General features: G+C 35.4%; 49 protein-coding genes (2 of these 49 cut by a window edge). 22 read left to right on the plus strand and 27 right to left on the minus strand.

Annotated features, from left to right (window positions below; all coding sequences use genetic code 11):
* From ACL9RH_RS14090 to ACL9RH_RS14100, 3 genes are all read right to left on the minus strand, one after another.
* Positions 1–398: the start of a T9SS type A sorting domain-containing protein gene (locus ACL9RH_RS14090; RefSeq protein WP_422694005.1), read on the minus strand. 406 nt of this gene lie to the left of the window's left edge; 398 of the gene's 804 nt are visible here — the first part of the coding sequence; the start codon lies at positions 396–398; the stop codon falls past the left edge of the window.
* A gap of 123 nt (positions 399–521) precedes the next feature.
* The gene (locus tag ACL9RH_RS14095) at positions 522–1,313 is read right to left on the minus strand and encodes a T9SS type A sorting domain-containing protein (RefSeq protein ID WP_422694006.1); all 792 of its coding nucleotides are present in this window, start codon (positions 1,311–1,313) and stop codon (positions 522–524) included.
* 92 nt (positions 1,314–1,405) lie between these two features.
* Complete coding sequence (locus tag ACL9RH_RS14100; protein WP_422694007.1) at positions 1,406–2,209, minus strand: T9SS type A sorting domain-containing protein; 804 nt, start codon at positions 2,207–2,209, stop codon at positions 1,406–1,408.
* Between the two features lie 191 nt (positions 2,210–2,400).
* Between ACL9RH_RS14100 and ACL9RH_RS14105 the strand changes: the two genes are divergently transcribed.
* Both ACL9RH_RS14105 and dusB read left to right on the plus strand, forming a co-directional pair.
* On the plus strand, positions 2,401–5,589 hold the full coding sequence (locus tag ACL9RH_RS14105; protein WP_422694200.1) for a hypothetical protein: 3,189 nt from the start codon (positions 2,401–2,403) through the stop codon (positions 5,587–5,589).
* 186 nt (positions 5,590–5,775) lie between these two features.
* Positions 5,776–6,771 (plus strand): tRNA dihydrouridine synthase DusB, encoded by a 996-nt coding sequence (dusB, locus tag ACL9RH_RS14110; protein ID WP_422694008.1) that lies wholly within the window; start codon positions 5,776–5,778, stop codon positions 6,769–6,771.
* Positions 6,772–6,833: 62 nt separating this feature from the next.
* Here the strand turns inward: dusB and deoC are convergent, their stop codons facing one another.
* The 5 genes from deoC to ACL9RH_RS14135 all read right to left on the minus strand — a co-directional run bounded on the left by deoC (position 6,834) and on the right by ACL9RH_RS14135 (position 11,313).
* A complete protein-coding gene (deoC, locus tag ACL9RH_RS14115; RefSeq protein WP_422694009.1) occupies positions 6,834–7,577 on the minus strand; it encodes a deoxyribose-phosphate aldolase in 744 nt (247 codons plus the stop codon).
* A gap of 4 nt (positions 7,578–7,581) precedes the next feature.
* A complete protein-coding gene (locus ACL9RH_RS14120; protein WP_047096673.1) occupies positions 7,582–8,052 on the minus strand; it encodes an Lrp/AsnC ligand binding domain-containing protein in 471 nt (156 codons plus the stop codon).
* Between the two features lie 28 nt (positions 8,053–8,080).
* Positions 8,081–9,022, minus strand: a complete 942-nt coding sequence (locus tag ACL9RH_RS14125; protein WP_422694010.1) for an endonuclease — start codon at positions 9,020–9,022, stop codon at positions 8,081–8,083.
* 360 nt (positions 9,023–9,382) lie between these two features.
* Complete coding sequence (trmD, locus tag ACL9RH_RS14130; protein ID WP_422694011.1) at positions 9,383–10,054, minus strand: tRNA (guanosine(37)-N1)-methyltransferase TrmD; 672 nt, start codon at positions 10,052–10,054, stop codon at positions 9,383–9,385.
* Positions 10,051–11,313 carry an NAD(P)/FAD-dependent oxidoreductase gene (locus tag ACL9RH_RS14135; protein WP_422694012.1) on the minus strand — a complete coding sequence of 421 codons (1,263 nt, stop codon included), beginning with the start codon at positions 11,311–11,313 and terminating at the stop codon, positions 10,051–10,053. The genes trmD and ACL9RH_RS14135 overlap by 4 nt, the downstream gene beginning before the upstream one ends.
* Positions 11,314–11,379: 66 nt before the next feature.
* Between ACL9RH_RS14135 and ACL9RH_RS14140 the strand changes: the two genes are divergently transcribed.
* Complete coding sequence (locus ACL9RH_RS14140; RefSeq protein ID WP_422694013.1) at positions 11,380–12,243, plus strand: glycoside hydrolase family 25 protein; 864 nt, start codon at positions 11,380–11,382, stop codon at positions 12,241–12,243.
* Positions 12,244–12,340: 97 nt separating this feature from the next.
* On the opposite strand, the gene ACL9RH_RS14145 is transcribed toward ACL9RH_RS14140, so the two are convergent.
* Positions 12,341–13,993, minus strand: a complete 1,653-nt coding sequence (locus ACL9RH_RS14145) for an alpha/beta fold hydrolase (RefSeq protein WP_422694014.1) — start codon at positions 13,991–13,993, stop codon at positions 12,341–12,343.
* Between the two features lie 144 nt (positions 13,994–14,137).
* On the minus strand, positions 14,138–14,650 hold the full coding sequence (locus tag ACL9RH_RS14150) for a 5' nucleotidase, NT5C type (protein ID WP_422694015.1): 513 nt from the start codon (positions 14,648–14,650) through the stop codon (positions 14,138–14,140).
* A 351-nt stretch (positions 14,651–15,001) separates the two neighbouring features.
* On the opposite strand from ACL9RH_RS14150, the gene ACL9RH_RS14155 reads away from it, so the two are divergent.
* Complete coding sequence (locus ACL9RH_RS14155) at positions 15,002–16,897, plus strand: ABC-F family ATP-binding cassette domain-containing protein (RefSeq protein ID WP_422694016.1); 1,896 nt, start codon at positions 15,002–15,004, stop codon at positions 16,895–16,897.
* 117 nt (positions 16,898–17,014) lie between these two features.
* Here the strand turns inward: ACL9RH_RS14155 and ACL9RH_RS14160 are convergent, their stop codons facing one another.
* Complete coding sequence (locus tag ACL9RH_RS14160) at positions 17,015–18,070, minus strand: Gfo/Idh/MocA family oxidoreductase (protein ID WP_422694017.1); 1,056 nt, start codon at positions 18,068–18,070, stop codon at positions 17,015–17,017.
* Positions 18,071–18,253: 183 nt separating this feature from the next.
* Between ACL9RH_RS14160 and ACL9RH_RS14165 the strand changes: the two genes are divergently transcribed.
* The 3 genes from ACL9RH_RS14165 to ACL9RH_RS14175 all read left to right on the plus strand — a co-directional run bounded on the left by ACL9RH_RS14165 (position 18,254) and on the right by ACL9RH_RS14175 (position 22,117).
* Positions 18,254–20,617: a TonB-dependent siderophore receptor gene (locus tag ACL9RH_RS14165; RefSeq protein WP_422694018.1), complete on the plus strand. Its 2,364-nt coding sequence runs from the start codon at positions 18,254–18,256 to the stop codon at positions 20,615–20,617.
* A 93-nt stretch (positions 20,618–20,710) separates the two neighbouring features.
* Complete coding sequence (locus tag ACL9RH_RS14170; RefSeq protein ID WP_422694019.1) at positions 20,711–21,226, plus strand: hypothetical protein; 516 nt, start codon at positions 20,711–20,713, stop codon at positions 21,224–21,226.
* 384 nt (positions 21,227–21,610) lie between these two features.
* Positions 21,611–22,117 carry a hypothetical protein gene (locus ACL9RH_RS14175; protein ID WP_422694020.1) on the plus strand — a complete coding sequence of 169 codons (507 nt, stop codon included), beginning with the start codon at positions 21,611–21,613 and terminating at the stop codon, positions 22,115–22,117.
* 98 nt (positions 22,118–22,215) lie between these two features.
* Here the strand turns inward: ACL9RH_RS14175 and ACL9RH_RS14180 are convergent, their stop codons facing one another.
* Complete coding sequence (locus ACL9RH_RS14180; RefSeq protein ID WP_422694021.1) at positions 22,216–22,851, minus strand: peroxiredoxin; 636 nt, start codon at positions 22,849–22,851, stop codon at positions 22,216–22,218.
* Between the two features lie 95 nt (positions 22,852–22,946).
* Here ACL9RH_RS14180 and ACL9RH_RS14185 point away from each other — a divergent pair, with 95 nt between their 5' ends.
* The gene (locus ACL9RH_RS14185) at positions 22,947–23,834 is read left to right on the plus strand and encodes a mechanosensitive ion channel family protein (RefSeq protein WP_422694022.1); all 888 of its coding nucleotides are present in this window, start codon (positions 22,947–22,949) and stop codon (positions 23,832–23,834) included.
* A 139-nt stretch (positions 23,835–23,973) separates the two neighbouring features.
* On the opposite strand, the gene ACL9RH_RS14190 is transcribed toward ACL9RH_RS14185, so the two are convergent.
* Together ACL9RH_RS14190 and sucC are read right to left on the minus strand one after the other, a co-directional pair.
* Complete coding sequence (locus ACL9RH_RS14190) at positions 23,974–24,474, minus strand: hypothetical protein (RefSeq protein ID WP_422694023.1); 501 nt, start codon at positions 24,472–24,474, stop codon at positions 23,974–23,976.
* 78 nt (positions 24,475–24,552) lie between these two features.
* Positions 24,553–25,743 carry an ADP-forming succinate--CoA ligase subunit beta gene (sucC, locus tag ACL9RH_RS14195; protein ID WP_045500844.1) on the minus strand — a complete coding sequence of 397 codons (1,191 nt, stop codon included), beginning with the start codon at positions 25,741–25,743 and terminating at the stop codon, positions 24,553–24,555.
* 511 nt (positions 25,744–26,254) lie between these two features.
* Between sucC and ACL9RH_RS14200 the strand changes: the two genes are divergently transcribed.
* Genes ACL9RH_RS14200 through ACL9RH_RS14210 form a run of 3 tightly spaced genes read left to right on the plus strand, consistent with a single transcriptional unit; the run spans position 26,255 to position 30,630 of the window.
* Complete coding sequence (locus tag ACL9RH_RS14200) at positions 26,255–27,928, plus strand: peptidase domain-containing ABC transporter (protein ID WP_422694024.1); 1,674 nt, start codon at positions 26,255–26,257, stop codon at positions 27,926–27,928.
* Position 27,929: 1 nt separating this feature from the next.
* Positions 27,930–29,243, plus strand: coding sequence for an HlyD family secretion protein (locus tag ACL9RH_RS14205; protein WP_422694025.1), 1,314 nt, complete (start codon positions 27,930–27,932; stop codon positions 29,241–29,243).
* Positions 29,227–30,630 (plus strand): TolC family protein, encoded by a 1,404-nt coding sequence (locus tag ACL9RH_RS14210; RefSeq protein WP_422694026.1) that lies wholly within the window; start codon positions 29,227–29,229, stop codon positions 30,628–30,630. Before ACL9RH_RS14205 ends, ACL9RH_RS14210 begins: the two co-directional genes overlap by 17 nt.
* Positions 30,631–30,710: 80 nt before the next feature.
* Here the strand turns inward: ACL9RH_RS14210 and ACL9RH_RS14215 are convergent, their stop codons facing one another.
* The 5 genes from ACL9RH_RS14215 to ACL9RH_RS14235 all read right to left on the minus strand — a co-directional run bounded on the left by ACL9RH_RS14215 (position 30,711) and on the right by ACL9RH_RS14235 (position 35,193).
* The gene (locus ACL9RH_RS14215; protein WP_422694027.1) at positions 30,711–31,988 is read right to left on the minus strand and encodes a chloride channel protein; all 1,278 of its coding nucleotides are present in this window, start codon (positions 31,986–31,988) and stop codon (positions 30,711–30,713) included.
* 251 nt (positions 31,989–32,239) lie between these two features.
* A complete protein-coding gene (locus tag ACL9RH_RS14220; RefSeq protein WP_422694028.1) occupies positions 32,240–32,626 on the minus strand; it encodes a DUF423 domain-containing protein in 387 nt (128 codons plus the stop codon).
* 1 nt (position 32,627) lies between these two features.
* Entirely contained in the window at positions 32,628–33,698 is a 1,071-nt protein-coding gene (locus ACL9RH_RS14225; protein ID WP_422694029.1) for a hypothetical protein, read from the minus strand.
* Positions 33,698–33,865: a hypothetical protein gene (locus ACL9RH_RS14230; RefSeq protein ID WP_165602522.1), complete on the minus strand. Its 168-nt coding sequence runs from the start codon at positions 33,863–33,865 to the stop codon at positions 33,698–33,700. Before ACL9RH_RS14230 ends, ACL9RH_RS14225 begins: the two co-directional genes overlap by 1 nt.
* The gene (locus tag ACL9RH_RS14235) at positions 33,865–35,193 is read right to left on the minus strand and encodes a hydroxymethylglutaryl-CoA reductase, degradative (protein ID WP_422694030.1); all 1,329 of its coding nucleotides are present in this window, start codon (positions 35,191–35,193) and stop codon (positions 33,865–33,867) included. Before ACL9RH_RS14235 ends, ACL9RH_RS14230 begins: the two co-directional genes overlap by 1 nt.
* Positions 35,194–35,349: 156 nt before the next feature.
* Between ACL9RH_RS14235 and ACL9RH_RS14240 the strand changes: the two genes are divergently transcribed.
* On the plus strand, positions 35,350–36,609 hold the full coding sequence (locus ACL9RH_RS14240; protein ID WP_422694031.1) for a putative DNA modification/repair radical SAM protein: 1,260 nt from the start codon (positions 35,350–35,352) through the stop codon (positions 36,607–36,609).
* A gap of 50 nt (positions 36,610–36,659) precedes the next feature.
* Positions 36,660–37,418, plus strand: coding sequence for a TIGR03915 family putative DNA repair protein (locus tag ACL9RH_RS14245; RefSeq protein WP_422694032.1), 759 nt, complete (start codon positions 36,660–36,662; stop codon positions 37,416–37,418).
* A 606-nt stretch (positions 37,419–38,024) separates the two neighbouring features.
* On the opposite strand, the gene ACL9RH_RS14250 is transcribed toward ACL9RH_RS14245, so the two are convergent.
* Positions 38,025–38,825: a DNA alkylation repair protein gene (locus ACL9RH_RS14250; protein WP_422694033.1), complete on the minus strand. Its 801-nt coding sequence runs from the start codon at positions 38,823–38,825 to the stop codon at positions 38,025–38,027.
* Positions 38,826–38,920: 95 nt separating this feature from the next.
* Here ACL9RH_RS14250 and ACL9RH_RS14255 point away from each other — a divergent pair, with 95 nt between their 5' ends.
* From ACL9RH_RS14255 to gap, 4 genes are all read left to right on the plus strand, one after another.
* Positions 38,921–39,259 (plus strand): winged helix-turn-helix transcriptional regulator, encoded by a 339-nt coding sequence (locus ACL9RH_RS14255; protein WP_422694034.1) that lies wholly within the window; start codon positions 38,921–38,923, stop codon positions 39,257–39,259.
* A gap of 73 nt (positions 39,260–39,332) precedes the next feature.
* The gene (locus tag ACL9RH_RS14260) at positions 39,333–40,205 is read left to right on the plus strand and encodes a DUF4846 domain-containing protein (RefSeq protein WP_422694035.1); all 873 of its coding nucleotides are present in this window, start codon (positions 39,333–39,335) and stop codon (positions 40,203–40,205) included.
* Between the two features lie 83 nt (positions 40,206–40,288).
* The gene (gene pfkA, locus ACL9RH_RS14265; RefSeq protein WP_422694036.1) at positions 40,289–41,275 is read left to right on the plus strand and encodes a 6-phosphofructokinase; all 987 of its coding nucleotides are present in this window, start codon (positions 40,289–40,291) and stop codon (positions 41,273–41,275) included.
* 32 nt (positions 41,276–41,307) lie between these two features.
* Positions 41,308–42,312 (plus strand): type I glyceraldehyde-3-phosphate dehydrogenase, encoded by a 1,005-nt coding sequence (gene gap / locus ACL9RH_RS14270; protein WP_047096698.1) that lies wholly within the window; start codon positions 41,308–41,310, stop codon positions 42,310–42,312.
* Between the two features lie 81 nt (positions 42,313–42,393).
* On the opposite strand, the gene ACL9RH_RS14275 is transcribed toward gap, so the two are convergent.
* Positions 42,394–43,461, minus strand: a complete 1,068-nt coding sequence (locus tag ACL9RH_RS14275) for a hypothetical protein (protein WP_422694037.1) — start codon at positions 43,459–43,461, stop codon at positions 42,394–42,396.
* 239 nt (positions 43,462–43,700) lie between these two features.
* Here ACL9RH_RS14275 and ACL9RH_RS14280 point away from each other — a divergent pair, with 239 nt between their 5' ends.
* Positions 43,701–44,885 (plus strand): oxygenase MpaB family protein, encoded by a 1,185-nt coding sequence (locus ACL9RH_RS14280; protein WP_422694038.1) that lies wholly within the window; start codon positions 43,701–43,703, stop codon positions 44,883–44,885.
* A 26-nt stretch (positions 44,886–44,911) separates the two neighbouring features.
* Here ACL9RH_RS14280 and ACL9RH_RS14285 read toward each other — a convergent pair whose 3' ends face one another.
* Positions 44,912–45,787 carry a hypothetical protein gene (locus tag ACL9RH_RS14285; protein WP_422694039.1) on the minus strand — a complete coding sequence of 292 codons (876 nt, stop codon included), beginning with the start codon at positions 45,785–45,787 and terminating at the stop codon, positions 44,912–44,914.
* A 675-nt stretch (positions 45,788–46,462) separates the two neighbouring features.
* On the opposite strand from ACL9RH_RS14285, the gene recA reads away from it, so the two are divergent.
* Positions 46,463–47,464 (plus strand): recombinase RecA, encoded by a 1,002-nt coding sequence (gene recA / locus ACL9RH_RS14290; protein ID WP_422694040.1) that lies wholly within the window; start codon positions 46,463–46,465, stop codon positions 47,462–47,464.
* A gap of 197 nt (positions 47,465–47,661) precedes the next feature.
* On the opposite strand, the gene ACL9RH_RS14295 is transcribed toward recA, so the two are convergent.
* Together ACL9RH_RS14295 and ACL9RH_RS14300 are read right to left on the minus strand one after the other, a co-directional pair.
* Positions 47,662–49,095: a hypothetical protein gene (locus tag ACL9RH_RS14295; protein ID WP_422694041.1), complete on the minus strand. Its 1,434-nt coding sequence runs from the start codon at positions 49,093–49,095 to the stop codon at positions 47,662–47,664.
* Between the two features lie 142 nt (positions 49,096–49,237).
* A complete protein-coding gene (locus ACL9RH_RS14300; RefSeq protein WP_422694042.1) occupies positions 49,238–52,135 on the minus strand; it encodes a prolyl oligopeptidase family serine peptidase in 2,898 nt (965 codons plus the stop codon).
* 157 nt (positions 52,136–52,292) lie between these two features.
* On the opposite strand from ACL9RH_RS14300, the gene htpG reads away from it, so the two are divergent.
* Both htpG and ACL9RH_RS14310 read left to right on the plus strand, forming a co-directional pair.
* Complete coding sequence (htpG, locus tag ACL9RH_RS14305) at positions 52,293–54,185, plus strand: molecular chaperone HtpG (protein WP_422694201.1); 1,893 nt, start codon at positions 52,293–52,295, stop codon at positions 54,183–54,185.
* Between the two features lie 467 nt (positions 54,186–54,652).
* Positions 54,653–55,054, plus strand: coding sequence for a helix-turn-helix transcriptional regulator (locus ACL9RH_RS14310; protein ID WP_422694043.1), 402 nt, complete (start codon positions 54,653–54,655; stop codon positions 55,052–55,054).
* A gap of 61 nt (positions 55,055–55,115) precedes the next feature.
* On the opposite strand, the gene ACL9RH_RS14315 is transcribed toward ACL9RH_RS14310, so the two are convergent.
* On the minus strand, positions 55,116–55,913 hold the full coding sequence (locus ACL9RH_RS14315; protein WP_422694044.1) for an alpha/beta hydrolase: 798 nt from the start codon (positions 55,911–55,913) through the stop codon (positions 55,116–55,118).
* Positions 55,914–56,020: 107 nt separating this feature from the next.
* Positions 56,021–56,317 carry an MGMT family protein gene (locus ACL9RH_RS14320; RefSeq protein WP_422694045.1) on the minus strand — a complete coding sequence of 99 codons (297 nt, stop codon included), beginning with the start codon at positions 56,315–56,317 and terminating at the stop codon, positions 56,021–56,023.
* Positions 56,318–56,428: 111 nt separating this feature from the next.
* On the opposite strand from ACL9RH_RS14320, the gene ACL9RH_RS14325 reads away from it, so the two are divergent.
* On the plus strand, positions 56,429–56,575 hold the full coding sequence (locus tag ACL9RH_RS14325; protein WP_422694046.1) for a hypothetical protein: 147 nt from the start codon (positions 56,429–56,431) through the stop codon (positions 56,573–56,575).
* Positions 56,576–56,840: 265 nt separating this feature from the next.
* On the opposite strand, the gene ACL9RH_RS14330 is transcribed toward ACL9RH_RS14325, so the two are convergent.
* Positions 56,841–57,671, minus strand: partial view of a deoxyhypusine synthase family protein gene (locus ACL9RH_RS14330; protein WP_184165598.1) — the 3' portion only. 144 nt of this gene lie beyond the right edge of the window; the window shows 831 of its 975 coding nt (coding positions 145–975); its start codon lies beyond the right edge, outside the window; its stop codon occupies positions 56,841–56,843.

Consider the following 57,671-nt stretch of genomic DNA (forward strand, 5'->3'; position numbering starts at 1 on the left):
AAAGCCACTTTACCGGATACCCCTGAAATTTTTATTCCTGAGGACGTATTGATACTTCCATCAAAATTAGTAACCAGAGTAGCTACAAAATCGGGTGTTGGTAGATCTTCCGTACCATCTTCTATTGCAGCTTCTTGGATTAGATACGTCTGCTCTGGTCCTAAAGTAAGATCCGGGAGTGTATGATACTGTGCAAAAACTCCAACTGCCGGGGCATACTGTATACTGGCACCGGTTAAAGAAACCAGATTGGTTCCAATATTTTTGAGAACAATATAATTATACTTCGGTTTAGCTCCTAAATTTTCATTGCTTCCATACATCTCACTGATGACAACCTGAGCATTTGAAAACACACTAAAAAGGACTAAGCCAACAATAGTAAATATTTTTTTCATCGTTATTATTTTAGAAATGAATCTGCTATAAAAATAACAAAAACAATACCAGTACACTAAGAAATAATTCACAAAAAAACCGCTATCCTATTGGAATAGCGGTTTCATCTATAATATAAGTAATTATTGTTTCAAAATTTTCTTAACAATTACGTTACCTCCTTGATAAATTTGCACAAAATTTACTCCAACAGGAAGTTGCGACGCATCAAAAGTGGCAAAATCTCTTATTTTTTTAGATTCAAATATTTGTCCAGTAGCAGAAACGATCTTAACTTCTGCATTACCTGTTAAATATAAATCAAAAGAATTCTTCACAAGCGTGTTGGAAAGTTTAACGCTATTTTTAAGGATTTCCGCATTTTTAGTACTTAATGTACCTGCCTGAGCAAGAACAATATCATCAAAATAAATAGCTCCGGTAGTAACATTATTCTGAGCATATACTCTTAAACTAAGTCTTAAAAAAGCGGTTGTCGGAAGAGTTGTTGTTGTAGCTGTAACATTTACCCAACCTGCATTATCTGTAGTATATGTAGCGGGTTGAAAAGGATTTCCTGAACCAGGAGAAATATTCGCCGTGGCAGTTCTAAACTGAATCCAATGTCTAGCTCTCGCATTGGCATCATTATCCAGAACCCAATATGAAACAGTATAATCTGTATTTTCAGATACTGCAACATCTACAAAATCCAAATTACCATTTGTAGTTGCAGAAACCGGAGATAGTTTAATCGAATTACTTCCGCTATGTACTATTGAGGTTTCTTTAGTTCCTCCCGCCATACTAAACCAACCGTCTGGTTTCACAGATGCATCTGTCCAGGTTTCAAGCCCACCATTGGTAATCAGGTTTTGGGCACTAAAAAATGTAAATGCAGCGGTAGCTGTTAAAATAGTAAAAATCTTTTTCATAAATAATTTTTTTTAATACTTCATAAAACTACAAAAAAAACGTCATTCAAATCGAATGACGTTATATATTTAACTATTAGTTAATCAACTGTTTATTTTTTGATAACTTTCTCTGAAATCAATGTACCATTTACAGTTCCGGTTACAATATAAGTTCCTTCTTTAAGATCAGAAACGTTTAAAGACTGATTTTCAGAAACTGATGCAGATTTTACAACCTGGCCTGCAATATTGAAAATTTTAACATCAGACTTAGCTCCGAAAACAATATCATTGTTTACGATTGTATTTTTAACAAAAACACTTTTAGCTTTATTTACATTAGCAGTTCCTAATGTTGCAGCAGTTCCTGTTACTTTAATATCATCAATTCTCATTTGAGGAGGGTTAGTCCCTGGGAAAGCAGAAGTATCAAATTTTATATATAGGTTAGATGTAGCAGGGATAGTTCCAGTAGGGTTAATCAAAACCCATGAGTTAGCTGTACCAGTTCCTGAAGCTCTCGTATAAGTAAGAGGTGTCCAGTTTGATCCATCAGTACTTACAGCAACTACAAGTTCAGTGCTAGTAGCGTTAGAGTTTTTAAAATGTCCAAATGATAACTGAATATCTGAATAGGCAGAAGTATCAATTCCGTTAATGATAAATGTATCAGAAGAAGCATTAAATAAAATGTTACCTGATCCTGAAGCACCAGCATATCCTGAAGAAGCATTGGTATTTCTAACATCACTTGTTCCTGAATAAACGATTGGTGCATTATTCTGCCATCCTGTATAAGCAGTTATTGCAACACCATTACCACCTGCACCTAGGTTTTCAGAAAAGATGGTAGTTTGAGCAAAAGTTGAAACCGCCAATAAAGCCGTCGCCATAAACGAATAAAGTTTTTTCATGATTATAAATTTAAATTATTAATAATTTCGGGGCTAAATTACATTTAATTTTCTCCACATCACAATATTTAGGTTAATTTTCTGTTAATAATAGTTAATCTATTGCTGTTAGTATTTTTTAAGTATTTTTACCAATTATTTTTCAGGAATTGAGGAAGTTTATTATCCTATTCGTTTTGTTTTTTTTAGGCATGTTTTCGGGAAATGCTCAGGTATTTTCGTGGAAAAATCCCAATATTCCACAAGATAGCGTTAAAAGGGATAGTATTCTAGCAGCAAGACTTGAGCAGGATCTTTTTGTAAAAGACACTCTGGATTTCATCCGAACCAACAATAAAGTGATCATTGATGAAGCGGTACTCGCAAAAAATGACAAAAAAAGATTTCTGGGCGAACTCAACTCAAAAGGTTCCATTATTCGTGGAATTACCTTTGGTAACAATCAAGGGCAGTCTGTACAGAGTTCCATGGATCTTCAAATTTCCGGACGTCTTTCTAAGGATGTTACCATTTTAGCCAGTATTTCAGATCATAACTTACCTATTCAGGCAGATGGCTATACACAAACTTTAGAAGAGTTTGACAAGATCTACATGCAGCTGAACATCAAAGAGAAATCTATTCTTAGAGCAGGACATTTGGATCTCGTGGAATCCAAGAATTATTTTGCCAAATATCAGAGAAGGAGTATGGGACTTCAATTCCAGACAGAGTTTGGGAAAGAAAACAAAACATTCATTGATATTTCTGCTGGTGTTGCACGAAGCGAATTCCATAGAATCCGTTTTCAAGGGGTTGAAGGAAACCAGGGACCTTACCGTCTGACAGGTAAAAACGGAGAACAGTTTATCACGCTGATTTCCGGATCAGAACAGGTTTTTATTGACGGGATCTTGATGAAACGAGGAGAAAACCAGGATTATATCATCAATTATAATACTGGAGAAGTAACTTTTACCAGTTTCCGTCCTATCTTTCAACAGAATTTCATCACCATTTCCTATAACTATGCCAACAGAAATTATTCAAGGTATTTATTTACAGGAAAATTGGAACACCAGAGAGAAAAACTTAAAGTAGGATTCAATTGGTTCATGGAAAATGATAACAAGAACGCTCCACTTTCTTTAAGTCTTTCCAAAGAGGATGAAAAAATTCTGTCTGAAGCTGGAAATGATCCCAACCTTATGTACGCTCCATCTGGAGTGGTAACAGAGTATGATGTTAACAAGATTTTATACCGTCTCAATCCTGCCGGGAATTTCTATGAATTTTCTACCGATTCGAGTTTAACGCTTTACCAGGTTTCTTTCACCTATTTCGGAGCTAATCTTGGAGATTATAAAATAGCACAAACCACCAATAACGGTCGTGTTTTTGAGTATGTAGGGCCAAACGCCGGAGATTACAGAGCTGTAAGAAAACTTCCTTCTCCTCAAAAATCACAGGTATTCTCTGTAAACTCAGAATATTTACTGAATGAAGGAAAAATAGGAGCCGATATTTCTCTTAGTAACTATGATGTCAATTTATTCTCTTCAAAAGATTCTGACCAAAATATGGGCTACGCATGGAGAATTTTCGGGAATAAAAGTTTTAGTAAAAACAACTGGAAAGGAACTCCTAGTTTTGAATATCAATATATCGACAAGCAGTTCCATATCCTGGACCGAATCAATGATGTGGAATTCTCCAGAGATTTCAACTTAGCACAAGAATTCAGTCAAAAAACACAAAACAGATTTATTTTCAGCTTTTTGAATAAATGGAATAATAAATCTACTTTGAATTACCGTGTGAATTACCTCAATGAACAGAACTCTTACAAAGGTCTTAAGAATGACCTAGACTTCGGCTGGATAAGCGGAAAGTTCTTTACGAAAGGTAATTTATCTTTCCTTACAACTAATGCACTTCTCCAGGATACCAAATTCATACGAGGTGGAGCTTCAACAGAATTTACTGGTAAAAAAGGAAGCTGGGCCATTGGAGGAAGTATGGAACATAATGAGAAAAAGTACAACGATACTCAACTTATGGATGTCACCAGTTTCAGCTGGAAAGAACTTTTTGTACAAAAGAAAATCGGTGACAGTACCCGTACAAAGTTGTTGGCCAAAATCTATATGAGAGATAATGACTCTGTTCGTAATAATAAGCTTCAGAATATGAACAATATTCTTGGTTTTATGGCAGAAAGTCAGATTATAAAAACTGAAAAAACAACCTTAAACGCGCTTATCCATTATAGAAAATTCTTCTATCAAAATACAGATCTCAATACAACATCAAGAAACAATGACTTTGTTGTAGGAAATATTCTTTACAATCAACAGTTATTCAGAAACGGGATGCGTCTTCAGGCTTTCTACGAACTTGGAAACGGACAGGAAGCACAAAGAGAATTTCAATATCTGAAAGTAACGGATGGACAGGGTGTGTATAAATGGACAGATTACAACGGAGATGGGATTCAGCAGCTTGACGAATTCGAAATTGCAGAATATTCGGATCTTGCGCAGTATATCAGGGTTTATACCAATTCTGTGAGATATATTCCTTCCAATAAAAATAAGCTGCAATTGGCTTTATTTGTGAATCCAGCCATTATTTTCAATTCGGAAAATGCATTTTTAAAGCGTTGGAATTTCAATATTTCATTGAATTCCCAAAATTCATTCTACAAAAAAGATAAAGTTTTAGTTCTGAATCCTTTTGAAAAAAACAGTGATCAGATCCTCAAAAATCAAAATATATTAGCCTCGGTACAGTTCAATCCTACCGACAAATCGGGATGGAACGGAAACTACCGTCTCATCACCAATGATAACCTCATTAATGCCAATTACAGTAATGAGGAAAGGCAACAGACCTCTCACTTCCTGAATGTTGGATATTGGTTCAATAAAGAGTTCAGGGTAGACTGGGAAAATTCTGTTCATGATATCAAAAACTCATCACAACTTTTTGCAACAAGAGATTATCGTTTAAATAATTTTGAAACTAAGCCTAAGGCCACTTATAAGTTTACAGATGCTATTCAGGCCGAGCTTTCTTCTGCCTTCCGTCAAAAACAGAGAGTTGATGGTGAGGAATCTTTGAAAGCTTTTGATGTTACAGGAACTATTCAATGGGAACGCAGAAAAACCTCTATCCGAGGGAATTTCTCTTTCATCAGCAATAGCTTCACAGGGAATAATTTCAGTATCGTAGGAAACCAGATGCTTGATGGTCTTAAACCTGGAAAAAACCAGGTTTGGAGCGTGTTTATCCAACAGGCTGTTAACTCCTTCATTCAATTAAATTTAAATTACGAAGGAAGAAATTCGGGAGACAGAACGATTCATATTGGAAGTATGCAGGTAAAAGCAAGCTTCTAATTGTTGAGGATCCCCAATAAAATCTTGTATCAAAATAAAGATAACTTACACCAACCGCATTACTAATCACTCACTATCAGTATATTATGTTTTATTTCGAACTATTAAATGATATACGCTAATCATCATTTACACTAATAGATAATATCATATTTTCTTATGTTGAGAATTTTGTAAATTTGCACCATGATAAAAATAGGCAACATAGAACTGCCGGAATTTCCACTTTTGCTGGCTCCGATGGAAGATGTGAGTGATCCTCCGTTCAGACGTTTATGTAAAATGCACGGTGCAGACTTGATGTATTCGGAATTTATTTCTTCCGAAGGGTTAATTCGTGACGCAATCAAAAGTCGTAAAAAACTGGATATTTTCGATTATGAAAGACCGGTAGGAATACAGATTTTTGGTGGTGACGAAGAAGCTATGGCCATGTCTGCAAGAATTGTAGAGACGGTAAATCCGGATCTGGTAGATATCAATTTTGGATGTCCTGTAAAAAAAGTTGTCTGTAAGGGAGCTGGAGCGGGAGTTTTGAAAGATATTGACCTGATGGTTCGTCTTACAAAGGCTGTTGTAAGTTCTACTCATCTTCCTGTAACCGTAAAAACCCGTTTGGGATGGGACAGCACCAGTATTAATATTGATGAAGTAGCAGAGCGCCTACAGGAAACAGGAATCAAAGCACTGACAATCCACGCAAGAACCCGTGCGCAAATGTACAAAGGGGAAGCAGATTGGGAACATATTTCAAGAATTAAACAAAATCCTAATATTGAGATTCCAATCTTTGGAAACGGTGATATCGACTCTCCTGAAAAGGCTTTAGCTTATAAAGAGAAATATGCATGTGACGGGATCATGATTGGTCGTGCAGCCATTGGATATCCTTGGATTTTTAATGAAATAAAACATTTCTTTAAAACCGGTGAGCACTTACCTGCTCCTACTATTGCAGACCGATTGCTTGCAGTACGCCAGCACGCTGAATGGAGTACAGAATGGAAAGGGGAAAGATTGGGATTAGTAGAAATGAGACAGCACTACAGCAATTATTTCAGAGGAATTCCTCACTTTAAAGAATTCAGAAAGAAATTCCTTGAAGTCTTTACCATGGAAGAAATGGATAGCTTAATTAAAGAAACCCAACAATTCTACGAAGAATATCAGGAACAGATATAAAAAAACAAAAACCCATCAATTCAGTGAACTGATGGGTTTTTTATGGTTGAAGATTGAATTGTTTAATATCCTTCCGATGAAGATTCATCTTTAATAAGTGCTAATGCTGAAGAAGTTCCTATTCTTTTCACTCCCATGCTGATCATTTTTTCAGCATCCGCAGGGGTTCTTACTCCTCCAGCTGCTTTTACAGGAAGTTTCCCTGCATTGTCCAGCATAATTTTTATTCCTTCAAATGTAGCGCCATTAGGCTTACCATCTGTAGTTGCAAAGAATCCTGTAGAAGACTTTACAAAAATTTTAGAGAAATCATTTTCGGAAAAGTTCTCTTCTGCCCAGCTAGAAATACTTTTGGTAAGATCTGCAATCTGATCATCTGTTAAAGCGGCAATTTCAATAATCCACTTTGCAATCTTATGATGATCTAAAGCCAATTTTGTACACTGTACAAATTCATCTTTTACCAGTGTTGTATTTCCTTGAAGATAGGCTGTATAGTTTATAACAAAATCCAATTCATCGGCTCCGTCTTCAATAGCTTTAGAGGCTTCTGCAAACTTCTCTTCTACTGAATACGTTCCTTCGTGAAAGCCTATCACAGTTCCTACTGCAACATTTGAATTTCTTTCCTGAATATATTTCTTTATTTCTACTACATAATCAGGCCTGATCATTACAGCAAAAATGCCGTTATCAATCGCTTCCTGAGCTAATTCTTTGTCTTTTTGAAGTGTTTCTTCGTGGGAAATACCTGATTGTTCTGGTGTTTTCAGGTAGGTTGAATCCAAATATTGGGCTATTTTCATATCGTTATACTTTCAATTGTCTGTAAATACCTTGTTCCAAAGATATAAAAGTTTCTGTTCTTGTTACTCCTTTAAGCTTCTGAAGTTTGTTAAGGATTTGCATCAAATGATCGTTATCTTTACAAAGAACTTTCAGAAATATGGTATAATTTCCGGTTGTATAGTGGGCTTCCACTACTTCGTTGATATCATGTAAAGATTTTACCACATCAGGATAATGACTTGGCTGATCCAAAAACACACCAATATAAGAAATTACCTTATACCCAATTTTTTTAGGATTAAGGAATGAAATAGAGTTTTCAATAACTCCTGCGTGTTCTAATTTTTTAATTCTTTGATGTACTGCAGTAGTGGAAATTCCGACATTCTTAGAGATGTGAGCTAAAGAAGTTTTAGCATTGTCCATCAGCATATAAATAATTTCCTTGTCAATCGAATCTAAATGATAGCTTGTGTTGCTCGAATTTTTCATTTTCTACTTTTTTATTATTTATGTTTTTTTAATGTATACTTTTAAATGTAACAAAAACCGGGAAGTGATCGCTATAGCCTCCCAAATACCGGGTACCGGCATAAGTTCGGAAAGGTCTTCCTTCAAAATTTCTGGTTCTGCTCATTATTTTTTCAGAATTGAATATATGAGCATCCTGAAAGGTCAGTGTTTTATTATCAAGCAAAGATCTTGACATAATAATCTGATCGTACAGCAGGCCAGACTTATAATGAAAAGTAGAATAATTTCTTGTAGAAAACAACTTCTGAAAAGGGTTTATGAGAACCTTCTCACGATCGTTGTCATAGAGAATTTGTACTAAATTTTCATCATCCGGGTTTTCGTTAAAATCACCACACAATATGACGTGTTCTTTATCAACATCTACAATTTTCATAATCCTTTGGCGGATCTCATTCAGGATAAAGGCTCTTTTAGGTTTGTTGATATCTTTCTCGCGCTTAGAGGGAAGGTGGGCGACAAAAATATTAATAATTTCCCCTTTATATTTTATTTTTGAAAAAAGTACGTCTCTGGTTGTATCGTAACTTCCTGTTTTTTTATTTATTATTTCAAAAAAGAAAGTAATGGTTTCGGAATCTATCACCTCTACTTTAGTTTTATCATATAACATGGCCACATCTACTTTTCTTTCATCCATGGAGTTGTAATGTACAATTCCATATTCTGAATTAAAAGGTTCCATTTCCACGAGATCTTCCAGAACTTTCCTTCCGGAAACTTCAGATAAACCAATCATAAACGGCAATGTACCATTTTCTTCCTTCATCAGTTGAAAAACATGAGAAATCTTAAAAAGTTTATTTCTATATCTCTTTTCATCCCAATTTCTTAAACCTGAACGGGTAGGATCTAATTTGTGTACAGGTTTAGGATCTGGTAAAAATAAATTTTCAACATTATAAAAAGAGAATAGTTCCTTCGACATTAATTACTATACTTTTAATTTATTCAATTCTTTGTTTTTCGAATGTAAATGTATTATTATTTTCTAATTTCACTGAATATTCGCATTATTAAAAAATGAATATACAACAATGAATAGATCAAAAGTAATAAAAAAATACCAACAAAATCACTTATTGTAAATTAATTTTTCAATTTTTACTACATTTTAATAAATAATTCAAAATAGAAAAATCTTAAAATTCAGAGAAATCACTAATAAAATTTTCACCCTAAACTAAGAAAGTTAATTTTTTACTTTTTATTTCGATATAATGCAAAAATTATTCCGTTTTCAATTAAATTAACTGAAAATAATGCACAAATAGGCATTGGAACCTTATTAAAGTAAATCCGGTCGTTTTTCTTTGGTAATTCTAACGGCTTCATCATGGCGCCACTCTTCAATTTTACCAAAATTGCCACTCAAAAGGATTTTTGGCACCTCTAAACCTTTATAACTTTCGGGTCTTGTATAAATAGGTGGAGAGAGAAGATCATCCTGGAAACTGTCTGTTAAGGCGCTTTGCTCATCATTCAAAACTCCGGGAAGAAGTCTGATAATAGAATCTGCAAGAACACAGGCAGCCAGTTCTCCTCCTGTAAGAACATAGTCTCCTATTGAAATTTCTTTTGTAATGTGAAGATCGCGCACACGCTGGTCTATTCCTTTGTAATGGCCACAAAGAAAGATCAGGTTCTCTTTTATGGAAAGAGAGTTGGCAATTTTTTGATTCAGAGTAACTCCATCGGGTGTCAGATAGATCACTTCATCATAGTTTCTTTGAGATTTAAGCTCGGAAATACAATTGTCCAGAGGTTCAACCATCATCACCATTCCGGCACCTCCTCCATAAGGTTCATCGTCTATCTGCCTGTGTTTATTGATTGCCCAATCTCTCAGATGATGAAAATGTACTTCTGCCAGTCCTTTATCCATCGCTCTTTTCAAAATAGAAGTTTTAAACGGACTTTCCATCAGTTCAGGAAGTACGCTTATTATGTCAATTCTCATTGTAATGTTCCGTTTTTCTTAGTAGGTATAATAATTAATCTTAAAGAAGAATCTTTGTTGATATAGCTCCACATCCAGTTGAAGAATATAGCCAGCTTATTTCGAACGCTCAAAATTAGCATTAAATGGAGAAACATCCAGAAATACCAAGCAAGAAATCCTTGAAATTTTATAAATGGCAGATCTACAACGGCTCTGTGCTTTCCTATAGTAGCCAGTGAGCCTTTGTCGTCATACTCATATTCTTTCCATTCACTCTGATTTTTCTTTAAAAGGTTTTTACCTAAATTTTTAGCCTGATTAATGGCTACGTTTGCTACCTGTGGATGGCCTTGTGGATATTTTGGAGTTTCCATATAGGCGATATCTCCGATGGCATAAATATTATCGTATCCTTGTACTTTATTGTATCGGTCTACGATGTATCTGTTTCTTATTAATTTTTCTTCAGGGAAACCTGCAACCACATTTCCGGTGACTCCGGCTGCCCAGATCACGTTGTTGGAAGAAATTTCTTTTCCGCTTTTCAAATGAACCTTATCGCCATCATATTCTGTTACCACTTCACCACTCATAAAAGTGACTCCAAGGTCTTTGAGGTACTTTTCTGATTTTTCCTGAGCTTCCGGACTCATTACAGCCAATGGTTTTTCTGTGGAGCTTACCAGAATGATTTTCAGGTGGTCGAAGTTCATATAGGGATAATCTCTTGGGAGAATATCTTTTTTCATTTCTGCAAAAGCCCCAGCCAGTTCTACTCCGGTTGGACCGCTTCCTACAATGACGATATTCCAGTTTCCGTCATCACTGCGGCTTTTTTCAATGATCAGTTTTTCAAAGGTCATCAGTACATGATTTCTGATACTGATGGCTTCCTGAGTATTTTTCATTCCGAAGGCTTTTCCTTCTAATTCTTTGTTTCCGAAAAAATTAGTTTTACAGCCTGTTGCGATGATGAGTTTATCGTAGGTAAATTCTGCTTCATCAGTAATCACCTTATTGTGTACAGGATCTATTTCTTTCACGTCCGTCATCCTGAACTGCGTGTTTCTGGATTGCTGAAAAATCTTTCTGAAAGGGAAAGAAATATTGGATGGTTCTATCCTTCCCGAGGCTACCTGATAAAAAAGCGGCTGAAACATATGGTGGTTCATCCGATCCAGAACAATTACCTTTTTGTTCTTGTTATTCAACGTTTTTGCAAGTTGCAGCCCCGCAAATCCTCCTCCTATAATGATGATTTTTTCGCGTGTTTCCATAATACACAAATTTACTGATTTTATTTTAGCATTTAGCAGTGAAAAAAGTTAGTTTTGCAAAACTTTATGACACCAAAAAAGTACACCAAAAAAACTGCCAAACAGGTCCACAAGAACAGACGGAAGAAGTATTTTTTCCGAAGATGGGTGATATTGGCAATACTGGCAGTCGCTTTAGTGGGAACCGGTTTTTATCTGAAACAGTCTGTAAGCTATTATTATGCATTATACTTTAATAAATTCAAGCATAAAAAGCTTCATAACAGTGAAAAGGAAACCTTACGGATCCAAAGAATTCTCAGCAGCAATCTTGATAAAACCTATGGTTTTGATGTTTCTCATTATCAGAATAAAGAAGATATAAAATGGGACAGTCTGAGTATCGGAAATAAAACAATCCCGTTAGAATTTGTGGTGATGCGTGCTACCATGGGAAACCGAAGTGCAGATAAACATTTTGATGAATTCTGGGAAAGTGCTAAAAAGCATGATCTGATCCGTGGAGCTTATCACTTTTACAGAGCTGATGAAGATCCTGTGATTCAGGCTAATAATTTTCTGGCTAATGTAAAACTGGAAAGTGGTGATCTCCCGCCTATTTTGGATATTGAAAAAATTCCTAAACGGAAAACCAATAAAAAACTGGTGGAAGATCTGAAAATATGGTGCAAAATTGTGGAAGATACTTATGGGGCAAAACCCATCATTTACACCTACTATCATTATTATAAGGATTTTCTGAAAGGTGAGTTTGATGGCTATCCTTTATGGTTGGCCAATTACAACGACGTACCTTCTCCTACTCCAGATGATCAGTGGGATTTCTGGCAGTTTACGGAAAATGGAATCGTCCATGGAATTAATGCCAAAGTTGATCTGGATATCTATAATGGAAACTCGTGGTCTTTGAAAAGATTAACTCTTGATTAATTACTAAAAATTAAACAGAAACCGAAAGTTTTAAAAGATATATTGCTATTTTAATACGTTCAATTACTTACAGTTTCTGTCTTACTCTTTATTGTTTTTAATTATTTTTGTTGAGGAACTGTATGATATCTGCATTCAATTCGTCTGCTTTTTCAAAAGGAATCATATGAGTAGCATCTTTATAAATCTTAAGTTCCGCATGAGGAATTTCCTTTGCAATAAACTCAGTATGCTCTTGTTTAATGACATCTTTATCTCCTGCAATGACCAAAACAGGACTGGTGATTTTATTTAAATCTTTTGTACTAATACTTGGTTCTGTAACCATGAGATTCAAAAGTCTACGTTCATTGAACCTCGAAGGTTCGTTTAATAATTTCATCACCTGAATCTGTTGTTGAAAATGACTAAAAAGCCTATCATCTACTCCACCTGGAAAAGTATTGGCTCCAATGGCAATCAGTTTATTTAGGTTTCCGGGATATTTCAGAGCGAATTCAAGTCCAGTGATTCCTCCGTCGCTCCATCCTGCAATATTAATTTTATTCAAATTCAGTTGATCAGTAAGAGCTTTTAAATCATCTGCAAACTGCTTATAGGTGAAATTCTTTCTAGAGGTATCGATGCTTTTCCCTTGTCCTCTGGTATCTACTACAATGACTTTATATTGTTTGGAAAGAACGGGAATCTGCTGGTAATAATCTTTGATACTTCCCGAATTACCATGAAGTAGCACCAAAGGTTCACCTTCACCATACACTTCGTAGTAAAGGTTTGTATCTTTCAGTTTCAGATAATTTCCAGCCGATGTATTTTTCCCATATTCTGTCAATTCTGACTCTTCACTATATTTGGACACATCAGGTATGAGCCCCCCTGCACTATCATATGAAAATGCATTTTCTTCCTCTATATTTCCTGCGTTCTTATCCACTTTTACATCAATATTAATGGCTGGAGCGGCAATACTCATTTTCTGCCAGTCTCCATAAAATTCTCTTATGAAACCTGTCCTGAATAATGCGGCACTTATTCTTATCGTTCCTTCAAAATCTTTCAAGAATTGAATTCCTACAAAAAATTTTCCCTGAACCCAGATATTACGGTCATTCACATCCAAAGTATAAGTTCCGTCTTTAATCATATCTTCAGTAAGCTGCACGGTAATTTCTTCATCCAGAATATTCTTGTCTGGAAAACCGTTTTTTTCACTGTAAATACTATAACGCATCAGAACAGGCTGATTGGAGGTATAAGCAGCAATATTCAGGTTGATATTTTTAATTTTCGAGCGTTTCTTAGCCTTAAACTCTAAAGCTGTTTCCCCCAGAAAATTTGTTTTGTTCATTAAAGGATTGACAGAATAAATAACGTGTTTCGTTTTTGTATTCACGCCCCAGTTTTTGTCTACAAGTTTCTTAGGCTTAATAGAAATTTCCTGAATATTCTTCGTCTTCTCTTTTAAAAATATTTTGTCTTGATCGCGTTTTTTAAAGTTCTGTACCGTTTCCTGATACACTTCATATCCCGGAACTTCAATTTTTATTTTCTGCTGTGGTTCCAGACTGGAAATATCCAGAGAAAATTTCCCTTTTTCGTCGGAGATTGTCCCTAAGGCTTTCTTTTCAACTCCTACTTTCACGTAAGAAATGGGTTGATTTTCATTTTTAGAAAGAATAGTACCGGAAATAACCTGTGCATTAAAAGTAACAGTACCCAAAATAAGAAACAGGGCATTTAATTTTTTCATGTTAAAAGTTTGATGCAAACTTATTTATTTAGCCCCATCCATACTCATAAAGCAGTATTAAAATTGTTCTCTTTTTAGTTAAAGTTCTTTTAAAACTTTTTCTTATTTCTATAATCGTTCTAAAAAATTAAAAAAATTCAGTTCTCAAAGAATATTCATCACTTCTTCCCATGAATGTACCCTGTGGTAGGTATCATTTTCTATCAGTTCATTATGAGGTTGGGTGAAGATCAGTCTTTTTCCGTCAAAATGATCCAAATTTTTGGGATAATCATCAATCATAACATCTCCGGCTACTACTCTTTTGCTTCCACAAAGAACAATTTGCTCCCAACTGATGAATGGAAAATGCTCTTCCAGCCAATCGTATTTTTCTCTTAAACTGTTGGGAAACTCCATTCCTGCAGAAACAATATACAGCTCATATTTATTGTTCAGATATTCCATTGCTTCACGACTTCCTTCTATAAGAGGTAAAGTCCTGAAAAATCCAGGTTCATTCACATGTTTTTTTCCGTTGGGAAAAGATTCTATTTCTGGTTTCCCTTTCAAATTACTGATCTCGATCTCTCTTCCGGTATCTCTTTTTTCAAATTCTATCAGCTGATGATAAACATCTGCCATTACCCCGTCCATATCGACAATTACTTTTTTCATTACTTCAAATCAGGTTTTTGTATTATTTATTTACGTACTCATTATATTGAGTCCTATCAAATTTACAGAATTGTTTTCTCAGAGAATGGACACAGTCTATTAAAAAATCATAAATAAAAATGGGCGAAGTGATTTTACCAAGGCATTTGAAATTTTGCATAGAGTTTTACTTTTCCAACCCTCAACAACTTATTCTCCAAATTTCTGTATTCTTCATTGAATGAAAATAAAAAGACAGACTTCCAACTCAGATTAAATAATAATTATAACAGATCTTCCGGAAAATTTTCTGCCTACATTTTCGTATTTTTGCAGTTCAGTTCAAAATTAAAATCAAACCATTAGTTTCCAATGAATTACGTTTCTGCAGAAAATCTTACCAAATCTTACGGCATCAAAGTTTTGTTTCAAAACATTTCTTTTCACATCAATGAAGGAGACAAAATTGCCATTGTTGCCAAAAACGGAAGTGGAAAATCTACCCTTCTTAAAATTTTAATGGGTAAAGAAATTGCAGACAGCGGTACTGCGATCATTAATAAAGACATCCAGGTTGTACTTTTCGACCAGGAGATTGATTATGACCCGCAACTCAGCATTGAAGAGTTTATGATGACATTAGATTCTGAACCTATTCTTGCTTTAAAGAATTACCACAAATCTCTTCACTCTACAGATCATGATTTCATTGAAAAAGCTTTAGCAGACATGGAAGTTCACAAAGCTTGGGATCTTGAAAACGAAATGAAGCAGATTCTTTCTCAGCTTAAGATCACAGATCTGGATGCTAAAATGGGAACGCTTTCCGGAGGGCAGATTAAACGTGTGGCACTGGCAAAATTATTAACGGAAACCAGAGCCGAGCACAGACATACTCTACTGATCATGGATGAGCCTACCAACCACCTTGACGTAGATATGGTGGAATGGCTTGAAAACTACCTGAACAAAGCAAAGATAACATTACTTCTTGTTACTCACGACCGATATTTCCTGGACAGCGTTTGCGATATTATCTGGGAAATGGAAGATAAAAATCTCTATGTCCACAACGGTTCTTACGCTACCTATCTTGAGAACAAAATGATTCGTGAGGAAAATCTTAATGCAACGATTGATAAGGCCAACAACCTTTACCGAAAGGAATTGGAATGGATGCGAAGACAGCCTAAAGCGAGAACCACAAAATCTAAGAGCAGAATTGACGCTTTCTATGAAACAGAAAAAGTAGCCAAAACTGATACAAGAAAAGATGGTCTGGAGCTTGATTTCGAAATGAAAAGGTTAGGAAATAAAATTCTTGAACTTAAACATATTGATAAAAGTTTTGGTAGCAAAGTGCTTCTAAAAGATTTCAGTTACCAGTTTCAGCGTGGTGAAAAAGTAGGAATTATTGGAAAAAACGGAGCCGGAAAATCTACACTATTAAATATCATTCAAGGGTTAGAAAAAGCCGACAAAGGAGATATTGAAACTGGAGAAACTATTTCTTTCGGATATTTTGCTCAAAAAGGGCTTACCTATAAAGAAGATGAGCGCGTTATTGATTTCATTAAAGAAATTGCAGAGCATTATCCTTTAGCCAACGGAAGAAGTCTTTCCGCATCACAGTTCTTAAGACTGTTCTTATTTGACGACCAGACGCAGTATTCACCGATCTCAAAACTTTCGGGGGGTGAAAAAAGAAGACTTCACCTGATGTATATTCTGTATCAGAATCCTAACTTCCTGATCTTTGATGAACCTACGAACGATCTTGATCTTCCGACTTTAACGGTGCTTGAGAACTTCCTGCAGCAATTCCAAGGTTCTTTGATTATCGTTTCCCACGACCGTTATTTTATGGATAGAATTGTAGATCACGTTCTTGCATTTGAGGGAGAAGGTAAAATCAGAGATTTTGTTGGAAACTTCTCAGAATATCGTGAGGCCAAAAGCCGTGAAGACGCTTTAGAAAAAAATACAGCAGCTAAACCTGAGCCTGCTAAAGAAGTTGTTTCCGCAACAGAAAATGCTCCAGCGTCTAACAGTTCTAAAAGAAAACTGACCTTCAAAGAGCAAAGAGAACTGGAAACTATTGAAAAAGAAATGCCTGAACTGGAAGAGCAGCGTTCCAAAATTTTGGACCAGCTCAACAACGAGGCCGATTATGAAAAGATAGCAAAACTTTCCTCAGAACTTGAAAACGTCTCAGAAAAACTGGAAAACCACGAAATGAGATGGCTTGAACTTCAGGAAATCCTTTAATAGTAATGAATGAGTTCAAAGTGTAAAGTTCAAGGTTGATTGTCTTCGTAATTAGAAAAACCCAATTCTTTTACAATCCAAGCCTCAAACTCTTTGAACTCATTTACAACCTATCATCTATAATGTAACTACTTTTTCTTCTTTTGCACTTTCCAGAGAAGCATCAATAATTTTCATATTCTGAATCACTTCCTTTCCTGGAGATGGCAAAGCGTATCCAAACACAACGTGTTCATAGATTTGCTGGTAATAATTCATATAATTTCCGGCTTCACTTGAGGTAAGTATTCTTTCGGTTTCGGAGTCTTCGTTTAAAAAGTTCAAAATTCCGTCTGTTCCGGTAAGTGGCTGTGTCCATTCCTTACCATATTCAGGAATTGCTCCGGCAACCAATTCATTTTCCTGATTATCTGTTCTTTCCTGTAAAAAACTTCCTTTATCTCCATGAATCATGTAAGCATAGTGCGCTTCTTTACTGAATACCGATGACTTTAGTCTTACCCTCAGATTATTTTTATAGAATAAAAGAATTTCGAAATAATCATTGGCAAAGTCAGCACCTTTCATTGAAAAGACATCAGCAAAAAGTTTTTCAGGATATCCGAAATACTGCACAGCCTGATCTACAAGATGAGACCCAAGATCATGAAGAGAGCCGGAACCTACCTGATCCGGATTTTCTTTGTGCTGCTTTCCGCTTGGAGTTGTACGAAACCTGTCAAAACGGATTTCTACCTCTTTTGTATTTCCAAGTTTTCCTTCCTGCAAAATTTTCTGTACCTGTAGAAAATCACGGTCGAATCTCCTGTTTTGGTATACACTTAAAAAAAGACCTTTTTCTTCGGCAAGCTGTACGAGTTCTTCTGCTTGGGAAACATTGACTGTAAAAGGTTTTTCAACGATGATATTTTTCCCGGCTTCCAGTGCTTTTTTAGCATATTCATAATGAGTCTGAACAGGTGTGTTGATGATCACCAGCTCCACATCAGCATTCTGAAGCATTTCTTCCACGGAACGGTAAATAACAGCTTCAGGATATTTTTCCTTAGATTCTTCTTTACTTCTTTCCACCACTGCAGAAATGAAAAAACCCGGATGTTCTTTTAAAAAGGGAGCGTGAAACACTTTTCCACTCATTCCAAAGGCACAAAGTCCTGCTTTTATCAATTGCATATTCTCTTTTTTTTAACAAATATATTCATAAAAAAGTTGTGATTTTTGAAATATGGCAGGTATAGAAACAATCCATTGATGCTTCTTTTTATAATATGATAAAAGTCATTGAATTATTTTTATCTATTCTAAACAAATACTTACATTTGCGCCTTATTTAAAACTGTTCTACATAAAAATAAAATGAAAAGACAACTACTTTCTTTAGGGCTTCTATTGGCAGCTGTATCAGCAAGTTCGCAGATGAAAAATGCTGAAGCAGATACCATTAGAACCCAAACCATTGAAGACATCAACCTTCACAAAACAGGAAATCCTAACCAGGCAAGGCCATTATCAACAAAATCAAACCTTACGGTAATGGAAAATCCACAGCCAATTGCCATTGTAACGCACGAAATTATCGAGCAACAGCAGGCAAAACAGCTGAGTGATGTTATCCAAAACGTAAACGGAATGTATGTAACGTCTTCAAGAGGTAATTCTCAGGATAGTTTTGGTGGGCGTGGTTTCATCTTGGGTAACGATAATATTTTCAAGAACGGAGCAAGAATAAACAGTGGTGTTTTCCCTGAAGTAAGTGGTTTGGAAAGAGTTGAAGTTTTAAAGGGTGCCAATGCCATGCTGTTTGGTAATGCTGCTGCGGGAGGAATCATCAATATGATCACCAAGAAACCTAAATTTAATTTTGGAGGAAGTGTAGGATTAAACGGAGGAAGCTGGAATTCTTATAAGCCAACCGTGGATGTATACGGACCGTTATCAAAGAATATTGCTTTTCGAGTGAATGGAACTTATGAATATGCAGAGAGTTTCAGAGATGTTGTAAGTTCTGAAAAATATTATTTCAACCCTTCATTTTTATTCAATATCAGTCCGAAATCTCAGTTGATCATTGAAGCGGATTATCTTAAGAACAATTTTACCCCGGATTTCGGCCTTGGTTCTATCACGAAGCCTGACGGTTCATACGAACTGAATACATTGTTACCAAGAAATGCTTTTCTAGGAGCAGACTGGCAATATCAAAATGTACAGCAGGTATCTACGAATGCCACTTTCAATCACCAATTTAATGAAAAATGGTCTTTGAATGCTATAGCGTCGTATCAGAATTATACTAAAGATTATTTCTCTACTGAAAGAATACAGTGGGGATATGATAAAAACAACAACCTGTTCTGGACCAGACCTTTAAACAGAACTTATAACGAGCAAAATTATACTTCTGCTCAGGTGAACATCAATGGTGAATTTAAAACCGGAAGAATTGATCACAAAGTACTTATTGGTGCAGATACAGATTATGCAACTTCTGACTCTTATACTTATTTTGATCCTACAAGAGATCCTAAAAAGGTTTCTCTTTACGGAACATCTTATTTATATGGAGCCAATGGTAACCCAGACGGATTGGTGTATATGGACAACCCTTCTACATGGGCAGCAGGAGGAATGCCGAGCTCTCAAACGGCAGATAAAACCCGTATTAATACTAGAAGAATTGGGGTATATGCTCAGGACTTCATCAGCCTTTCAAAAGAATTTAAAGTATTGGCAGGGTTAAGATGGTCATACATTGAGAATATGCCTACCATCATCACAAGATATAAAACTTTTAATAAAGGAATTCTTGATCCTAACGCTGCAATGTCTAAAACATTGGTAAATAATAGCTCTACATCAGACCAGGCAATCTCTCCAAAAGTAGGTCTTGTTTATATGCCAAACAGCAATTTATCGGTATTTGCTACCTATACCAACTCCTTCGTTTCTAATGCAGGATATACTTCTGGTGATCTTGCCAACCTTAATACGAACGGAAGTGCAAATGATGTATTAAACAGAATCAACAATTTATCAAGAGAAGGAATTAAGCCTACCACTGTTGATCAATACGAAATAGGAGCAAAGAAAAACTTCTGGAACAATGCGCTTGCAGTAAACCTTACCTTATACCAAATTATTTATAATAACTATTATCAGAACTACTTCTATACAACGGTAGTAAGTAATGTTACCAATGTAATCACTCCTGATGCCAACCTAAAAGAACTTGCCGGAAAAATGAGAAGCCGCGGGGTAGAATTGGATATTACAGGAAATCCTAATGAAAACCTATCTATTATAGCAGGTTTCTCATATAACAATTCCGTGTATATTGATACTCCTGAAAAAGGATACGTTGAAAACCAAAGACTGGTAAGAACTCCTGCAACTACAGCTAATGCTTCAGTATTCTATAAATTCACCAATTATGTAAAAGGATTAAAAGTTGGAGCAGGAATTTACTACATCGGAGACCGAATTGCAGGATGGAATGATTCAAAATCTACCAATATTTCCAGAAACAACGTAACAAGAATGTTTGATCTTAAAGATTATACAACGGTAAGCCTATCGGTAGGATACGACTGGAAAAAATTCTCTCTTCAGGGTAAAGTGGGTAACCTATTTGATGTGGTTAACTACAACGTTCACGAGAACTATTCTGTGAACCCAATAACACCTAGAAATTATTATTTTACACTGACATACAGACTGTAGAATAATATATATAATCATTTTCTCATTAAAAGTGGAAATTGCATTTTTGCAGTTTCCACTTTTGAAATTTAAAAACAAAACAAATAATACGATATGGATAAGATTAAAGACACTAGAAGCTTCATGAGAATTACACACCGTTATCTGGGGTATTTCCTGGCTGGAATTATGGCAGTGTATGCTTTAAGTGGAATTCTTTTGGTTTACAGAGATACCGACTTTCTGAAAAACGAAAAAAAGTACGACAAAACCATAGCCAAAGACCTTACTGAAAAACAATTGAAAAAAGAATTGAAAATGAAAGGTCTTGAAGTGGAAAAAACAGAAGGAACCGTACTTTACTTCAAACAGGGAACCTATGACTCTGCTACTGGAAAAGCTTTATACTCAAAAAAGGAATTACCTTTTGTACTGGATAAGATGGTTTCTCTTCACAAATCACAGTCTAAAGATGCGATTTCTCCTCTCAGCGTATTTTTCGGGGTTTCTCTTTTCTTCTTTGTTATTTCCAGTTTCTGGATGTTTAATCCAAAAACAAAAGCTTTTAAGCGAGGAATTAAGTTTACAATAGCAGGTCTTATTATCTCTATTATTCTTCTGTTTATTTAACAAAAATTTAAAAGAAAATAAACCATATATCAGATAATTTCATATTCCGTTCATTGTCATTTTGATAAAAAAATCAAATAATAAATAAAAAGAATTATTTATTCAGGCTTAAAAACCCTATTATTTCTTTGCATTATCATTATAAGATCATCAGTGAATATGTTAAAAAGTTAAATTGTATACCGTTTATATTCTTAACATTAATTTAGAAAAATTACCTAAAATTAAGACTCTGGCACATTTATTGTTTTTTCTATAATTCGTGAATAATAAAACATTTAATTATTAAAATAATAAATTATGAAAAGACTTATTTTAACAGGGATATTAGCCGTAGCAGGTCTAACAGCCACAGCAAACGCTCAGATTCAAAAAGGTAATTGGATGGTAGGAAGTAGCATTGTTGCGAGTAACTTTGGCCTGAATACTGGTGGAGGATACAACATTTCACTACAGCCAAAAGCTGCTTATTTTCTTCAAGATAATGTAGCTGTTGGGGGATATGTTGATTTAGGCTTCAATAAAGTAGCTAAAGGATCACCTACAAACTTTGTATATAAAGTTGGAGCGCTAGGCCGTTACTTTGTATCTCCAGGTGAAAAAGGGATCGACAATCTATTACATCACGGACGTTGGTTCTTCGAAGGTAACGTAGGTATTGGAGGAACTTCTACAGAAGGAGGAAACTCTACTACTGGTTTAGATTTCGGAGCTGGCCCAGGATACTCTTACTTCATCACTCCAAATATTGGTGTTGAAGGTTTAGTAAAATATAACGGTGTTGCAGGTTTTGGTAGCGAAGGTTTAACTTCTACTCTAACTTTCAATGTTGGATTTAGTATTTATTTACCTACTTCTAAAGGTAAGCAAATCATTAATGACGTTAAGTAATTATTGAAATACTTATAAAAAATGAAAGCGCCCCGGAAAATTTATTTTCGGGGCGCTTTTCGTACAAATTAAAACTAAACTATAAAAAATCAAATAAATCATGTATTCGGTTGAGGCGTATATCTTAAATACGGCTTTATTTCTGTAACTCCTTTTGGGAATATTTTTTTTGCTTCTTCTGTAGAAACTGAAGGAGGTATAATAACATCTTCACCATCTTTCCAGTTAACAGGAGTGGCTACCTGATAAGAATCTACCAACTGTAAAGAATCCAGCACTCTAAGGATCTCATCAAAATTCCTTCCCGTAGAGGCCGGATAGGTAATAATCAGTCTAACTTTTTTTGCAGGATCAATGATCAATAAAGAACGTACGGTAGCTGTTGCCGAAGCATTAGGATGAATAAAATCATACAGTTCCGAAATTTTTCTGTCTTTATCAGCAATAATGGGAAACAGCACATGGGTATTCTGGGTTTCATTAATATCTTTCACCCAATTCTGGTGATCTTCTACCCCATCCACGCTCAAGGCGATCACTTTTGTTCCTCTGGCATCAAATTCCGACTGCAATTTTGCAGTATATCCCAGCTCTGTAGTGCAAACCGGCGTATAATCTGCAGGATGGGAAAACAAAATTCCCCATGAATCTCCTAAATAATTATAAAATTGGATGTCACCTAAAGATGACTCTGCCTGAAAGTTGGGTGCTGTATCTCCTAGTTTGATTGACATAATGTTCTTTCTTTATAGTCTACAAATTTAGTAGACTTTTTGGAACTGGCAAATTTTTTGATGAAAATTTATATCTTTAATTAAAATTTTTATCCATGGAGAAAACGGGGCTCAGGTATATAGATGTTGTTTATAAAGTTTTGGAAAGTTGGTATGTAACATTTGCAGCGCTTACTCCTAAACTGATTGTCGGAATTTTAGTATTTACATTTTTTCTGATCACCAGTAAATATTTAAGTAAAGGAGCTGTAAAACTATTTCATAAATTCTTCCCTAAAAGTCAGAAAGAAAGTTCACTAGTTACTTTAATCAGTATTTTCAGATTTTTGATTATGCTGATGGGTACATTTATTGCCCTTGAAATAATGGGTTTCAGCGGTTTTCTCTGGAAGTTTATCGGAAGTTTAGGAGTTGCCGGGGTTATTGCCGGGGTAGCGCTGAAAGATCTTGTTTCAAGTATTTTTTCGGGAATGCTTATTGGAATTGACAAAGCCTATAAAGTCGGGGATTATATTACCATCGGCGCTCATTCGGGAACGGTACAGGAAATTGGTTTTCTAACGACAAAGCTTCTTACGGATGATGGAAAGAAAGCTTATATTCCCAATCAGGTTGTTTTTAATGCACCATTTTATAATATTACGGCTTCACCACAACGCAGGATTATTTTAAACTTTGAAATTCCGGCTGATGAAGATATCAGCAAAGCACAAAAAGGAATTCTTGAAGTTGTCAAAAATCTTGACAATGTGGATAAACTAGATACGGTAGAAGTTATTTTCACAGATTTAAAACAGGGAGCCTTCAACCTTCAGGTTAAGTTCTGGATAAAAGTAGGTGCCAATCTGGCTCAGGTAAGAAGTAAGGCTTATTTAGGCATTAAAGAACGCTTTGATACCGATAAAATCCAGTTGGTAACTCCTACGAGTATAAGTATTACAAGCGGTGAAAGTAATTTACCGGAACTCCCTCAGGACAAGTAAAAACATATAAAAATACAAAGACCATTTCAAGATTTGAAATGGTCTTTTTTATGATGACTAGTTGATGATATTGAAATCTTCTTGTAGGTTCAATATCAAAATTAATGTAAAGCTTTTCCTTTTTATGATAGAATAAAAACTACTTTTTCTGTTGTTTTACCTCACACTCTTTTTTACTCTTTTTTTTGGAAATTTTTGCAATACTGTCATTTTCAGCAATCTGCGGTTCACCCATTGTATACTGATCTCTGGCTGATAAAGAATCCTCTTCTACAAAGGTTACCAGTCTTGTTGTTGCAAAATTTTCTTCTTTAGGTTTCGAACATCCTATTACAAATAAAATCATAGAAAGTAAACTTAAACCGATCCTGTTATTTTGCAGGAAGGAGGGAATATATCTCTGAAAAGCAGTTCTTAGTGCTTGAGGCTTGTCAATATTTTCTCCAATCTGATGATTATAGAATCTTCCACAGATCTGGATATCATTATTTTTCTCTAGGATTTGTACAATTTCCTGAGGTTGTTTTTGAGTAAAATCAATGACACATTTATTGCATACAGCACAGAATTTTCCTTTTTCCTGAGGAGACATCAGTTCCCAGTTTTCGGAGCATGGATTCGGAATTTTTATATTTTTCATGAATATAGTTTTTCATACATGCATTAAAAAACCGTTCCAAAAATGAAACGGTTTTTTATTTTATCTGAAAATTTTAGATTATGCTAAAACTTCTTTTACTTTGTTTGCAGCTTCTTCTAAAGTAATTGCAGAGTGTACCGGAAGACCAGACTCGTCAATTAGTTTTTTAGCTTCCACAGCGTTAGTTCCCTGTAATCTTACGATCAATGGAACCGGAAGGCTACCCATTGCTTTGTAAGCATCTACAACTCCCTGAGCAACTCTATCACATCTTACGATACCTCCGAAAATGTTGATCAAGATAGCTTTTACGTTTGGATCTCTTAAGATGATTCCGAAAGCAGTTTGTACTCTCTGAGCATCAGCAGTACCTCCTACGTCTAGGAAGTTAGCAGGGTTACCACCAGATAATTTGATAATATCCATAGTTGCCATTGCAAGACCAGCTCCGTTTACCATACAAGCAACGTTACCGTCTAGTTTTACGAAGTTAAGACCCGCTTCACCAGCTTCTACATCCATTGGATCTTCTTCTCTTGTATCTCTAAGCTCAGCTAAGTCTTTGTGACGGAACAATGAGTTGTCATCTAAAGTTACTTTAGCATCTACAGCGATAATTTTGTTATCAGAAGTTTTTAATACAGGGTTAATTTCGAAAAGAGAAGCATCAATTCCTGTGTAAGCATTGTAAAGAGAAGAAATAAATTTCACAAATTCTTTGAATGCATTTCCTTCAAGACCTAGGTTGAAAGCAATTTTTCTAGCCTGGAAACCTTGAAGACCAATAGCTGGGTCAATTAATTCGTTGTGGATCAAATGAGGAGTTACTTCCGCAACGTGCTCAATATCCATACCACCTTCAGTAGAATATACGATTGTATTTTTACCTTCAGCTCTGTCTAAAAGAATAGAAACATAAAATTCTTTAGTTTCAGATTCTCCAGGATAATAAACATCTTCTGCAATCAAAACAGAGTGTACTTTTTTACCTTCAGCAGAAGTTTGTGGCGTTACCAACTGCATTCCGATGATGTTTTGAGCGTTTTCTTTAAGTTTATCCATATTTGGAGAAAACTTAACACCTCCACCTTTACCACGACCACCTGCGTGAATCTGTGCTTTTACAACCCAAGCCTGTGCTCCGGTTTCAGCAGTCAATTTTTCAGCAGCTGCTACAGCTTCGTCTACGTTGTTTGCAACAAAACCACGTTGGATAGCTACTCCATACTTTGATAAAATCTCTTTTGATTGATACTCGTGAAGATTCATATTATTTTTATTATTTTATTTTAATATTTAAAGGTTGACAAATTTACTAAAAATGAACAAGGTTAAAAAGAAATTTATCGAACTTTTAACTCATTCTCTAAGTTTATCATCGATCTTTTCAGATTCAAAGCGGTGAATCTATGAATAATATGATAATGATCATAAAAAACACCAGCACACGCTTCATATTCTAATGACATTTTAATCTCATTCTAATGTAGATAAGAACATTAACAAATTTCATACTTTATCTTTGAAGCCCCGAAATAATAGAGATATATTACATAGATTTTCAGAGGAAATTTACTATCGGAAAAGACCTTCTTTATAACACCCAGAAAGAATACTGATCATTTTAACCATCATTTCTTTTTCAAAAAACAAAACCTCATCATCTTATCGTACAAACTCTAAAAGGGAGAAACATTCAGTCTATCTTTTCCAATAACCATTGCGGTATTGAGAAGAAAATCTGAAACGGATAAACAGGAAACTTCAGTAAATAAGAAAAATGGAAATAACAGCAAATGAACAGGGCAAAAGACTGATCCGATACATTACAAAAGAAAAAAAAGACGTCACTAATATTTATTTTTATGCCGTTCTGAACGGATTGGTTCTGTTAAGTGTCCCTTTGGGAATACAGTCTATCGTCAGTTTTGTGATGGGAGCTACCATGACGACCTCTATTTATCTTCTGATCTTCTTTGTGGTTATCGTAACATGGCTTGCAGGATATTTCAGATTGAAGGTCATCCAGATTATTGAAAAAATTCAACAGAAAATATTTGTAGAGTTTTCCATTGCTATTGCAGACAAAATTCCCAAGGTAGATCTCTCCTACACTAGAAAATATTACCTCCCGGAACTGGTTAACCGTTTTTTTGATATTCAGAATTTACAAAAAGGAATTTCAAAGATTTTACTGGAAATTCCCACGGCTCTTATTCAGATTTTTTTTGGAATTCTTTTACTCTCTTTTTATCACCCCTGGTTTCTCGCATTTGGAGCCCTGGTCGTTATTTCTGTCGTTATTATTTTCAGATATACCATGGAAAGCGGAATCAAATCCAGTATTGAAGAAAGTAATAAAAAATATGATACAGCCGCATGGATTGAAGATATCGCAGGATCGGTAAAAACATTTAAAATGCATTCCGAAAACAATGCTCATTTAAGAGGAACCGATGAACGTGTTGTAGAATATCTTAAACATAGAACATCACACTTCAAGGTGCTCGTTTTTCAATATAAAACAATTATTGCCTTTAAAGTCATCATTACACTTGCCATGCTTGCCATTGGAACCTATCTTCTGATCAATCAAAAGCTGAATATCGGCGCTTTTATTGCCACAGAAATTGTTGTCCTGAGCATTATGTCTGCGGTAGAAAAATTGATTGTAAGCCTTGAAAGCTATTATGACCTTATTGCATCTTTTGCAAAACTTTCAAAAATCACAGAACTTAAAGAAGAACAAAACGGAGAAATTATTGTATCCCAAAAAGAAAAAGGAACAGAGATCGAATTTAAAAATGTAAGTTTCTCATTCAATGATCACAATCCCATCCTTTCTGATCTGAATTTTAAAATTCAGGAAAATTCACTCAATGTATTAACAGGTAAGCTGGGAGCAGGAAAAACACTTCTCCTCAACATGATCACAGGATTTTTTGAACCCAGCTCGGGAACCATTTTATTTGATAAAATTCCATTAAAAAATATTAAAAAACAACAGCTGAGAAACCATGTGGGTCTTTATCTTGAAAATATGAAGATCATTCAGGGAACGGTAAAAGAAAATATTGTACTGGGAAACAGCCAATGCCACACGGAAGATATTCTTGAACTTTCTGAGAATATTGGAATAGAAAATATTTCCAGCACATTCAGCAGTGGATTCTTTACCGAAGTCAGTGAAACCGATCCGGAAATCACTTTCAGTTCAAAAAAGAAAATATTGCTTCTCCGTGCACTTTTAGGAGAGAAAAGACTCATTATTCTGGAAAATCCTTTTGCAGGAATCCGGGAAGAATATCAGGATAAAATGATGCAGTACCTTCTGAAGATCAAAGAAAAAACAACCCTCATTATCGTATCACAGGATGCAGAACTGCTGCAATATGCAGATCAGCACATTCATCTGGAAGGCGGTACCTTAAGAACATCTCATAAAAATCAGTAACATGGAATTACAGTCATTTGACAAAATATATCATATTCATAAAAAATCAAGGGTGAAAAGATGGTTTCTCTTTATTTTCATTGGAGGAATGATCACCTTATTTCTTCCCTGGACCCAGAACATCAAGGTAAAAGGTAATGTAACCTCTCTTTATCAGGAACAGCGTCCACAACAGCTCCACTCTCCTATTCCGGGGAAAATCATCAAATGGTATGTAAAAAACGGCGATTATGTAAAGAAAGGTGACACCCTTTTACAACTTTCCGAAATCAAAGAAGATTATCTGGATCCACTTTTGGTACAGAGAACCCAAGAGCAGGTGAATGCAAAAAAAGGGGTCCGTGATTTTTATGAAGCCAAAGTAGGAACCGTGAAAAGCCAACTTCAGGCATTACAGTCGGCCAGAGACCTGAAACTTAATCAACTGAAAATAAAAATAAGCCAGCTCAATAATAAACTAACCGGTGAAGAAGCTGAACTGGAAGCGGTTTCCAATGAGCTCAAACTTTCTGAAGACCAATTTACCCGTCAGAAAAAAATGTATGATGAAGGATTGGTTTCTCTTACTCAGTTTCAGCAGAGAAGTATTTCCTTCCAAAATGCCATTGCGAAAAAAACGGCTTCCGAAAATAAAGCAGCCCAAACCCGTCAAGAAATTATCAATACTGGTATTGAGCAAAATTCTGTCATTCAGGATTATACTGAAAAGCTCAGTAAGATAGAAGGAGAAAGATTTCAGAATTTGGGGCAGATTGAAGGCAGTGAAGGTGATATTGCCAAATTAGAAAATCAGGTGGCTAATTATAAAGCAAGACAGGGTTTATATTTCATCCTTGCTTCTCAGGACGGACAGGTTGTACAGCTCAACAAAACAGGAATTGGAGAAGTGTTGAAAGATGGAGAAAATATCGGAACAATTGTTCCCACCGCTGTAGATTATGCCGTGGAAATTTATGTAAAGCCTGTAGATCTTCCCCTTATTAAGGAAAAACAACGTGTGATGTGTATTTTCGATGGTTTTCCTGCGATTGTATTCTCTGGTTGGCCCAACTCCAGCTACGGAACATTTGCTGGGAAAGTAGTCGCTGTGGAAAGCAACATCAGTGCAAACGGACTTTTCAAGGCTCTCGTTATTGAAGATAAAGATGAAAAAAGATGGCCTCCAAAAATTAAGATGGGAACAGGAGTACAGGGAATAGCCATTCTGAATGATGTGCCGATCTGGTATGAACTATGGAGAAATATCAATGGATTTCCACCAGATTATTATGAAGTAAAAAATGATCAAGCCGGTAAATATGAGAAAACAAAATAAGTTTTTTTTGATATTGATCCTTCTTTCTTTCCAATATAGTAAAGCTCAGGATTCTCTCACCCTTTCAGCACAGGAATTTATAGCCGTGGTAAAGAATTATCATCCGCTTGCCCTGAAATACCAGTTGCAGAATAAAATGGCACAAACTGAAGTCACCAAAGCCAGAGGTGGTTTTGATCCTGTCCTGGGAGGAAAGCTTGGTGAAAAAAATATTGACGGAACCCAATATTACAGACAGAAAAATCTGGAACTTGGTATTCCTACCTGGTATGGAATAGATCTTACTGCGGGATATCAACATCTGGAAGGTGAAAAATTAAATTCCAGTGATACCAAAGGCGGGCTGTATAGTATGGGAATTACAGTGCCTTTAGCTAAAAACCTTTTGTATGATAAACGAAGAGCTATATTAGATCAGGCAAAATTTGCTATAAAAATGACTGAAGCGGAGCAAACTGTTTTGACGAATGAACTCCTTCTTGAAGCAGAAAACACCTACTGGGAATGGGTGCAAAGCTTTGAGATTTATCTTCTGCAATCTAAAGCAGTAAACATTAACAAAAAAAGATTTTCTCTTACTCAAAAAACCTTTGAATATGGAGAAAGACCTGCTATAGACACTGTAGAAGCCGGATCACAGTTACAAAGTTTTGAAATCCAACAGAAAGAAGCTTATCTCAATTTTATCAGAAATACACAGAAACTTCAGCTATTTTTATGGAAAGACAACCAGGAAATTTATGAAATGGCAAAGCTTATTTATCCTGCGAATCAACTTTCGGATCATACAGCTTATTCAGATTTTGAATTTCTCCTTCAGGAAATGGATACCAAAAAAATAGACACCCATTGGTCGGTTCTTTACTATGATCAGAAACATCATATATTGGAAAGTGAACGGAGGCTCAAATGGCAGAGCTTTCTTCCCAAACTTGATTTTACCTATAATTTTTTCAATAAAGAAAATTATAAGGCTGATTATCTTCCGCTTTTTGATAGTAATTTCCAATATGGTTTAAAGCTTGAAATCCCTGTATTTCAGAGAGAAGCCAGAGCAAATTATCAAATGGCCAAAATCAAAATAGAGCAGAATCAGCTTGATACTCAGGTTAAAAAAAGAGAACTTCATACCAAGATTGAAACCTATAAAAATGAGCTTGTGAATTATCATGCTCAAATCAATCTTTCCAAAAATAATCTTGTGAATTATCAGAAATTACTCACTGCGGAAGAAATTCGATATACCAATGGTGAAAGTTCTCTTTTCCTCATCAATTCGAGAGAAAATAAAATGATTGATGCCCAGGAAAAGTTTATTTCTCTTCAGACAAAATTTCTGAAAAGCTTTAATAAACTTAAGTGGATGAAAGAAAGCTTCTCCCTATAAAATGAAAAAGTTCAGGAATTCCCTGAACTTTTTTATGTATTCTGAGTGTTTTAATTTCTCTGAATTTATTGTATTAAAGATTATTCTTCTTCCAATTTTTCTGACTGAGATCCGATGAACGGAATTTTCGGAGCCAGGAAATATCCTGTTAAACTCGCAAAAAGTATAGGAACGAAATAGGTAAATCCTGTAAGGGTTCCCAAAATAATTGTTGTGCTCATAGGCGTTCTTGTCACACAGGCATTAATGGCCGCCATGCAGCTCACAATAGCCAAAGTAGTATCTACATTTGGGAAAATATTATGAATAATTAATCCCAGTGTTGTCCCCACAAAAAACAACGGAATGATAAATCCTCCTCTCCATCCGGAAGTTACGGTAACCGCAATGGCCAGAATTTTAAAAATCAGAACAAGAATCAGAAAATTCAATCCAAAGTTTCCACCGATCAGCTGATTGATTTCGTTGTGTCCGAAATATCTTGTAATAGGAAAATTATAGGCAATTATTCCCAGAATAATTCCACCTGCCAATGTTTTGATGTAGATTGGAAAATTTCTGTATTCAAAAACTTTTTTAAAAAACTTAACAACGAAAATAAAGATCCATCCAAATAAGGTTCCCACTATTCCAAAAGCGGTTGCGTAAGCAAAATCATAAACTCCTGTATAATGATAGGCTTTCAGATCCCAGGTTGCTCCAATCCCCAAATGAATGATCAAAGCAAACATAAGGTAACTGAAACAACTGGCTACCAAAGCGGGTATAATAGCCTTGTAATATTCCACAGCGTGTTTATGATGAAGAATTTCCAAAGAAAAAAGACTTCCTCCCAACGGAGCTCCAAATAGTGCTGTGAAACCGGATGCCATCCCCGCAATACTCAAAGACCTCAGCTCTTCTCCTTTCAGTCTGAAAATTTTCCCCAACCAGGTTCCTGTAGAGCCTGTGACCTGTACCAAAGGTGCCTCTGGTCCAAGACTTCCACCCGAAGCTACACAAAATAAAGAAGACAATATCATGGAAGGATTATTCTTCGGATCAAGTTTTCCTTTATTGAATCTGATATTATTAACAATCAAGTGAATTTCTCCCGGATCTCCGATAAAGTGAATCACTAATCCTGCCAGCAAACCACATATGGCCATAGTAGGAATCACCTGCCAACCCTGAAAACGAGTTAAAAATTCAGTAAAATGTTCCAAAACGATCCAATATCCACCCGCAATGCTACCCCCTATCAAACCGGTAATGGCCCACATAAAAAAAGTACGGCTGAATACAAAAGGATTGAATCTTATCGGTTGATCCAAAAGATTGAATGTACGTATTAAACGTCTTCTTCTGTTGATTTTCATTCTAATTTAATTTTAAAATTACGATCATCATTTGTCATTGATGTAATAAGATGGCACTCAATAGATTGATTTATCTGTTTCTGAGTGCAATAGCCTTTGCGAACGAAAAAATGAATATTCCCGAATAACTTACGGACTTCTCGTGTCAGAAATATAAGGCAAAGGGCTTTTTACCTTGCCTGAATTCTGCTCAGCAGTTCATAAACTCAATTTGATGAATTATACTGAGCAGAATTGAAGGCTTTGTATTGTTAGATTTTATTTTTAGCAAAATAAAAAATAAGCATTCCCCAGCTTAGAATCATCATCAGACCTCCAAGCGGAGTAATGGGACCTAAAAATTTAAGATTCATTCCCATATAATCCTGCATACTCAACAAGTAAATGCTTACTGAGAATAAAAATGTTCCTGCAATCATTAAAATGGAAGTCCATTTTTCTGCAGAAGTTTCAAATTTTAAGATATACCCGATGATCAGCAGGAAAAAAGCTGCATACATCTGATATCTTACGCCTGTTTCAAAACTTTCCAGTCTTTCCACCGCTAATATTTTCTTTAAAGCATGAGCTCCGAATGCACCAAGAATAACTGATATCATTCCGTAAACCGCTCCAAAAACTAAAGTAATTGTTTTCATGTTATAACACTTCTAATTCTAGGGTTAAATATTTTTTTGTTTTATAATCCTGCCACTTTCCGATAATTTTATTTCCTTTCAAGTCTGCTTCTATTAAAGCTCTTGGCACCCATTCTTTAAGCTCTTCACTGTGATAATCATCTTCTGTAATCGAAAAATGATCATGAACAAATTCGCCTCTCCAGTTGATCATTTTCTTATTCTTATCATACCAATATGTGGCAGAAAAGGAATCGTCCTCATGGATTTCGTTAAACAAAACCGTGATAGGATATTTCCCGTCAATCTTTCCTTTGAACAGTTTATTTCCAGGGCCAGTTCTATCAACTTTCTCAGAACCGGAAATCAGATTTTTTGCATAAGAGCTCCAATATTTCCCCAACTCTTTATAGGTAAATTCAAGCTCATGACTTCCCAAATCGTCCAACGCTCGCATTGCATGATTAGAGCATCTGCCAGCTACAAAAGTGAGTTTATCTTTTCCAAAAAAATATCTGATTCCGTTCAAGGTATGATCCAAAAAGCAATCTTCATAGAGCGCAATCTGATCCTGAACTTCTTCTGATGGATTTTTTTCAGACTTTAATTTTACAAGAAAATCGTTGATTCTTTTTTTAACTCTATTTTGAATTAAAGTATTAACCGTTTTGATACTCTCTGGCTGAAATAAATCGACAGCATTGATGTAATTTCCTGTTCTCAGATCGAAATTTTTCCAGTCTGCAAACTCTTCCGGGTATGCTCCTGAAGCTTCTCCATTGATGCTTATGCTTACAATATTTTTAGGAGTCTCTAATTTCTCCCAATCATAGAAATACACATAGTTGGAATAAGAATTGGTAGCGGTAGAAGCCAGTTTAAAAGGATTTCCACCTGAATTCGGAATATATTCCAGTTCGTTTACCTGAAGAAATGTATTGATCTTATTGGCCACGGAAGGATTTGCAACATAAGAAATCACAGGAAACACGAAGTTTTCAGATTTTGGCTGCAAATCTTGTATTTTTAAATCTTTCTGCTGCGAAAAACTTAATCCGGAAATCAATAAGAAAAATACAATACTCTTTTTCACTATTTTGACTTTAGGTACATCAGGATAAATTTGGCTACCAATGTAGAAATACCAAGTATGATAAACATATTGGCAAATCTCTTGGAGCTTCTGAATCCTTCATGATTCGTTTTCTTTAAAAAGAATCCGAAAAGAAGAAATATGATAGGCAAAATGATCTGTAACATTAGTTTTCTCGCATTCTGTTAAATTCATTGATCACCTCGTGATGGCTTACCGTCTTATCTTTGAAGTACGTCACAAAATGTTGCTTTTCTTCTTCTGTAGCTCCCAATTGGTTCAGAATATTCAGTAAGTGCATTTTCATATGTCCTTTCTGAATTCCTGTTGTTACCAACGAGCGCAATGCTCCAAAATTTTGTGCAAGACCAGAAACAGCAAGAATACTCATCAATTCCTGAGCGGAAGGTTTTCCTAGAAGAGCCAGTGAGAATTTTACCAGCGGGTGAAGGTTGGTTAAACCTCCTACAACTCCCACAGAAATAGGAAGATCAATCCAGAATCTGAAAACGCCATTATCTGTTGTACAATGGGTCAGAGATCGGTATTGTCCGTCTCTCGCTGCATAGGCATGAGCGCATGCTTCTGTTGCTCTGAAGTCATTTCCTGTAGCAATCACTACCGCATCTACTCCGTTCATCACTCCTTTATTGTGAGTTGTAGCACGGTAAGGCTCAATTTCAGCAATGGTAACGGCCTGTTTGAATTTAGAAGCAAATTCTTCAGGAGAAATTCCGCTGTCATCTTTTAAATCTTCCATTTTACAGGAAACCTCAGCTCTTACGATACAATCCGGTGTAAAGTTGGAAAGAATATTCATCACAATCTGTAGTGAATTCTTTTCTTCCTGCGTGAAATCTTCGCTGATAGCCACTTCCTGCTTCAAGGTTTTTCCAAACTGTTCAAGACATGAATTGATAAAATTGGCTCCCATTGAGTCTACAGTATCAAAGCTTGCTTTCAACTGGTAATAGTTCGGCATTTCTGCAGTTTTATCTACCAGGCTGATATTGAGAATACCACCGCCGCGCTTTCTCATGTTGGATGTGATATCTTCTGTAGCTTCAAATAATTTTTTCTTCAAACTGAAATTAAAGAAATGTAATAATTTGTGAGGTTCTACATTAAAAATAAAGTGAGTGTGTCCCAATTTTTCGGTGTTGATAATTGTGGTTTTGAAACCGCCTTTGTCGATCCAGAATTTAGCAGCTTTGGAAGCCGCAGCCACTACTGAACTTTCTTCCACTGCCATAGGAAGCGCCAACAGTTTTCCGTCAATCAAAAAGTTGGGTGCAATTCCGTAAGGCATATAAAAATTGGAGATCGTGTTCTCGGAAAACTCATCATGAAGTTTCTGAAGATCAGCATCTTCATTCCAATATTGTTTTAATATATTTTGATATTCCTGGTTTCCCTCAAGGTATTCGTTTACGAGCCATTCGATTTTCCCCTGCTTTGGCAGCTTGGAAAAACCTTCGATTGGTTTATGATTCATGATATAAACTTTAATGAGCCGTAAATATAATGATTTTGAGACTCTTTTTTGTTGATAACTTCTATGAAAAAAGGTTGACATTTATCAATTTTGGAACTAAATTTGAACATTATAAAAATATAATCCGATACAAAAAGTATCAAATATTCTATCCATATGAATTTTGAACGCCTGAAAGAAAAACTCGAAATCCTTGCGGATGCAGCAAAATATGATGTTTCCTGCTCTTCCAGCGGAGGAACAAGAAAGAATAAAAAAGGGGCTTTAGGAGACAGTTCTGCAAGTGGGATTTGCCATACCTATACAGAAGATGGAAGGTGTGTATCTCTTCTTAAAATTCTCCTGACCAATCATTGTATCTATGATTGCGCTTACTGTGTTTCCAGAAGTTCAAATGATATTAAAAGGGCAGCTTTTACGGTAGAAGAAGTGGTGGATCTTACCATCAGCTTTTATCGGAGAAATTATATTGAAGGTTTATTTCTCAGCTCAGGAATTTTCAAAAATGCGGATACTACGATGGAGCGCCTTGTAAGAGTGGCCAAAAAACTTCGTCTTGAGGAAAATTTTAATGGATATATTCATCTTAAATCAATTCCTGGCGCCAGCGATGACCTGATGCAGGAAGCGGCCTTATATGCAGACCGATTATCGGTAAATCTGGAAATTCCTACAGAAAGTGGACTGAAATTATTAGCTCCGGAAAAGAACAGACAGGATATGATCAGCCCGATGCGATATATTCAGAAAGGAATTATCCAGTATAAAGATGAAAAAAAAATTCTGAAGAAAGTTCCCAAGTTTGCTCCTGCGGGACAATCTACACAAATGATTGTGGGAGCAACCAATGAAAATGATTTACAGATCATCAAAGTGGCGGATCATTTTTATAAAAATTTCAACCTGAAAAGGGTGTATTATTCCGGTTATGTTCCTGTATTGGAAGACAAAAGGCTTCCTTCTTTAACAACAGAGGTTCCTATGCTGCGTGAGAATCGTCTGTATCAATCAGATTGGCTGATGAGATTTTATGGTTTTAAAGCAGAAGAAATTTTAGATCCTAATGTTCCTTTTCTTGACCTGGAAATTGATCCGAAATTAAGCTGGGCACTTCGAAACCTGCATGAATTTCCTGTAAACCTTCAAACTGCGGATTATCAGACTATTTTAAGAATTCCGGGAATTGGAGTAAAAACCGCACAGAAAATTGTAAGTGCAAGACGTTTTCAGATGTTAACAATGGATCATTTGAAAAAACTCGGTGCCGCAGTCAACCGGGCAAAATATTTTATAGATTTCAATGCAGGAAATGCTTATCTGAAATATCTGACGGATAAAAACTTCAGAAAATTGCTCGTGGGAGGAAGTTCTTCCAAGTTTCACAATCAGTTTTCCCAGCAACTAACATTGTTTTAAACACAAATCACACGAACGACAAGCAGCACAACTAAATTTTCAAACTTATTATGACAACCCTACTCTATGATGGAAGTTTTGACGGTCTTTTTACTGCAATATTTGAAGTTTTCGAATATCGTTATCTGGATGTGGAAATTTCCAGCCGGGAACACTTTCATCAGGAGAATATTTTCGCCGAGATTCATGAAACCATTACACAGTCTGAGAAATCGGACCGAGTTTTAAATAAACTTGAGCAAACTATAGGAAAACAGGGCGTTCATCAGTTATTGAAAGTTTTTCTCTCTGAAGATTCCGATATGGAAAATTTACTACTTTCTGCTGTTCGCCAATCTATTAAGTATCCTGGAGAAAATATTCTCCAAAATTTTGCTGATTCTGATATTTTAAAAATTTCAAAAATCTGCAAATCGGTAGATAGAGAAAGACACAGAATGACTGCTTTTGTCCGCTTTGAAAAGATGCAGGATGACGTTTTCTTCGCCAAAATAGATCCGGATTTCAATGTTCTTCCCTTGATAAGGAAACATTTCAAAGACCGATACCAAGATCAGAAATGGATGATTTATGACCTTCGCAGAAACTATGGAATTTTTTACGATCTGGAAACCTGTGATTTCTTTTACCCTGAAGAAAAACTCAACCTCAACCAATATCAGCAGAAATTTCATGATGAAGAAAAAAATTACCAGACCCTTTGGCAGCGGTATTTTACAAAAACCAATATTGTAGAACGAAAGAATATGAAACTACATCTTCAGCATGTTCCGAAAAGATATTGGAAATATCTGACAGAAAAACATTAGAGGCTGACAATGAACACCTTAAAAGATTATTTTATCCAAACATGACTTTGTGGATAACTTTTATGATCAAATCAATCTACTCATTTCTCTGAAACCTTTTTTAATCAGATATTCATAAACAACTAATAAGATGGTAGATACAATCAAAAATAATATACAATTCCATATTGTGGATAACTTTTTCGAGTTAACAAATAGTTAACATTAGAAATGATGGTTTTATACTTTTCCGAAGAAGCAGAAAATGAATATTCAAAAATTGAAGAAAAAAGAAACTGGTATTTTCTTTGAGATGAGAATTGAATTATCAAACGTTTTTGAGTTCAGAAAATTATAAAAATATGACTTTGTGGATAACTTTTTCAACATCATCAAGTTGATTACTCTTTGTATATCCTTTTATCAAAGACTTTTCATAACTTATTAAATGGATGACAGATAGAAAGAGAATTAATTTACATTTCCATATTGTGGATAACTTTTTCATGAATACAGTAAGATAAAAATCTTCTACTTCTGCCCTATCAAAGGAACTGATACAACTATTTTATTATCAAAAGAATACCATAATAAAAATCATTAAAAAACTCATATTGTGGATAACTTTTATTTACGAAGGGTTCGTAAAGCTTTTTTAACGATATACTGCGTTTCTTTTGTAGGACTATCTTTTAACCATTCGTCGCAGATTTCTACAACAAATTCCGGTTGTGATTTACTGGCGTCATTTAACCAGTTTCCTACACTGTCTTGCACATATCTTGATGAATCTGATTGTAGTGGTTCTAAAATTTCAAGCCCTAATCCGGGATTTTGTTTCAATTCATTAATATGTTCGCACCAAACTCCTCTTGGTCGGGTAGATTCACTGGCAAAACGTCTTATATATTCATTTTCATGACTGGTCCATTGTGATAAAAAAGTGATACTTTCGGTAAGATTTTTTGAAATATCGGGACGTACTGCCATCCAACAGATTTCTCTTACTCCAAAGTGAGAATCGGAAGCGAAATGTTGTATTTTATTTAATTTTTCTCGGAAATCAAAATTATTATTTCTTCCCACAGTGTAGGCTGCCCAGCACCGTACAAGATCTGCCTGATGTGAAGAAATTTGAGACAAAAACTCTTCATCCCGATTATAAGTGGCTAATTTCAGTAATCCTAAACCAATAGCCTCGTTGATGGTATTCACAGTTTGCTTTTTCAACAGATTTACATGGTTTAAAATTTCTTGTAAATATTCCATGCGGTTATTTTGTTGAAGCAAATTTTCCAACAAAAGCTTTTGATCTACAGCCAACCATTCTGTAAGATTGGCAGTTTCTATTTCTCCTCTGTTCAGCTGTTCAAGAATATCTGATGGAATATCTTTGATAGAGCGGGCTCCTTTTCGCTTTTCGGTCATAGTATTTTAATGATTATCTTTACAAAAGTCTGAAAGTGGGCGGACAAAAACAATACCGCATATTGTTCACCCATAGGGATAAAAAAGTCAATTTTATGGAAACAAAGGAAAAAGCTGAAGAAAATAAAATTTGCCCGCTAGAAGTTGCAGTCAATACCATTAGTGGAAAGTGGAAAATTCCTATTGTATGGCAGATCAATGAAGGAAAAAAGCGTCCAAGTGAATTTTTGCGCGGTATTGCAAAAGTAGACCGAAGAGTGCTTAATCAACAGCTTACTGAAATGGTACAAGATGGAATTCTGACCAAACAATCTTTTCATGAACTTCCTCCCCGTGTTGAGTATACTCTTACAGAACTTGGCAAAGAATTGGTTAAAATTCTCTGGCAACTTAATGACTGGGGAAAACTGTTGATTCCTGATGAAAAAATATAAACACATTATTATAGGTAATACGCTCAATACTTTTTACAAAAATTCTCATATTTGTCATTGAATCAAATGCAATATGAAAAAAATTATTTCAGGATTGGCAGCCGCCACTTTTCTAGTGGGATGTACTCATGATAAAATGCGTCCCCATCTTAACGCCAAAGACACGAATGAATTAAGTTCAGAAAGTTCTGTACACATCATTAAAGATAAAAACACCATCAAAGGACGGTTTTCTCCTCCCCAAAACTATCAATGGATAGAAGAAAAAACAGGTTCTTTTGGGTATTTTATCGAAAATTTCACACTGAAGCCTTACGGAAGTCAGATCTTAAAATATGATGGAAATCCTATCTCCACACAGCATCTTCATGAAGCGGTGTTTGATATTGATACCGGCAGTAAAGATTTACAACAATGTGCTGATGCTGTCATTCGGTTAAGAGCTGAATATCTATATAAGGCAAAAAAATATGATGAGATTAAATTCCATTTTACAAGCGGCGATCTTCTTACCTGGAATGACTATAAAAATGGAACACGAGCTTTTGTCAATGGAAATTCTGTAAACTTTAGAAAAGCAGCAGAGCTTGATAATTCTTATAAAAATTTCAGGAATTATCTTGACCTGATCTTCAACTATGCAGGAACCATTTCTTTGAATAAAGAAACCAAGCCAGTCACCAGAAATTCAAATCTAAAAACAGGTGACATTCTCATTACTCCGGGGAGTCCTGGGCATGTGGTTTTCATTGCCGGTGTCTGCCAGAATAAGGAAGGGAAAAAATTATTTTTATTGGGTGAAGGGTTTACTCCTGCTCAATCGATCCATTTGTTATCCAATCCTTTTGATAAAAATATTTCGCCGTGGTATGATCTTGACGTAGCTTCTCCTGAGACGAAAACTGCGCGGTACATTTTTAAACTTACAAACTTCAGAAGCTTTTGATCATTTATATTCAAAACTATTGGAAAGTTACTACGATAATCTGAACTTGTTTTTGTAAGTTTGTGTTCGAAATTTTTTACTTGATGAAAGAGAGTGCTGTAAAAAAAATTGCAGTTCTTACTTCAGGAGGTGACTCTCCGGGTATGAATGCGGCATTAAGAGCGGTAGTAAGAACCGCCAATTACTATGATATCGAATGTTACGGAGTGAGAGAAGGTTACAATGGCCTTATCAACAATGATTTCCTGAAAATGGGAGCACGTTCCGTAAAAAATATAATCAACCAAGGTGGAACGATTCTAAAATCTGCCAGATCCGCTGAGTTCAGAACCAAAGAAGGCCGTCAGAAAGCTTACGATAATTGCGTAAAGCTTGGAATAGATGGTTTGGTATGTATTGGTGGAGATGGAACTTTCACGGGTGCCAAAATTTTCAGCGAAGAATTTGGAATTAGAGTAATCGGTATCCCTGGAACGATCGATAATGATATTTTCGGAACAGATAATACGATAGGTTATGACACGGCCCTAAATACGGCAATGGATGCTATTGATAAAATTCGTGACACGGCAACTTCTCACAACAGAGTTTTCTTTGTGGAGGTAATGGGTCGTGATGCAGGTTTTATTGCTTTAAACAGCGGATTGGCTGCCGGAGCTTTGGATATTTTGATTCCTGAAAAGAAGGACAGTGTTGATGAGCTTTTCGTAAAATTCAGAAATGCTGAAAAAACAGGAAAGTCATCCAGTATTGTAGTCGTAGCCGAAGGTGAAAAATTAGCCAACGTTTATGACCTTGCAGAAAAAACAAAACAGACATTCCCGGATTATGACATTCGTGTAGCTATTTTGGGACACATGCAGAGAGGAGGTTCTCCAAGCTGTGCAGACCGAGTTTTGGCAAGCAGACTAGGCTATGGTGCTGTAACCGGATTAATGGAAGGACAAACCAATGTAATGGCAGGTATGCGTTCCAACGATCTGACATACACCCCTATTGAAGAAGCCATTAAAAAACATAACGAAATCAATAAAGATCTTTTACTGATTTCAGAAATTTTAGCAATCTAATTATTTTTATAATCTAATAAAAACAAACTATTATGTCAACAATTAAAGTAGGTATCAACGGTTTTGGTAGAATTGGACGTCTTGTTTTCAGAGCAATGACTGAAAGAGACAACATTGAAGTTGTAGGAATCAATGACCTAATCAATGCAGAATACATGGCTTACATGTTAAAATATGACTCTGTACACGGTATTTTCCCAGGCGAAGTTTCTGTAGAAGGAAATGATCTTGTTGTAAATGGGAAAAAAATCAGAGTAACTGCTGAAAAAGACCCGAGCAACCTAAAGTGGAATGAAATTGGTGCAGATTACGTAGTAGAATCTACTGGGTTATTCTTAGATAAAGAAAGTGCTGCAAAACACATTACTGCAGGTGCTAAGAAAGTAATCCTTTCTGCTCCTTCTAAAGATGATACTCCAATGTTCGTAATGGGTGTAAACCACAAAGAACTTACTGATGATATCAAAATCTTATCAAACGCTTCTTGTACTACAAACTGTTTAGCTCCTTTAGCTAAAGTAATCCACGATAACTTCGGAATCGTAGAAGGTTTAATGACAACTGTACACGCTACAACAGCTACTCAGAAAACTGTTGACGGTCCTTCAATGAAAGACTGGAGAGGTGGTAGAGCTGCTCTAAACAACATCATCCCTTCTTCTACAGGTGCTGCTAAAGCAGTAGGAAAAGTAATCCCTTCATTAAACGGAAAATTAACAGGTATGTCTTTCAGAGTACCAACTGTTGACGTTTCTGTAGTAGATTTAACAGTAAGAATTGAAAAGGCTGCTTCTTATGAAGAAATCTGTTCAGTAATCAAAGCTGCTTCTGAAGGTGAGTTGAAAGGTATTTTAGGATACACTGAAGAGGCTGTAGTATCTCAGGACTTCGTAGGAGATAAGAGAACTTCTATCTTCGACAAAGATGCTGGTATTATGCTTTCTCCTAACTTCGTGAAACTTGTTTCTTGGTATGACAACGAAATGGGCTATTCTAACAAGTTAGTTGATATGCTTGTACACGCTGCTTCTTTATAATAAGAAATTAGCAAAACATAAAAAAACCTTCCCGATGGGAAGGTTTTTTGTTTTACAAATATTGATTCTGATGCAACCAATTTAGTTTTTTTTATTAACATCTATTGTTATTCCCGCTTGAATACCATGGATAACATCATCATATCTAATATTAAGGTAATCTCTACCATAGTAATGTTTGATAATAAAACCAATATCTGCTTTTTCCCAAGGGTACCATATAATATAGTTATGCGCCGCAAATCTATATTTTTTATTTGTGGGAGCTAAAGGTCTTAAATCACCATCTATAATATAGGACATCTCGGATCTAAAAGCAAATTTTTGTCTTTTATTAATCGTAGTGAACTTAGGTTTTATATCAGAATTTTCGGTGATCACAAAAGTAGATCTTCTTAATAGTTGAAGGTTTAACAGCAATCTATTCTGCCCGTAACTGCCATGTTTCATCTCTTCAGTAATTGTCAGTGGATTAAAAAATGTCATATCCCTTTGATATCCTAATCCTGCTGAAGCTATTCCATACGTCCATATTGGCTTGGCAAAATAGACTATTCCTCTTAAATAATTTGTACTGAAATCTCCATTTTTATAATTATTACGCAGATTAGACGCATCTCGAAAAGGATTGTCTGATTGCCCATTTGAATAATGATGAGCCTGAAAAGTGAACCAAGAATGCCACTTTTGTCCTGAAAAATCAAATTTACTCAAAAAGTAATCAGCCCCTATTCCAAATTCATTATTAGTAGGTAACAAAGGACTGGACGAGTCTTGTGTCATGCGTACTATAAATCCTGCATCAAATGTAACCCGTAACCTCTGAATCCATTTTGGACTATAATAAGCTCCTTTATAAAATGCAAATCGGAAATTCATATTCCCTTCCAGCCAATATCCATTCTTACCTTCTTTATCTTCTAAAGGTGACAGCCTCTCTTTCGTATTAGCAAAATAAGGAGCAACTCCTAAGTATAAAATAGGATCATGCATTGAGAGTAACTGATGATATTTCTTAATCGGATAGTTCAAAGTATCAAAAGTAGAATTAACAATTCGTTCAGAATTATAAATCGTATCTGTTTTCGATTCCTGTCCAAAAACAACAGATATCCAAAACAGAAGCAACCCTGGTATTATTGCTTTCATGATTATTGTTTTTATGGTTATTAGAAATACAAAAGCATTCAGTTAAGAATGACGTTTTCTTGGTTGATAGCTTTATATAAATTTATAACATTTTCTTATTGTTTTAAAATACCACAAAAGGATAATTTTTAAAACTAAAAAATCAATTATCTCAAAAAAAACATAGCTATACAGACTGACAAATCTCATCCATGGATTTCGGCGCAAAACTTGTACTTTTATAGGTAAAGGAATGAAAAATGATACAGCCCCGGTTTAAAGACGCTCCCCACTTTAAAGATTTTTGGGAAAAAGGTAATGGAAAACAACTTATTGAGTTTTCCGGTGCTGAAGTCAGTTTCAAAGACTTTGAAAAATTTGCACCTTTCTTTTATCATGTGGATGAAATCGGCGATCAGGTTGTAAGAGAGGTTTATTTTACTAAAAAATTTCATGAAGCCTCCAGAGAAATTGAACAATACATCAAAAATGGAATTTCGGAAACAGATACAGTTCCTGAAAGTGTAAGAAAACTGTTCAATCAAACTCAAAAAGTTCCTGAATGGCTGGATTATAATTTACTGACGAGCGGCGCTGAGCTTTGCATGAGAAGCAATCTCGATTCTTTAATCTCACTGAGAGACTATTGCCTGATTGGCGGATATGATTATGCCTACCTCAACAAACCCCTTATCGTTACAGAAGCATTGAAAAAAGGGGCGGTAAAACGTCTTTCAGAAACATTGGATTTTTGGGTGAATGCAACACGATACAATGCTTTGGAGCTTCACGCAAAAGGCTATGAATTTGCCATAAAAACCAGAATGATTCATTCTTACGCCAGGCTCTCCATAAAAAAACACTATACAAACTGGGATACAGAAAACTGGGGTGAGCCTATCAATTCTTGGGATATGATGGCCACTTATATTGGATTCAGTCTTGTTTTTCTTCACAGTCTGAAAAAATTAGGAAATACATTCTCAATAGAAGAAGAAAAGGGAATTTTTCATCTTTGGAAATACGTAGGCTATCTTCTGGGAATTCCGGAACAACTTCTTCCTGACGATAAAAAACAGGCCACAGAGTATTTCTATTTATGGACTTCCATGCAACCTCCTTCAGATAAAGATTCTATTCTTCTTGCACATTCTCTGTTGGATGAATCTCTTGAGAATCCTATCCTCAAATTTGAATTTCAAAGAAAAAACTTAAGGTATCTTCACATCTGCTGCACCTGGTTTTTGCTGGATGATGATGTTTGTAAAAGATTACAGATTCCTGAAGTTCCCAACAAAAAACTTTTTCCCCATTCAAAAATTATTTTCAATAAAATTTACGACACACTTGTAAGTCGCAAAACAAGAATAAAAAGAGGAAATAAAGATCAGATGAAGGTTCTGGAAGACTATCTGAATATTACAAAAAATTCAAATTTCCATTAAATGCCGCTTTTCAAGTAAACAGAAAACTACACGGGTTGATTTCCATCAAAATGATCTGCAGAAGGCTTTCTCTTTCTGAAATTCCAGATCAGATATAATAAAAATAGACCCAACCAGACCCCAATAACAACACCGAAGAAAATTTCTCTGATGGAAGGATGTAGATAATTGGGTTTGTAGAACAGGCGGTCAAGAGTTTCAAACTTATCTTTGAGATCGTCTCTTTCGTAAGTATTACGAATTTCATTGAGAGGTTCCCTTGAATGGTCCCTGTAATAGAAGACATCTTTAGTTAAATCTTTGGGAACAATCTGTGTTTCTATATTATATTTTTTGAGAAGAGCATTCAGATTCTTAAACGAATTAAGGAGTGAATCCTGGCTATATTTGTAAAGCAAATCATATCTTTTAACTGCATTTTGATATTGCTGTTTAGGCTCAGGAACTTTATGCAACGGTGAAAACAAAAGTTTATTTTCAAGAAAAATACACATCTTGTCATCGTATTCAGGTTGCACTTCCATCCCTTTAAATATAATTTCAGTACTATCCCCTACCTCCTTTTTAGAAATAATTCTTTTTTCCAGCTCTTTGAAATCAAAACCAAGAAAATCAAGTACAAGTTTCGCTTTGCCATTCAATTTTTCATGATTGGCACTCAGCATTTTTAACGTATCAATACTGTAATAAGTATAATCTATTGAATAATATTCTTTATTGGTAGGATCATAAAATAATGTATCTCTTTGTTCAATTACAGGATAAGGTTTGGGATATAAAACATTTTCGGGATTAAACAATTTCTCCGAACTGTAGGAAGTATAATTATATAAAAAAGGCTGTAAGACATTAAGTAGTGTCTTATCTTTATTAAGATCTTTTTCAGGTAGTAGAGTTCTCAACTTTGCATTAAACCCAAAACTATAACTGATAAAAAACGTCAAAGAAAAAAAAGATACCAGTAAAAGAGCAACCCCTATCCCCAAAGTTTTTGATCGTTCATTTCTTTTTTGAACATGATTTCTAAGGAAAAAAATAAGAAAGAAAAACAAAAAAAGACCGGTTATAAAAAAATGAGAAATGGAAACATCATCATAAAATTTGAACCTGTAGAATTCTGTATAAATATCAATTTCGTGAAGGCTTTTCAACTTAATATATCCGTAAATAAAATAAGCAAGGTGAATAATCGCCAATATAGCGAAAGATTTAATCAGGAATAATTTTAATTTTCTGTTCATATGGTGATCTTAAAAAAAGAATGTTTTAAGATAAGCATTTTTTTATATTGGATGGTGCAAAAACGAGGGTTGGGCTTATCAATAGCTTACAAATACTAGAAAATTTTTCTCCAAAACCAGCTTTTAACCTTCTGTTTAAAAGGTATACTACTTCTTTCTTCTCTTAAATTTATTTTTTAGATATTTCATGCTACCACATTCTGCATCTTCTTCGTTATGAATAACATCACTCTTATAATTTTATTATTTTTTAACTCTAAAAACCTGTTTCCCGGATAAATAATATTAGCTTTTGATATTTAAATTATGTATTTTTGAGAAATTATTTTAATAGAGATGAGTAACATTGATGATAAGAAAAAAGCACTCGCATTAGTGCTTGACAAATTAGATAAAACCTACGGAAAAGGAACTGTAATGACTTTGGGAGATGATGCCGTAGACAATACAATAGAAGTAATTCCTTCCGGATCTTTAGGATTGGATATTGCCTTAGGAGTAGGCGGATATCCAAAAGGAAGAATCATTGAAATATATGGCCCTGAATCTTCAGGTAAAACGACATTAACACTTCACGCTATTGCGGAAGCTCAAAAAGCGGGTGGTATTGCTGCATTCATTGATGCAGAGCACGCTTTCGACAGAACTTATGCTGCAAAATTAGGAATCGATCTTGAAAACCTTATTATTTCTCAGCCTGATAACGGTGAGCAAGCTTTAGAAATCGCTGATAACCTTATCCGTTCAGGAGCTATCGATATCGTAGTCATTGACTCTGTGGCTGCATTGACGCCAAAAGCAGAGATTGAAGGTGAAATGGGAGATTCTAAAATGGGTCTTCATGCGAGATTAATGTCTCAGGCGTTAAGAAAACTTACAGCTACGATTTCAAGAACAAAATGTACGGTGATCTTCATCAACCAGTTGAGAGAAAAAATCGGTGTAATGTTCGGAAACCCTGAAACAACTACCGGAGGTAACGCTCTTAAATTTTATGCTTCTGTAAGAATTGATATCAGAAAAGCAAGTGCACCTATTAAACAGGGTGACGAAGCTATTGGTAGCCGTGTGAAAGTGAAGATTGTGAAAAACAAAGTAGCTCCTCCTTTCAAACAGGCAGAATTCGATATCATGTATGGGGAAGGCGTTTCCAAAGTTGGAGAAATTCTTGACACAGCAGTAGATATGGGAATTGTGAAGAAAAGCGGTTCTTGGTTCAGCTACGAAGAGACTAAACTTGGTCAGGGACGTGACGCTGTAAAAGATGTTTTAAAAGATAATCCAGATCTTTCTGAAGAGTTAGAAGGTAAGATCAAAGAAGAAATGAAAAACAAATAATTTTTCAAAAAATATAAAAAAGGTAGTCTCAGGATTGCCTTTTTTGTTTTAAAAACACCGATATTTCTTAAGGCAAATAAAAAATTAGAATTCATTATTTCTTTGTGTTTACCTAATTCTCTTACTTATTATCATCAGAAAATAAAAAAGAGGTCATTCCTTAGAACAACCTCTTGAGTTTTTATATTTTTTAAAAATTATTCAGCCATTTTGCCCTGAAGCTGTAATGCTCCGGCAACCTTCATCCCCTTTGTAAGGGTTTCAAATCTTATGTTTTCTTTATTCACAAAAGCATCAACGGTGAAGTAATCTTCTCTTTCTTCATGAGTGATCAGTTTCAATTTCAGGATATACCCCTTAACGCTTCCATCTTCCAGCAATTCGGTTTCTTTAAAATCAACAAGCTGAGCGATAAAATCAAAACAAGCATAGTTCGGAACCTCATTACTTGGTGCATAAGTGGTAAAATCTTCGCTTATTTTAGTTCCGTCTGGTAAATCAAAACTTTCATGAACATCAAGAATGAAGACAATTCCACTGATATTGATATTAAAATGAGTCTGCGTTAAATATTTATTTCTATTTTCTGCATAATCTGTAGCAAAGAACCAAACACCAAAAGTATCTCTGGCCGGACCGGCAACAATTGCCTGTAAATTCAATGCATTTTCCCATTCTCTGATTGATCTTGTTTCGAAATCTAACGTATAGTCAGTTTTCACTTCCGGAATGATGGTACTTAGCTCATCGGTGATGATGGTTTTAAATCTTACATCTTCAAATTCAGTTTTACTTTTGCTTTCTCCTAAAGGATCAGAAACCGTAGACTGCATTAAAACATTGGTAAGATACTGACCGTAATCTTTAGTCTGAAAATTCTGATGACCAAAAATTCCGCTCCAGGTATTCACAAGATTATGAATGTTTGATTTTCTTATGATAATTCCCGCCTCGTTAGTCATTTCTGGAGCTGCAATCCCCTCTGTATTAGTAAAATAATTTTTACCATCAATCAGTTGATGATTCATGATTTCGTTATTTTCTTCATGAGAGAATTCTGCAAAACCTTTATAAGTTATATTTTGGTTTTCGAAAATATAAGACAATGCTGTTTTTGCTTTATCTTCTCCTCTAAAATGGTAAACAAGAGAAATTGCTTTGAACTCGCCTTCCTGAGCAGCAGGAGTATGGTTTCCATTATTATCAAATTGAGAGTGATACAGAATCATATAAGATTTGATCTTTCCTTCCTGAAGCTCGCTTTCAAATTTTTCTTCCATTTTTCCTACGGCTTCCTGTGGCGAAAGTGCATATGCATCTTCTGTTACCATATAAACAAAACCTTCTACTTCCCCGTTTTCTTTTTCAAAAGCGGAAAGAGGAGTATATTCACCTCTTAGCTGAAGCGCAATAGAGTACACAATATAATCATTATAAGTCTTTATTTTTTCGAACTCCTCGTTGATCTTTGGTTCTTCAACAGACTGTGATGGCACCTCTGGCGTTTCATCTACAAACTCTTCTACTATTTCTTCTACAATTGTCTCCTCCGGTCTTGTATATTCCTGAACCGGAACAGCTGCATTTTCTGGTGTGTTATTTTTCTTCTTAAAAAAATCAAAGATTCCCATACTGTTATTTATAATTGGCGGTAAATATAATAAAAGTGATCAATAGCCTCATCATAAAAAAATGCCATTGTGTCAGTTTTACTTGGGTATGTTGCTCGGTATATTAAAAAACTCGGCGGAGCCTTTGGCTCCGCCGAGTTTTTTAATTAGGTTTATCATCTGTCAGCTCAAATCCCCAATCTTTTCCTTTTTGGGTGGCAGGAACTCCTTTAGTCATCCAAACCGGAGCTTTGGCCCCTTTAAGGTAATAATCGAAGAATTGCTGTTCACGAATTTGAATATCCTTTCGGTTCTGGCGTTTCATAAGGTTATGATCGTCACCGTTATAATTTAGAAGCCATACTGGTTTTCCAAGACGGCGTAATGCAGTAAACATTTCGATTCCCTGATACCATGGAACTGCTCCATCTTTATCATTACTCATAATAACTACCGGGGTTTTCACCTGATTAATGGCAAAAAGCGGTGAATTTTTAATATAAAGATCAGGCGCTTCCCATAATGTTTTCCCCAATCTACTTTGTGATTTTTCATATTGGAACTGTCTGTTCATCCCTGAAGTCCATCGTATTCCTCCATATGCAGAAGTCATGTTTACTACGGGAGCACCACTCCATGCTGCTGCGTACATATTGGTATGAGCAATAAGATAGGCCACCTGATAACCACCCCAGCTCTGACCCTGAATTCCAATTTTAGCACCATCTACCCATTGGTTTTCTTTTAATTTCTCAACTCCGGAATTGATATATTCTATTGCAGATTCTCCAGGAAGACCATCTACGTAAGAAATATCAGGAGTGAAAACCAGATATCCGTTACTTACAAAATAAGAAATATTTAATCTTGAAGGCGTTGGAGCCGGTGCTACATAACGGTTCAGATTATCCGAAAGCTTTTCATAGAAATAGACAATCATAGGATATTTTTTATTCGGATCGAAATTTTCCGGCTTATATAAAATTCCTGTAGATGTGTTTCCTTTTGGTGTCGTCCAATGCACCAATTCATCGGTACCCCAATTATAAAGGCTCTGTTGCTGATTGGTGTTACTCAGTTTTTTCTGCTCTGTGAAATCTGATGTTATAAAAATATTAGGAGAATCTGTATATGATTCTTTTATTAAAGTATATTCCTCAGCATTTTTTGCTTTTTGAAGGCTGCGATATCCCCAAACATTTTCCATTTGAATTTTCACAGGGTCAGTATTCGACTGAATAGAAGTTTTGAAAATTCCATTTGCTTTGGATGTATTGTCAAATGCAGATAAATAGATGGTCGATTTTCTGTTTAAACTTTTGATATCCTTATCTAAATCGTAAGTATCAAATGTTATTTTATTTTTACGTCCAAATCCATTCGTAATATTTCTTGGCTTTTTCGAACCATTGAGGAAAAACTCCCAAAGGTCATAACGGTCTTTGATAATCACAGATTCATCATTATCTGTCCATGATGCAATACCATAAGGGGTTGGGTAATCCGGCATATCAAACTCTTCATCTACGAAAGAAACCGGGAGTCCACTAGTTAGAGAAAGGGTTTGCTTTGTTTTAACATTATAGCTGGACCATTTTCCTTTTTCTCTGTCAAAGATCACCACAAAATTTCCAAGAGGCGATACAGCAACGGCCCCATCCAGATCTTTAATAATTTCTGTTCTTTCACCGGTTTTATTATCAATAAGGAAATACGTTTTCTTTGTGGAGCCTTCCCATTGTGAAGCAATGCGGTTATTTAAACTTGTAATACCAAGAGCAAAATCGGCATTCCCTTGATTCACTAAACGTAGAGTATCCAAATCTATACCGTCAATATTTCTAAAGGTATCAGGTTTTTCTGTTTGCATTACTGCAGCATAGGATTTCTTCAAGTCATTTTTTAAATCCTTTAACTGTACGGTCTGTAGATAATCATCTCTATAATTCCAGATATCTACGACAGCATGATCATTTGCAATCATCGCTGTATCTTTTGCAACAGGTCTTGGAGCCACTCCAAAATATAACTGTTTTCCATTTTTACTGAAGATTGGTAATCGATTTTCAGAAATCACCCAGCCTTTTTTCATCTGAGGATTTTCATTGGCAATGATTTCTTTTTTATTCAGTTTAAAATTAGAATAATACAGTTGATATAGCTTCACCAAATCATTCTGCGCAGAAGAAGTTCCTAAAAAAGCCAGTTGACTTCCTTCTTCATCAAATGCAAGCTGAGAATAGTCTCCTTCCATTTCGGAAATTTTGGTCACTGTTCCTTTTTGAAGATCCACAACCTGTACCGTCTGAAGTTCGTATTTCTTTGGCTTCGATTTATCTGTATCTTTCTTTTCTGCAGGTTTATGGTCAAGAGAATCTTTCTTTTCTTTTTTATCCTTAGCGGGTTTCTCTTCAGGTTTCTTGGTTACAAAAACAAGCTGCTTTCCGTTTTTGCTGAACTCATAACGGATGACATTATCGTAGGTTGTACTTTTTCCATTCACAAGGTTTCGTACGACTAACTGTAATGGTTTTGCATTTTTATCTTCATCCTTATCATCTCCATCTTCTTTATCTGAAGCTCCATCCGAAGATTTATCTGTCAAATTTTCAAGAAGATAAGCAACGTAAGAACCTGCTTTTTCAGGTACTTTGAACCCTTTTACATTAGGAATTTTCTCAGTGGTATCACTCAAAAAATCGACTATCGCAAGACTGTCTTTCGTTAATTTATTCTTTTTAAGCTTTTTATCCTTTACCGCTTTTATATCTTTATACAACGGACGAATCTGAAAAACAGCAAATCTGGAATCATTTGTAAAATCCACTTTTGTTGCCCTTGCAAACTGCTTTGAGGTTTTATTTTTTACTGAATACAAAAAAAGGTTAGAATTTCCTTCCTGAGGGTCTACAGAATAAGCAACCCATTTTCCGTCATTTGATATCTTTCTGGCTCCTATATTTTGCCAGTTGTCATAGACAGAGTGATCCAAAGGCTTTTTCTGTCCATACATGAAACAGGTCATGATGAGCAGAAAAAATACTGAACATTTCAACTTCATTTTCAAAAAATTTTAAGGATTAAAAGTAGTTTATTTCTCTGACAAATCCGCAGATTACATGAGCTTCTTCATTATCCGAAAAAATGTCATTCTGTCACATTCCTGTTCGTGGTATTTTTTTTGAGAAATATCTGAAAATTAAAAAATCTAAAATATGATGACTAAAGGAAATATTAATGTATCTGTGGAAAACATTTTCCCGCTTATCAAAAAATTTCTTTACAGTGACCACGAAATATTCCTGAGAGAATTGATCTCCAATGCAACGGATGCCACTTTAAAATTGAAGCATCTTACAAGCATCGGAGAAGCAAAAGTTGAATATGGCAACCCAAAACTTGAAGTAAAAATTGATAAAGACCAGAAAACCTTACGCATCATCGATCAGGGGATCGGGATGACAGGTGAAGAAGTTGAAAAATACATCAACCAGGTCGCTTTTTCAGGCGCTGAAGAGTTTTTGGAAAAATATAAAGATTCTGCAAAAGATTCAGGAATCATCGGACATTTTGGTTTAGGGTTCTATTCTGCATTTATGGTAGCAGAAAAGGTAGAAATCCTTACTAAATCTTATAAAGATGAGCCAGCTGTACGTTGGATTTGTGATGGCAGCCCAGAATTCACTCTTGAAGAAACTTCAGATAAAACCGACAGAGGTACAGAAATTATCCTTCATATTGCTGAAGATTCTGTAGAGTTTTTAGAGGAAGGAAAAATCCGTGAGTTGTTATTAAAATATAACAAATTCATGCCTGTTCCAATCAAATTCGGAACTAAAACCCATACTCTTCCTTTACCGGAGGATGCTCCTGAAGATGCGGTTGCAGAAACTGAGGAAGTAGATAATATTATCAACAATCCGGTACCGGCATGGACTATTTCTCCAAGTGAGCTGAATAACGAAGATTATATGAAGTTCTACCATGAGCTGTATCCAATGCAGTTTGAGGAACCTTTATTTAATATTCACCTGAATGTTGATTATCCTTTCAACCTTACAGGAATTCTTTTCTTCCCAAAACTGAGCAACAATCTGAATATTGATAAAGATAAGATTCAGTTATATCAAAACCAGGTATTCGTAACGGATGAAGTAAAAGGAATTGTTCCAGATTTCCTAATGCTTCTTAGAGGGGTGATTGATTCTCCGGATATTCCGTTGAATGTTTCCCGTTCTTACCTTCAGGCAGATGGTGCGGTGAAAAAGATTTCTTCTTATATCACCAAAAAAGTAGCGGATAAAATGGCTTCTTTAATCAACGAAAACCGTGAAGATTACGAAACGAAATGGAATGATATTAAAGTAGTCATTGAGTACGGAATTGTGACTGAAGAAAAATTTGCTGAAAAATCGGATAAGTTTACACTATATCCTACAACAGACGGAAAATATTTCCTTTGGGATGAATTGGCAGAAAAAATTAAACCGATACAAACCGATAAGGATAATAAGCTGGTTGTATTGTACGCCACCAATGCTGATGAGCAGCACAGCTATATTCAGGCTGCCAAAGATAAAGGATATGAAGTTCTTTTATTAGACACTCCTATTACGCCACATGTGATCCAGAAGCTGGAAACTTCCAAAGAAAATATTTCCTTTGCAAGAGTAGATGCTGATCATATCAACAATCTTATCAAAAAAGATGAGCCAATTATTTCAAAACTGAACGAAACTGAAAAAGAAGCTTTGAAAAAGAATGTGGAAGAAGCTATTCAGGATACTAAGTTCACCGTTCAACTTGAAGATCTTGACAGCAGCGATGCTCCATTTACCATTACTCAGCCTGAGTTTATGAGAAGAATGAAGGAGATGCAAGCTACTGGCGGAGGTGGTATGTTTGGAATGGGCGGATTCCCGGAAATGTACAATCTGGTCGTGAATTCCAACAGTGAGCTTTCTAATCAGATTTTAAAAACGGAGAATACAGAAGAAAAAGAAGGCCTGATTAAACATGCTCTTGATCTGGCAAAGCTTTCACAAAATTTACTGAAAGGAAAAGACCTGACAGATTTTATACAGAGAAGCTATAAGCAACTTGAAAAATAATATACAAGAGACTGTTTCGTTTGAAGCAGTCTTTTTTTATTTAAAAAGGTTTGGAAAAACGCAAAGACGCTAATTTTTTTTACATGGCTCTTCATTTAAGACGCAAGTATTTCATCTCCGATAAAATTGTCTACCGCTGACTTATTATATATTATTCTTAATGAAAATCTCACATTGAGCGAAGTTGAAATGTTCTTGCGCATTGAAATTTCCGCGACATATTAATCACTTAACGCCTTTGTGTTTTCAACAGAAAAATAGTTTAACATTACTACTAGCAATTCCAACCTTATAGGTTTACATCTCGCCTCTTACTAAAGAAAATTTTCAACAATTAAATTAGATAACATTTCTGTTTTTAAATTTAGTTTCATTTTTTCTTTAATCTTATTCTTTAAGACCCATTTTTTTGTACTTTTTATTGTACAGCTTATGCTTTTTTACCATTTTTGTGTAAAATGTCGGATATGCAAAAAGAAAAATTACGTGTCATAAGAAAACAAAAAGGTTATACTCAACAGCAGGTAGCTGATTTTATTGCAACGGATGTATCCAACTACAGCAGAAAAGAAAGTGGTGATGTAAAAATCATAAGAGATGAGTGGGATAAAATTGCCCGTTTCTTAAATGTTCCAGTTGAAGATATTTATGAAGAAGAGGAAGCAGCAGTGATTGTTAATAATGATCATCCAGTATTTAATGACCGATCTACTTCTGCAGGAACCATCACTAATCAAAACAATTATGATAACATTCCTGGAGCTATCATTGAAAATCTTCAGGCCTATATTGCGCTCTTAAAAGAAGAGAATGACAGGTTAAAAGAGGAATTAAAGAATACCACAGTACCTTCAAGAGCTAAAAAATAACTATCTTAAGATATTCTTTCAATAGAAAAGACTCCAGCGGCTTCGCCGCTGGAGTTTGTTATTATAGCGTATTCATTGCTTTCAGAATATCTTCTTTGTTGTTTTTCATTCCCTCTAAGTGATCTCCTTTCGTTTCAATGAAAGCTTTTGTGCCGGATGGAGCATTGTCATAAACGAGTTTTCCTTGTTCGTAAGGAACCGTATGATCGTCCTTAGCCTGAATGACAAGTACAGGAAGCTTTCCTAAAGTTTTCACATCTTCTTTAGCAGAATAAGGAGAGACCAATGTTTGTAAAATAAAATCTCTGTATTGAGGTGCAAAATGTGCAGCAATATCAGTAAAAGAAGCCATTGGACAATCTAGGATAAGACCGGATATTTTAGATGAATTCTCTTTAGCAAGGTGAGATGCGATCTGACTTCCTAAAGAAGCTCCGTAAAAATAGATCTTTGTATTTTTAATATCATTTCTTTTGCTTAGCTCCTCAAAAAATTTCTGTCCGTCTTCTGCAACATTTTTGTGTGTTGGTTTCCCTGTGGATAAACCATATCCTCTGAAGTCAATCATTACCACTTGATATCCTGCGTCTACTAATGGTTTTGTAATCAATTGGTAGGTCGTTACATTTCCTGCTGCGCCATGAAAAAAGAAAATAGTCTTTTTAATTTCCTTCTGTTTCGGTTTTGCAATAAAAGCTGTGATCACGTTATCTTCTACCGGAAACTTAACAGAGTCGGAAATTTTCATTTCAAAGGGCTTCATCGTTTTACTAGGCTGATAGAATTTATCATCCATCTGTGCTTTTGAAAATACAGCAAGAAAAAGAAATACAAGGGTAAGAATTGAGTTTGGTTTCATGATATTTGTTTTTAATTATGAACCAAAGGTATTATGATGGGCAAAAATTTGAAAAAATATATACCCGAGCTGTATAATTCTATACCTGAATCGTAGAAAATTAGATCCTAAATTTCATTCAATGGATCCCAAAACAGTTTTTTGAAGTTTTTTATTCTAAAATTTTCAATGATAATTCCTTCTGCTTCTAGCTTTGGTTGAAATTCAGGGACGGATAACACTCCGGAACTTGAAATCACCCGGTGAGCAGGAACATCTTTTGGACAACCTCCCATCGCTTTTCCTACATGGCGTGAATGATTGGGGTATCCTACCGCTTTTGCTATGGCTCCGTACGTTGATACTCTTCCTTTAGGAATGAGCTTTGCGACTTCATATACCTGTTGTTTGAAAATTTCGTCCATTATACTTATTATTTTGTATGGTTCTGTATGCGTTGAATTTTAAAACAGATCGTTTTTGCATCATTTTTGAATTATTATGTATTCAATGATGTTTCATTAAAAGATAAAGGTATGAAAAAATCATTCTTCAGACTGTTGAATGCAGTTAATAAAAAGTTTCTTCCGAAGCTGAGTAAGAAAGATCCTAATCATTTAACCAAAATTGAGAAAGGAATTCTGGCATATCGATATTTTGTGTTGGTGAATTCTTTGGAATAGTTCTTTATTTTTAACCACAGATTACACGGATTTTCACAGATGTTTGTAGATATCTTTTGGAAAACGCAAAGACGAAAATTATTTTAAATTTTACAAACTGTAAGACGCAAGGATTTTATCTGTGATAAAATTGTATACTGCTGATTAATTTATATATCATGTTCGCTGAAAATTCCCAGCCAAGATACAAGTAAATAGCAATAAAAAAGCGCTCCAAGTGAATTTGAAGCGCTCGTATTATTTATCTCTTTTGAGAAATTTATTCTTAAGAATTTTCTAAGATATAAGAGAACATCAATGGAGCACAGATCGTTGCATCACTTTCAACGATGAATTTCGGTGTAGTAATATCAAGTTTACCCCAAGTAATTTTCTCATTTGGAACTGCTCCTGAGTAAGAACCATAAGATGTTGTAGAGTCAGAAATCTGGCAGAAATAAGACCAGAAAGGAATGTCATGCATTTCCATATCCTGATACAACATTGGTACTACACAGATAGGGAAATCTCCTGCGATACCTCCACCAATCTGGAAGAATCCTACTCCTTTTCCTCCTGAGTTTTTAGTATACCAGTCCGCAAGATAAGTCATATATTCGATTCCTGATTTCATTGTTGTAGCGGTAAGCTCTCCTTTGATACAGTAAGAAGCGAAGATGTTCCCCATTGTAGAATCTTCCCATCCCGGTACTACGATTGGTAAGTTGGCTTCTGCAGCAGCAATCATCCAAGAATTTTCTCTTGGGATTTCATAGTATTGTTCTAATACTCCTGAAAGGATCATTTTGTACATGAACTCATGCGGGAAATATCTTTCTCCTTTAGCTTCTGCATCTTTCCAGATTTCTACAATATGTTTCTGTAATCTTCTGAAAGCTTCTTCTTCCGGAATACAAGTATCTGTAACTCTGTTCAAACCTCTTTCTAAAAGATCCCATTCGTCCTGAGCTGTTAAATCTCTATAGTGAGGAACTCTTTCGTAGTGAGAGTGAGCTACAAGGTTCATTAAGTCTTCTTCAAGGTTAGCTCCTGTACAAGAAATAAAGTCTACTTTTCCCTGACGGATCATTTCAGCAAGAATTTTACCCAACTCTGC

Origin of the sequence: Chryseobacterium sp. Mn2064 (assembly GCF_049319685.1) — a bacterium.
Lineage (GTDB): Bacteria > Bacteroidota > Bacteroidia > Flavobacteriales > Weeksellaceae > Chryseobacterium.

Bases quoted from the DNA above. Each gene is read 5' to 3' on its own strand.
- ACL9RH_RS14095 (WP_422694006.1), bottom strand. From the start codon at position 1,313: ATGAAAAAGATTTTTACTATTTTAACAGCTACCGCTGCATTTACATTT.
- ACL9RH_RS14100 (WP_422694007.1), bottom strand. From the start codon at position 2,209: ATGAAAAAACTTTATTCGTTTATGGCGACGGCTTTATTGGCGGTTTCA.
- ACL9RH_RS14105 (WP_422694200.1), top strand. From the start codon at position 2,401: ATGTTTTCGGGAAATGCTCAGGTATTTTCGTGGAAAAATCCCAATATT.
- dusB (WP_422694008.1), top strand. From the start codon at position 5,776: ATGATAAAAATAGGCAACATAGAACTGCCGGAATTTCCACTTTTGCTG.
- deoC (WP_422694009.1), bottom strand. From the start codon at position 7,577: ATGAAAATAGCCCAATATTTGGATTCAACCTACCTGAAAACACCAGAA.
- ACL9RH_RS14120 (WP_047096673.1), bottom strand. From the start codon at position 8,052: ATGAAAAATTCGAGCAACACAAGCTATCATTTAGATTCGATTGACAAG.
- ACL9RH_RS14125 (WP_422694010.1), bottom strand. From the start codon at position 9,022: ATGTCGAAGGAACTATTCTCTTTTTATAATGTTGAAAATTTATTTTTA.
- trmD (WP_422694011.1), bottom strand. From the start codon at position 10,054: ATGAGAATTGACATAATAAGCGTACTTCCTGAACTGATGGAAAGTCCG.
- ACL9RH_RS14135 (WP_422694012.1), bottom strand. From the start codon at position 11,313: ATGGAAACACGCGAAAAAATCATCATTATAGGAGGAGGATTTGCGGGG.
- ACL9RH_RS14140 (WP_422694013.1), top strand. From the start codon at position 11,380: ATGACACCAAAAAAGTACACCAAAAAAACTGCCAAACAGGTCCACAAG.
- ACL9RH_RS14145 (WP_422694014.1), bottom strand. From the start codon at position 13,993: ATGAAAAAATTAAATGCCCTGTTTCTTATTTTGGGTACTGTTACTTTT.
- ACL9RH_RS14150 (WP_422694015.1), bottom strand. From the start codon at position 14,650: ATGAAAAAAGTAATTGTCGATATGGACGGGGTAATGGCAGATGTTTAT.
- ACL9RH_RS14155 (WP_422694016.1), top strand. From the start codon at position 15,002: ATGAATTACGTTTCTGCAGAAAATCTTACCAAATCTTACGGCATCAAA.
- ACL9RH_RS14160 (WP_422694017.1), bottom strand. From the start codon at position 18,070: ATGCAATTGATAAAAGCAGGACTTTGTGCCTTTGGAATGAGTGGAAAA.
- ACL9RH_RS14165 (WP_422694018.1), top strand. From the start codon at position 18,254: ATGAAAAGACAACTACTTTCTTTAGGGCTTCTATTGGCAGCTGTATCA.
- ACL9RH_RS14170 (WP_422694019.1), top strand. From the start codon at position 20,711: ATGGATAAGATTAAAGACACTAGAAGCTTCATGAGAATTACACACCGT.
- ACL9RH_RS14175 (WP_422694020.1), top strand. From the start codon at position 21,611: ATGGTAGGAAGTAGCATTGTTGCGAGTAACTTTGGCCTGAATACTGGT.
- ACL9RH_RS14180 (WP_422694021.1), bottom strand. From the start codon at position 22,851: ATGTCAATCAAACTAGGAGATACAGCACCCAACTTTCAGGCAGAGTCA.
- ACL9RH_RS14185 (WP_422694022.1), top strand. From the start codon at position 22,947: ATGGAGAAAACGGGGCTCAGGTATATAGATGTTGTTTATAAAGTTTTG.
- ACL9RH_RS14190 (WP_422694023.1), bottom strand. From the start codon at position 24,474: ATGAAAAATATAAAAATTCCGAATCCATGCTCCGAAAACTGGGAACTG.
- sucC (WP_045500844.1), bottom strand. From the start codon at position 25,743: ATGAATCTTCACGAGTATCAATCAAAAGAGATTTTATCAAAGTATGGA.
- ACL9RH_RS14200 (WP_422694024.1), top strand. From the start codon at position 26,255: ATGGAAATAACAGCAAATGAACAGGGCAAAAGACTGATCCGATACATT.
- ACL9RH_RS14205 (WP_422694025.1), top strand. From the start codon at position 27,930: ATGGAATTACAGTCATTTGACAAAATATATCATATTCATAAAAAATCA.
- ACL9RH_RS14210 (WP_422694026.1), top strand. From the start codon at position 29,227: ATGAGAAAACAAAATAAGTTTTTTTTGATATTGATCCTTCTTTCTTTC.
- ACL9RH_RS14215 (WP_422694027.1), bottom strand. From the start codon at position 31,988: ATGAAAATCAACAGAAGAAGACGTTTAATACGTACATTCAATCTTTTG.
- ACL9RH_RS14220 (WP_422694028.1), bottom strand. From the start codon at position 32,626: ATGAAAACAATTACTTTAGTTTTTGGAGCGGTTTACGGAATGATATCA.
- ACL9RH_RS14230 (WP_165602522.1), bottom strand. From the start codon at position 33,865: ATGTTACAGATCATTTTGCCTATCATATTTCTTCTTTTCGGATTCTTT.
- ACL9RH_RS14235 (WP_422694030.1), bottom strand. From the start codon at position 35,193: ATGAATCATAAACCAATCGAAGGTTTTTCCAAGCTGCCAAAGCAGGGG.
- ACL9RH_RS14240 (WP_422694031.1), top strand. From the start codon at position 35,350: ATGAATTTTGAACGCCTGAAAGAAAAACTCGAAATCCTTGCGGATGCA.
- ACL9RH_RS14245 (WP_422694032.1), top strand. From the start codon at position 36,660: ATGACAACCCTACTCTATGATGGAAGTTTTGACGGTCTTTTTACTGCA.
- ACL9RH_RS14250 (WP_422694033.1), bottom strand. From the start codon at position 38,825: ATGACCGAAAAGCGAAAAGGAGCCCGCTCTATCAAAGATATTCCATCA.
- ACL9RH_RS14255 (WP_422694034.1), top strand. From the start codon at position 38,921: ATGGAAACAAAGGAAAAAGCTGAAGAAAATAAAATTTGCCCGCTAGAA.
- ACL9RH_RS14260 (WP_422694035.1), top strand. From the start codon at position 39,333: ATGAAAAAAATTATTTCAGGATTGGCAGCCGCCACTTTTCTAGTGGGA.
- pfkA (WP_422694036.1), top strand. From the start codon at position 40,289: ATGAAAGAGAGTGCTGTAAAAAAAATTGCAGTTCTTACTTCAGGAGGT.
- gap (WP_047096698.1), top strand. From the start codon at position 41,308: ATGTCAACAATTAAAGTAGGTATCAACGGTTTTGGTAGAATTGGACGT.
- ACL9RH_RS14275 (WP_422694037.1), bottom strand. From the start codon at position 43,461: ATGAAAGCAATAATACCAGGGTTGCTTCTGTTTTGGATATCTGTTGTT.
- ACL9RH_RS14280 (WP_422694038.1), top strand. From the start codon at position 43,701: ATGATACAGCCCCGGTTTAAAGACGCTCCCCACTTTAAAGATTTTTGG.
- recA (WP_422694040.1), top strand. From the start codon at position 46,463: ATGAGTAACATTGATGATAAGAAAAAAGCACTCGCATTAGTGCTTGAC.
- ACL9RH_RS14295 (WP_422694041.1), bottom strand. From the start codon at position 49,095: ATGGGAATCTTTGATTTTTTTAAGAAGAAAAATAACACACCAGAAAAT.
- ACL9RH_RS14300 (WP_422694042.1), bottom strand. From the start codon at position 52,135: ATGAAGTTGAAATGTTCAGTATTTTTTCTGCTCATCATGACCTGTTTC.
- htpG (WP_422694201.1), top strand. From the start codon at position 52,293: ATGACTAAAGGAAATATTAATGTATCTGTGGAAAACATTTTCCCGCTT.
- ACL9RH_RS14310 (WP_422694043.1), top strand. From the start codon at position 54,653: ATGCAAAAAGAAAAATTACGTGTCATAAGAAAACAAAAAGGTTATACT.
- ACL9RH_RS14315 (WP_422694044.1), bottom strand. From the start codon at position 55,913: ATGAAACCAAACTCAATTCTTACCCTTGTATTTCTTTTTCTTGCTGTA.
- ACL9RH_RS14320 (WP_422694045.1), bottom strand. From the start codon at position 56,317: ATGGACGAAATTTTCAAACAACAGGTATATGAAGTCGCAAAGCTCATT.
- ACL9RH_RS14325 (WP_422694046.1), top strand. From the start codon at position 56,429: ATGAAAAAATCATTCTTCAGACTGTTGAATGCAGTTAATAAAAAGTTT.